Source organism: Amycolatopsis tucumanensis, assembly GCF_021654135.1.
Classification (GTDB): domain Bacteria; phylum Actinomycetota; class Actinomycetes; order Mycobacteriales; family Pseudonocardiaceae; genus Amycolatopsis_E; species Amycolatopsis_E tucumanensis.
The window spans coordinates 1-48222 of the sequence record NZ_JAKGSD010000062.1 but is presented as its reverse complement, the minus strand read 5'-3'; the positions used below and the strand labels follow the sequence as shown (position 1 = coordinate 48222).

Sequence of the window (48222 nt, the reverse complement as noted above, 5' to 3'; positions counted from 1 at the left end):
GGACGGCCGGATCAGCCGGACGCCGCGCTCGGTGAGGTAGTGGTCGAGTTCGCGGGAGACGTAGCCTTTGTCGGCCATGATCAGCAGTCCGGGGTCCTCGGCGAGCAGGTGCGGGCGCAGGCCCCAGAACCAGCGGGAGTGCGAGCGGCAGAAGCCGTACTTGGCCCAGCCGGCCAGGTCCGAGCGCTTCACAGTGGGCAGGGACCGGCCACACTCCACCGGGGTCGAGTCGACGATCCAGGTGGCGTCGGCCCACAGGTCGGTGTCCGCCGCCAACCAGCGCATCACCTCCTTGACCAGTGGCAACGCGGCACACAGGCGACGGTTGTAGCCGGACTGGCCGGGCAAGTACCGGAACGCCGGGCATCCGGGCGGGCAGGAACCGCAACCAGCGCGCCTCGGAGGTGAACCCCAGCAACGCCTGAGCCACGGCCAGGGTGACCAACTCGGCGTCGGTCCGCTTCGGTGGCCGGCCAGCCGACGCCGGCCCGCCAAGCGGTCGTGTTCAGGTCTGTCGTCACGAACGGATCTTGAACACCCTTCGTCCGTCTCCAGACACCACCCAGACTTCCGCATTACTCGTCTAGGCCGGATCGATCACGCGGCTGCGGATGTGCTCGTAGACCACGCTCGTTCACACGTCGGCCACTTCCTTGCGCTGCGTGAGGCGGTCGATGACGAACGCGTACAGGGCGTCGTTGTCCGGCACCGCCACGTGCACGAGGAAGTCCTCGCCGCCGGAGACCACGAACACGCCCAGCGTCTCGGGCAGCAGGGTCACCCATTCCCGGAAGGCATCGATGACCGGCCGGGACGGCGGGCGCACCCGGACGGCGATGAGCGCCTGCACCGGGCGGCCGATCTTGGCCAGGTCGAGGTCGACGTTGTAGCCGCGGATCACCCCGCGCTCGCGCAGCGCACGGACGCGCTCCAGCGACGTGGACGGCGAGACGCCGGTCGCGGCGGCCAGCTCCCGGTTGGTCCGCCGTCCGTCGCGCTGCAGTTCCCGCAGCAACGCCTGATCAAGTTCGTCCAAGCGGGCCAAAACGGGCCTCCCGTCGAATTAAGTTCGGACTTGCTGGCTGACTCGCACATCTTTGCCTAGCTTGTGCGCTCGTGACCACAGATCCTCAGGTTGAAGTTCAGCTCGACGCCACCACCCGCACCGCGAAGGTCAAGTGGGTGATAGTCGCCGACCCGTCGCTCGGGCCGGGTCTCGTCGCGAACGCCACCGCGTGCCTCGGCGCCGCGGTCGGCAAGGTCCTGCCCGACCTGGTCGGCCCGCAGGTCGAGGACGCCTCCGCCCGCCCGCACGCCGGGCTGCCGTGGACCGGCTGCTCGATCCTGGCCGCCGACGCGGCGAAGCTGCTGCAGATCCGCACGAAGGCCGCCAACCGGGAGGGCGTCTTCGTCGCCGACATGTCCAAGCACGCGCAGGCCAGCCGGTCCTACGTGGAGTACACCGAGGCCATGGCGGGTACCGACGAGGAGGCCTTCGAGTACTACGCCGTGAGCCTGGTGGGGCCGCGGAACAAGATCGACAAACTGGTCGGCGGACTCCCACTGCTGCGCTGAGGCGGGAAGCTCTAGGCTCACTGCGACAAAACGGAAAGACTTCAGCAGGGGGTCAGCGTGTCGGCAAGTGGCGGAACGAAGGCGATCGTCGCGGCATTGATCGCCAACGCCGGGATCGCCGCGGCGAAGTTCGTCGGGTTCCTGATCACGGGGTCGTCGTCCATGCTCGCCGAGTCGGTGCACTCGGTCGCCGACACGTCCAACCAGGGTCTTCTCCTGCTCGGCCAGCGCCAGGCGCGGCGGCGGGCCACCCGGGAGCACCCGTTCGGCTTCGGCCGGGAGCGGTACTTCTGGTCGTTCGTGGTCGCGTTGATGCTGTTCACGCTCGGCTCGGTGTTCGCGCTCTACGAGGGCATCCACAAGATCGAGCACCCGGAGCCGCTGACCAGCCCGCTGGTCGCGGTCGGCATCCTGGTCGTCGCGATCGGCCTGGAGACCTACTCGTTCATGACCGCGATCAAGGAGTCGCGCAAGATCAAGGGCGACGCGACCTGGTGGCAGTTCATCCGCCAGTCGCGCACGCCGGAGCTGCCGGTCGTGCTGCTGGAGGACACCGGCGCGCTGCTCGGCCTGATCTTCGCGTTGATCGGCGTCGGGCTGTCCGAGGTGACCGGCGAGCCGGTGTGGGACGGCATCGGCACCGTGATGATCGGTGTCCTGCTCGGCATCATCGCGATCATCCTCATCGTCGAGATGAAGAGCCTGCTGATCGGCGAGGGCGCCACCGACCGCGAACTGGACAGCATCTGCGAGGCCCTGACCGGCGGCCGCGTCGACCGCGTCATCCACATCCGCACCCAGTACCTCGGCCCGGACGAGCTGCTGGTCGCCGCGAAGCTCGCGCTCGCCCCGCGCCTGGAGCTGTCCGAAGTGGCGGGCGAGATCGACGCGGCCGAGGCCAGGGTGCGCGAGCGGGTGCCGTCCGCGCGGCTGATCTACCTGGAGCCGGACCTGGACCGCCAGCTCGTCTGACCTCCGATTCGCTCGCCTCACCCGTTCGCGTTAGGGTGACCAACCGGACCTGAGACCCAGGACACCGGGAGGAGACACCCTTGCCAGGTAACGGGCTGTGGCGCACGAAGTCGATCGAGCAGTCCATTAAGGACACCGACGAGCCGGACACCAGGTTGCGGCGCAACCTGTCCGCGTGGGACCTGACGGTGTTCGGGGTCGCGGTCGTGATCGGCGCCGGTATCTTCACGCTGACCGCGCGCACGGCGGGCGACTACGCCGGACCGTCGGTGTCGCTGGCGTTCGTGTTCGCCGCGATCGCGTGCGGTCTCGCCGCGCTGTGCTACGCCGAGTTCGCCTCGACGGTGCCGGTCGCCGGGAGCGCGTACACGTTCTCGTACGCGACGTTCGGCGAGTTCATGGCCTGGATCATCGGCTGGGACCTGGTGCTCGAGCTCGCCGTCGGTGCCGCCGCGGTGTCCAAGGGCTGGTCGGTGTACCTGGAGACGGTGCTCGGCTACATCTTCGGCGACGGCGCGAAGACGACGTTCGACATCGGCGGCGTCACGGTCGACTGGGGTGCGCTGATCCTGGTGCTCGCGCTGGCCCTGGTGCTGACGATCGGCACCAAGCTGTCCTCCCGGGTGTCCATGGTGATCACCGCGATCAAGGTCGGCATCGTGCTGTTCGTGATCGTGCTCGGCCTGTTCTACGTCAAGGGCGCCAACTACTCGCCCTACATCCCGCCGGGCGCCCCTGCGGCCAGCGGTGAGTCGGGCGTCGACCAGTCGCTGTTCTCGGTCATCGCGGGCGGGGCGAGCAGCTCGTTCGGCCTGTTCGGTCTGCTGGCCGGAGCCTCGCTGGTGTTCTTCGCGTTCATCGGGTTCGACATCGTGGCCACCACCGCGGAGGAGACGAAGAACCCGCAGCGCTCGGTGCCGCGCGGCATCTTCGGCTCGCTGGCGATCGTCACCGTGCTGTACGTGGCCGTGTCGCTGGTGGTCGTCGGCATGGTGCCCTACACCGACCTGGCCACCGACGCGGGCGACGGCAGCCACAAGACGCTGGCGACCGCGTTCGCCGCGAACGGCGTCAACTGGGCGGCGAATGTCATCTCGATCGGCGCGCTGGCCGGTCTGACCACCGTGGTGATGGTGCTGATGCTCGGCCAGGTCCGGGTGCTGTACGCGATGTCGCGCGACGGCCTGCTGCCGCGCTCGCTGGCCCGCACGAGCGAGCGGGGCACCCCGGCGCGCGCGACCATGCTGGTCGGCCTGCTGGTCGCGGTGGCGGCCACGTTCTTCCCGGCGGACAAGCTGGAGGAGATGGTCAACGTCGGCACGCTGTTCGCGTTCGTGCTGGTGTCGGCCGGCGTGCTGGTGCTGCGCCGCACGCGTCCGGACCTGCCGCGCGCGTTCCGGGTGCCGTGGGTGCCGGTGGTGCCGATCCTCGCGATCCTGGCGTGCCTGTGGCTGATGCTGAACCTGACGGTGCTGACCTGGCTGCGGTTCCTGGCCTGGATGGCGCTGGGCGTGGTCATCTACTTCGCCTACAGCCGCCGCCACTCCCTGCTCGGCAAGCGCGGCGCGACCGAGTCGCCGATGCCGGTGGAAGGCGCCGATCCGACGAAACCCTGAGTCAGCAAGGAAAAGGCCCCCTCGCCGAGGGGCCTTTTCGTTCGCTCAGCGAGCCATGTTCAGGTGGAACCGGGGGAGGTCGGGGAACAGGGGGACCTGCTCGGCCTCTCCGCGAGCCGGTTCGCCCGGTGTCTCCAGGCCGGCGGCGATGGCCACCGCCTGGTCCCACTCCGGGTCCACCAGGTAGTCCGCGTGGCCGAGCACGCCGGCCGCCCAGCGGCGTGCGCCGGAGGGCGGGTGCACCGGGTCGGGCAGCCAGTGGTCCCCGCCGAGGACGAGCGCGCCGGTCGCGCCCGCGGCGGCCGGCGGCAGGGCACCCCAGCCGCCGTCCGGCAGGTAGCCCTCGCCGGTGAGCTTGTCGCCGTCGACCTGGTGCCGCCAAGTGGTCACGCCGCCGCCGAAGATGTCCGTGCCGCGCGCCAGTCCGCGCCACCGCCCGTCCAGCGATCCGTACAGCGTGGCGAGCGCGGCGTGCGGCAGCACCGCCGGGAACGCTCGCTGGTACCCCCACTGCAGCGGTGACCCGGCGCTGAGCAGACCCACGCGCTCCCGGTCCGCCGGGGACACGCTGTGCACGAGCCGCGCGGCCGCGATCACCGCCAGCACGCTGCCCAGCTTCTCCCCGCCCAGCACCACGCGTGTGTTCGGCTCGGCCAGGTGCTCCTTCGCACGGGCGGCGAGGTCCGGCACCACCTTCAGCGCGTAGCACGGCGGGATCGCCGGGTGCGCCGCCCGCGGCCAGAAGCACACGAGGTCCGCCAGCGCGCCCAGGTGTCGGTTGCGCCCCGGCTTCGTGGCCGCGGTGTAGACCACCCGCAGCAGCCCGACGGCCAGCACGCCCAAGCCGAACACCCCGGCCGCGGACAGCGGGTCGAGCCAGCCGGGGAACGCGCCGAAGCCGTACCAGGCGACCAGCAACGCGGCCGCGCCGAGCGACAGGCCCGCGATCACGCCGAGCGCGAGGTGGTGCAGGTGCCGCCGTTCCCAGGCCGACCGTGCCCACGCGGCAGCCGCGGACTGCTCGTCCGCCGGAGACTGCAGCATCCGCACGATTCCGGGAATCCCGCGCGACCGCCGCCGCAGCGGCACGGCCACCGCGAAGCCGAGCACGCCCAGCACGATCGCCAGCACCAGACCGCCGCCCCACAGGGCGGTCACCAGGCGGTAGCTGTCCGGCAGCCGCAGGTCGCCAGCGCCGGCCAGCCGCCGCAGCCCCGTCGCCAGCCCCGCGCCGAACCCGCCGCCGAGCAGCGCCGCGAGCGCCAGCGCCGGCGCGGCCGCCCAGCCGCCTGCCCACGGCCGCAGCCGCTTCGGCAGCTCACGCCACGTCCGCCGCGCCAGCAGCGCCGCCGGGACCAGCAGCAACGCGAACACCAGCCACGCGCCGAGCAGCGCCGCGCCGACGCCTTCCACGGTCGCGTCCGATCCGGTGGGCACGGCGCCGCGCACCCCGACCGCGACGAGCAGCGCCACCGCCACCCACAGCAGCCCGCCGCGCCCCCACCGCGGCAGGTCCCGCACTCCGGAGGCCGACGTGACGAGTGCGACCCCGGTGAGGACCAGCGACGCGGCCCACAGCAGCCGCCCGAAAACGTCGCCGGGCACGTGCAGCGGTCCGCCGACGGCGAGCAGCGCGACGGTGCTCAGCGCCGCGAGGGTGTGCACGGAGCGCAGCACGGGCGAATCGGTGTCGCCGCGCAGCACGTCACCGGGCAGCGTGTCGCCGGGCGGCGGCGGGGTGTGCGCCCGGACGGTCCAGTTCGTGCCGGACACCCGGTACAGCACGAGCACCACCAGCGCGGCCGGCAGCAGCCCCGCCGTCAGGCGGACCTGCTCGACGTCGCGCAGCCAGTCCGGCAGCCAGGTCAGGCAGCGGCGGCCGGGCGCAAGGCACTGCGCGGCGAACAGGTCCAGCGTGATGACCGCGACCTGCGCGACGAGCAGCATCGTCAGCAGCAGCGCAGCGATCCGCAGCACGCCCCGGCACAGCCCGCCGAGCACGGCCGCCGCGCGGCTGCCGTCCGGCACCGGCGGCAGCATCCAGTGCGCCACGTTGGCCAGCGAGAACGGGAACAGCAGCGCCCACGCCGCTTTCGTGGCGCCCCCGGAGGTCATGCCGCTCCACAGGTAGCCCTCGAGCGTGCGGGGGACCGAGCGGCCGAGCGCCTGCAGCACCGGGCCGGGCGCGGGGCGCCGCAGCCGGTCCGACGGGCGGATCACCCGGCCCATACCGTCCCCGGCGACTTCCACCGTGCCGGCCGCGTCCAGCAGCTCTTCGCCGCTGGTGCCGGACAGGCCCGGCACGCGTAGTTCGACCACTCGGGTGTCGGGACCAGGAAGCGGCACGTCGGCTGTCTCCTTTTCCGGGTGTTCCGCGATGAACGGACAACGGTACTGTTCAGGTGGAGTCGATCGTTGGAGGAAATGCCGCTATGACCCCCGAAAGCGTTGCGAAGTGGCACGACACCCGCAACGGGGTGGAATTCGCCGTCGCGGATCTGGAGCTGGCCGAGTTCGGCCGCAAGGAGATCCGGCTGGCCGAGCACGAGATGCCGGGGCTGATGGCGCTGCGCCGTGAGTACGCGGAGGTGAACCCCCTGCGCGGTGCGCGGGTGTCGGGTTCGCTGCACATGACGGTGCAGACGGCGGTGCTGATCGAGACGCTGGTCTCGCTCGGCGCCGAAGTGCGCTGGGCGTCCTGCAACATCTTCTCCACGCAGGACCACGCGGCGGCCGCGGTCGTGGTGGGCCCGCACGGCACTCCGGAGGCGCCGCAGGGTGTGCCGGTGTTCGCCTGGAAGGGCGAGTCGCTGGAGGAGTACTGGTGGTGCACCGAGCGGATGCTGACCTGGGACGGCGAGGGTCCGAACATGATCCTCGACGACGGTGGCGACGCGACGCTGCTGGTGCACAAGGGCACCCAGTACGAGGCGGCCGGGGTGGTGCCGCAGCCCGACGACAACGACTCCGACGAGTGGAAGGTCGTGCTGGAGCTGCTGCGGGCGTCGCTCGCCGCGGACGGCCAGAAGTGGACCCGGATCGGCCAGGGCGTGCGCGGGGTGACCGAGGAGACCACCACCGGTGTGCTGCGGCTGTACCAGCTGGCGGCGGCGGGTGAGCTGCTGTTCCCGGCGATCAACGTCAACGACTCGGTGACCAAGTCGAAGTTCGACAACCGCTACGGCATCCGGCACTCGCTGATCGACGGCATCAACCGCGGCACGGACGTGCTGATCGGCGGCAAGGTCGCGGTGGTCTGCGGTTACGGCGACGTCGGCAAGGGCGCGGCGGAGTCGCTGTCCGGCCAGGGCGCGCGGGTGATCGTCACCGAGATCGACCCGATCTGCGCGCTGCAGGCGGCGATGGACGGCTACCAGGTCAAGACGCTGGAGTCGGCGCTGCCCGAGGCCGACATCGTGATCACCACGACCGGCAACAAGGACGTGGTGATGGCCGAGCACATGGCCCGGATGAAGCACCAGACGATCGTGGGCAACATCGGCCACTTCGACAACGAGATCGACATGGCCGGGCTCGCCCGCTACCCCGGTGTTCGCCGCATCAACATCAAGCCGCAGGTCGACGAGTGGGTCTTCCCGGACGGCCACAGCGTGCTGGTGCTGTCCGAGGGCCGGCTGCTGAACCTGGGCAACGCGACCGGGCACCCCAGCTTCGTGATGTCGAACTCCTTCTCCAACCAGGTGATCGCGCAGATCGAGCTGTTCACCAAGCACGAGGAGTACGACAAGGAGGTGTACCGCCTGCCGAAGAAGCTGGACGAGAAGGTGGCGCGCATCCACCTCCAGGCCCTCGGCGGCGAGCTGACCAAGCTGACGAAGGAGCAGGCCGAGTACATCGACGTCGACGTCGAGGGCCCGTTCAAGTCGGAGCACTACCGCTACTAACCGCACCCTGCCGCACTGGGGTGCTATCATGCGTTGCCGTCTGTGATAGCATCTCAGTATGCGGCAGATGATCACGCGTCTTGACGACGACTTGCACGCCAGGGTGAAGGCGAAAGCCGAGGCCGAGGGGCGCAGCGTCAACGAGTTCGTGACCGAAATCCTGAAGGCCGCGGTCGACCGGCCGGAGTCCCGCCGGGAACGCAAGCAGCGCCTGCTCGCCGACGGCAAGCTCGTCGCGTTCGCGCCCGACGGCCCGGTGCCCACCCGCGCGCAACTGGACGAGGCTCTCAGGGGTAGCGGGACCTCCGTCAGCGAGGCTCTCGACTGGACGCGGGGCGAGTGGTGACGGTCCTCTACGCCGACACGAGCGCGGTGGTCCGGGCGTTCCTCCCCGACGAGCCGGAGCACGAGCAGATGATCGAGTTGCTCCTCGACAACGAAGACCTGGTGCTCACGAGCGAGCTGACCAGGGTCGAGTTCGCCAGTGCGATGGCGACCGCGTGGAACAACGGCCGGATCCGCGACGCCAAGCTCGCGCTCGCGCGCTTCGACGCCGAAGCCGGTGGTGACGGCGCGTTGAGCCTCGTGCCGCTCGTGCCCCAGGTGATCATGCCGGCGGCGTACCGGCTGGTGTCCGACCACCACTCGCTCCGCACGCTCGACGCGATCCACCTGGCCGTCGCGCTGCACGACGCGGCTGGCCTGGCCGATGGGGAACCGGTCGTGATGGTCACCCGCGACCAGCGGCAGGCCGACGCCGCCAAGGCGCACGGCCTCGAAGTGCGCTGACCGCCGCCGGATAGCCTGGGCCCGTGGGCAAGCTGGTGGTCATCGAGGGGCTCGACGGTGCGGGCAAGCGCACCCTGACCGACGGCCTCACCAAGGCGCTGCACGACCAGGGCCGCACGGTCACCACGCTCGCCTTCCCCCGCTACGGCCGCAGCGTGCACGCCGACCTCATCCACGAGGGCCTGCACCGCCGCCACGGCGACCTCACCGACTCCGTCTACGGCATGGGCCTGCTCTACGCCCTCGACCGCCGTGAGGCCGCTCCCGAGATCCGCGTCGGCCTCGACACCCACGACGTCGTGCTGCTCGACCGGTACGTCGCCTCCAACGCCGCCTACGGCGCGGCCCGCCTGCGGCAGCACGCCGACGGCGAGTTCGTCCGCTGGGTCCGCGAGATCGAGATCGACCGCTTCGGCCTGCCGCTGCCGGACGCGCAGATCCTGCTGCGCGTCCCGCCCGCCGTCGCCGCCGAGCGGGCCGAGCAGCGGGCCTCGACCGATGCCGGCCGGGCCAAGGACGCGTTCGAGTCCGACGACGACCTCCAGTCCCGCTGCGCGGCCGTCTACGACGAGCTCGCCGGCGCGTCCTGGTTGTCCGGATGGCACGTCGTCGACGGCGCGGCGGGGGTCGACCACGCCGCCCTCGTCACCCGGCTGGTCCATCCGGGCTAACCGGTGTGCTCAGTTCGTGACGTGTTCGCAGGGTCGGACGTCACGAACGGTCTCCGTAGTGCGAATATGTGGTCATGAAGGCACGTGTGTTGGTCGTCGACGACGACCCCGCTCTCGCGGAGATGCTCACCATCGTGCTGCGCGGCGAGGGGTTCGACACCGCGGTGGTGGCGGACGGCTCCCGGGCGCTGCCCGCCCTGCGGGAGCTGAAGCCCGATCTCGTGCTGCTCGACCTGATGCTCCCCGGCATGAACGGCATCGACGTCTGCAAGGCGATCCGGGCCGAGTCGGGCGTGCCGATCGTCATGCTCACCGCGAAGAGCGACACGGTCGACATCGTGCTGGGCCTGGAGTCCGGCGCCGACGACTACGTGGTCAAGCCGTTCAAGCCGAAGGAGCTGGTCGCGCGTGTGCGCGCCCGCCTGCGGCGCACCGAGGCCGAGCCTGCCGAGACGCTCACGATCGGTGACCTGACCATCGACGTGCCCGGTCACGAGGTGACCCGGGAGGGCAAGGCCATCCCGCTCACCCCGCTGGAGTTCGACCTGCTGGTCGCGCTGGCCCGCAAGCCCCGCCAGGTGTTCACCCGCGAGGTCCTGCTCGAGCAGGTCTGGGGCTACCGGCACGCGGCCGACACCCGCCTGGTCAACGTGCACGTGCAGCGGCTGCGCTCGAAGGTCGAGAAGGACCCCGAGCACCCCGAGGTCGTCCTGACCGTGCGCGGCGTCGGGTACAAGGCGGGCCCGCCGTAACAGACACATGAAGCGAAGAGTCCTGGCCTTCGTCCGCGCGGTGCTGCGACTGGCCCCCCGCGCGGGCGCCTACGCCCGTGGCCGCGCGGTCGCGTTCGGCGTGCTGTGGCGGCGGTCGCTGCAGTTCAAGGTGACCGTGTCGACGCTCGCCCTGTCGTCGGCGGTCGGTCTCGTGCTGGGCATGGTGCTGCAGAACCAGATCACGCAGCGCCTCACCGACACCAAGCGGCAGGCCGCCGTCGCGCAGACCCTGCAGGTCGTGCGCACGGCGGAGAACGAGCTGGTCGGCATCAGCGACCAGGACGCGCTGGCCGACCGGCTGCAGAACGCGCTGAAGAAGATCACCAGCAGCTCGTCGGAGGACCAGGGCACGGCGGCGTCGGCGGCGGGCGCGTTCGAGCCGGTGCTGACCGCGGGCGGGGAGGACTCGACCGACTCGGCCGGCCCGATCACGAAGGTGCCGGACGGCCTGCAGCGGTTCGTCGAGAACAACCAGGTCGCCTGGCAGATCAACACCGACACCGACGCGGACGGCACCCGAACCACGCACCTGATCGTCGGCGCGCCGGTCACCAGCACCGGCCGCCCGATCCAGCTGTACCTGCTGTTCCCGATGACCGCGGAGCAGAACACCGTCCAGACCGTGCAGAACACGCTGCTGGTCGGTGGTCTCGTGCTGCTCGTGCTGCTGGCCGGCATCGCGAACCTGGTCACCCGGCAGGTCGTGCGCCCAGTCCGGCAGGCCGCGGCGGCCGCCGCCCGGTTCGCGGGCGGTGAGCTGGACGAACGCCTGCCGGTCACGGGCGAGGACGACCTGTCGAAGCTCGCCGTGTCCTACAACGAGATGGCCGCGAGCATTCAGCACCAGATCCGGCAGCTGGAGGAGTTCGGCACGCTGCAGCGCCGGTTCACCTCGGATGTGTCGCACGAGCTGCGGACCCCGTTGACGACGGTGCGGATGGCGGCGGACGTGCTGCACGCCTCGCGCGAGCAGTTCCCCGCCGGGCTGGCCCGCTCCACCGAGTTGCTGGTCGACGAGCTGGACCGGTTCGAGGCGCTGCTCGGCGACCTGCTGGAGATCAGCAGGCTGGACGCCGGTGTCGAGGAGCTGGCCGCGGAGTTCATCGACGTGTCTTCGATCGCGCGGCGCGCGGTGGAGCAGGTGCGGGTGATCGCGGGCAACGCGGAGACCGAGATCGAGCTGGAGCTGCCCGAGGAGGAGACGCTCGCCGAGATCGACGCCCGCCGCGTCGAGCGGATCCTGCGCAATCTGCTGGCCAACGCGGTCGACCACAGCGAGGGCAACCCGGTGCGGCTCACGCTGGCGGCGAACGAGCACGCGGTCGCGATCACGGTGCGGGACCACGGTGTCGGCCTGCGGCCCGGGGAGGCCGACCTGGTGTTCAACCGGTTCTGGCGCGCGGACCCGTCCCGCAACCGCCGCACCGGCGGCACCGGCCTGGGGCTGGCGATCAGCCACGAGGACGCCCGCCTGCACGGCGGCCAGCTGGAGGCGTGGGGTGCGCCTGGGCAGGGCGCGTGCTTCCGGCTGACGCTGCCGCGCAAGCAGGACGAGCCCTTCGAGGAGAGCCCGCTACCCCTGGTCCCGGACGACGCCCCGGCGACCAACGGGCACCTGCAGATCGGCCTGCCGACCGAGTACACGATCACGATCGGCGAGATGCGCAAGGAGGACGCATGAGTGAGCCGCACGCGACGCCGCTCAAGCGCCCCAGCCCGCGATGCCAGGTGGTGCACGGCGTTGGCCCCGCGAGTGCTGCTGGTCCGCTGCGTTCCGGCCGGCCGCGTGGCGGTGGCTCCGTGAGTGCTGCGGTTCGGCTGTGTGCCGGCCAGGGGCGTGGCGTTGGCTCCGTGAGCGCTGCTGTTCGGCTGCGTTCCGATCGGGCGCGTGGCGTCGGTGCCGTGAGCGCTGCTGTTCGGCTGCGGGCCGGCCGGGCGCGCGGCGGCCGCTCTTTGGGCGCGGCCCTGCCCGGTGTGGGGCGGTCTTTGGGCGTGGCCCTGCCCGGGGCGCGTCGCTCCCTGAGCGCAGCTCTGTCCGGGCAGGGGCGCTCCTTGAGCGCATCCGTTCCCGGGGTGTGTCCCTCCTTCGGTGGAGCTGTTCTCGGTGCCGGTCGCTCGTTGAGCGCGGTTCTGCCCGAATCGCGGCTCCCGCTGGCGGGATGGGCGCGGCTGTCCGTACGGGAGGGCGTGTGAGGGTCCTGTCGCGGCTGTTCGCCTTGTTCGCCTGCCTCGTGCTCGCCGCGGGGTGTGCGAACGTGCCCGAGGAATCGCAGCCCGTCGCCGTGCCGCAGCAGGAGCTGGGGCAGCCGGTCAACCCGGACGTGCCGCAGCCGGCGAAGGACCTGGACGCGCTGACCGTCGTCCGCGACTTCGTCCGCGCGAGCGCCCAGCCGATCAGCAACAACGCCGCCGCGCGCATGTACCTCGACGAGGGCGCGGCCAAGGCGTGGGCGCCCGGCAAGGTCATCACGATCATCGACGACGTGTTCGCGACCGTCCCGGCCACCGGCGCGGACACGACGGCGAACCCGAACGAGGTCAACGTCGTGCTGCGCGGCACCGGCCTCGGCACGCTGCGTGAGGACGGCGCGTTCATCTCGCTGCGCACGCCGGTCGAGCTGAAGCTGCTGGTGCGGCGCCAGTCCGACGGGCAGTGGCGGATCACGAACCCGCCGCCGAACCTCGTGATGCCCTACAGCGACTTCACCGCGAACTACGTGCGGGTGCAGGCGTTCTTCTTCGCGCAGGACTCCAACACCGTGGTGCCCGACCTGCGGTACGTGGCGGGCAAACCGCAGACCGGCCTCGCCGGGCGCGTGGTCGGGCTGCTGCTGGCCGGGCCGTCGACGAGCCTGGTCGGCGCGGTGCGGAACCTCCTTCCCGAGGATGCGAACACCGAGGGCAACGTGACCACCGCGCCGGACGGTGCGCTCGTCGTCCCGCTGACCGGCGTGGCCGATCAGACCGCGGACGTGCGGCGGCTGATCGCCGCGCAGATCGTGCTGTCGCTGCAGTCGGTGACCACGAACCGAGTGCGGCTGTTGTCCGACGGCGCCCCGCTGGTGGACGGGCACGAGGACTGGGTGCCGAGCGATCTGCCGTCCTACACGGCGCTGGCTTCGCCGAGCGCGGACCAGCCCGGGCTGGTGACCGTGAACGGGCGGGTGCGCTCGCTCGGTGACGGTTCGCTGATCTCCGGCCCGGCCGGCCAGGGCAGCGGCTACCAGGTGGCGAGCGCGGCCCAGTCGATCGACGGGCGTCAGCTGGCGATCGTCGAGTACGCCGACGGACGGCAGCGGCTGCGGGTCGGTCAGTTCGGCAAGGACGCGGCCGCCGTCGACCTCGCGGGCGCGACGATGACCCGGCCGACCTGGCGGCCCACGGCCACCGCGGACGGTTCCGGTGAGGTGTGGACCGTGGTGGACGGGCAGACGGTGGTCCGCGCGCTGCGGACGCCGGACGGCAGCTGGGTGCCGCAGGTGGTGAACGCCGATGAGATCCTCCAGGTCGGTCCGATCAGTGTGCTGCGGTTGTCCCGCGACGGCGCGCGGGCCGCGGTGGTCGCGGGCGGGCAGTTGCTCGTGGCGTCGGTGGTGCGCACCCAGGACTCGGTGACGCTGCGGGCGCCGCGGATCCTGCAGGGCGGCACCCTGGGCGGGGTCGTGGACGTCGACTGGCTCAGCCAGGACGCGCTGGTCGCCGCCACGACCATGCCGTCGCAGCCGGTGGTCAAGATCCCGATCGACGGGCTCCGGCTGGACCCGTTCAACATCTCGAACCTGACGCTGCCGGTCCACGCCATCACCGCCGCACCCGGCCGGTCGATCGTCGTCGCGGACGACGGCGGCCTGTGGACGGCCTCCGACGTCGGCGAAGTGTGGCGCCCGCACCCGCACAGCTTCGGCGGCAATGCGTCGCCGTTCTACCCGGGCTGACCTCCGGGCGCGACAGCGACCTCCGGCGGTGGGGGGTGCCGGGGCGTCCGGTGGTGGTGAGGGTGGCCGGGCGGCGAGGGCTGGCCGTTTACTCCGGGGGTCTGTGGGCGTGCGGCAGCGAGCCGCGGTGGCGGAAGGGCCCGGGGCACCCGGCGGCCGTGAGGACGACCGGGTGGCGGCGCCTCGCCGTTGTACCTCGGCGGTTCTGCAGGCGCGAGGTAGCGAGCCGCGGCGGCGGATGGTTCCGGGTCACCCGGCGGCCGTGAGGACGACTGGGCGGCGGCGCCTCGCCGTTGTACCCCGGGGGACCTGCGGGCGCGCGGTAGCGAGCTCCGGCGGCGGAGGGCCGCGGGGCACCCGGTAGCTGTCAGGGCGACCGGGTGGTGACGGCTCGCCGTCCTACTCCGGCGGATCCTTGGGTGTGCGACAGCGAGCCCCGGGGGCGCCGGGTCAGCCGGCGGCGGTCAGCACCAGTGCTGTGCTCACCTCCCAGCCTCCGGCGGCGAGTGTGCGAGTGCAGGCGGCGATCGTCGCGCCCGTGGTGGTCACGTCGTCCAGCAGGACGACCGGCACGCCGGGCGGTGGGTGGCCCCGCGGGTCGAGCCGGAGGCGGCCGGCGAGGTTCTCCGCGCGCTGGTCGCGGTCGAGCCCCACCGCGTCGCGGGCCCGGGACGACAACCACAGCGCCGGGGCGACGGCGGCCGCGTGCCCGGCACGGGCCAGGTGCACGGCGCACCGCCGGGCCAGGCGGAGCAGGTGCGCGCCACCCCGCCGCCGCGATGCCGACCGGCGCGACGGGGCTGGGACCAGCCACCACGTCCCGTCCGGCGCCGCCCTGGCCTCGGGGAGGTGGGGCACCGCCGCGGCCAGCGCCCGCCCCAGCGGATCGGCCAGGTCCCGGCGGCCGCGTTCCTTGTAGGCCAGCACGAGACGCCGTGCGGTGCCCTCGTAGGCCGCCAGCGCGTAGACCGGCACCCCGGCCGAGCCGCGCGGAGCCGGGTGCGGGCGCGCGAGTTCGAGCAGGCAGGCCGCGCAGCAGGCGGCGCCGGCGACCCCGCATGCGGCGCACAGGGCGGGTAGGAGCAGATCCAATGCGATGTTCATGCGGAGAGTGTGCGGACGGGCACCGACAGTTTCGGACGCCGCAGCCCCGGACGGCCGGTGATTAGATCAAATGGACCAACCGGAGCCCGTCGACGAGGCGGCTTCCGGCAGCGCGCAGACCCGGCGCTCCGTCCAACCGCAACTGATCGGCGTTCAAGTTTCTTCTTTGTGTGGCAAGGAATCCTGCCTCTGTCACCCACTCGGGCGCACCTCGCCGGGAACGCGAGGCGGTCCCCGGCCGTTGTCGGGACATGAGGCCCTGGAACGGCGGAGCGGCTCACCCGCAAGCGTCCAGGGGAGTGCTGCGGCCGGAGCGTGGTTCCGTCACCCACGGGGCTGGACGCCGGAAAACGGCGCAATGTCAAGGTGAAAACCGGTCTCGCGTCCTGCTCCGAACGGAGCAGCAGGTCAGCGCGCCCGGACGGGTTCGGACGCGCACCGTCACCGGTTCCCGATCCGTGACATCCCCCGGCTCGGGGGGTTTTGTGATCCGCGTTACCGCGCTAGCGTGCTGCGCTATAGCAAGTCCCGCCGGCAGGGAGGTGAACAGCCGATGACCCTGGCGCCGACGGAAGATTGACCCCCGGTTCTGCCATCAGACCGGTCGGGCGGGAGCGGCGTCGGCGCCGATCCATCAGGAGAGCTCTCGAACTCATTCCGCAATGAGGGAGGTCGTGTATGGAAATCGTCGTCAAAGGCCGTAACGTCGAGGTGCCGGATCACTACCGCACACACGTCGGTGACAAGCTCGAGCGCCTGGAGCGCTACGACAAGAAGGTCTTCCGCTACGAGGTCGAGCTCTTCCACGAGCCCAACCGCAGGCAGCTGAAGAACTGCCAGCGGGTGGAGATCACCGGCCGGGGCAAGGGCCCGGTCGTCCGGGCCGAGGCCACCGCGGGGGACTTCTACGCCGCCCTCGACACCGCTCTCAACAAGCTCGAGAACCGCCTTCGCAAGATGCACGACCGCCGGCGCGTCCACTACGGGCGCCGCTGTCCGGAATCCGTCGCCGAAGCGACGTCGAGCGCCGTCGCCGCGGGAGCGACGCCGGCCACCGGCCGCGCGTCGACCGCAGTGCTCGAGGCGCCGGCGCCCGTGGCCGAAGAGGTCGGCACGGCACTCCCGGAGGACATCGAGCTGCCCACCCAGCAGCGATGGGACGACGAAGCCGCCGAACACCTCCCCGGCCGGATCGTCCGGGAGAAGCACCACTCCGCCAAACCCATGACCATCGACCAGGCCCTCTCCGAGATGGAGCTGGTCGGACACGACTTCTACCTCTTCAACGACGTCGAGGCCGGCGTCCCCAGCGTCGTCTACCGGCGCAAGGGCTTCGCCTACGGCGTGATCCGCCTCGACCACTAGCGGCGTCTGCGAACGGCCCGCGCGCGAGGAGCGCGCGGGCCGTTTCGCGCATGTTCGCACGTTGCGTGCGCCGACGCGCGCTCCTTCCCTACGATGGAGGGTGCGCACGACCCGCACCACGGGTCGGAGAGGTGTCGGACACGGCGCGGTCCAGGGACTGAGCCTGGGTGCGTCCCAACAGCTAGTGAGGTCGACCGGATGGTTCTCAACCGCCTGCTGCGTGCGGGCGAGGGCAAGATGATCAAGCGGCTGCGCAACATCGCCGAACACATCAACACCCTCGAAGACGAGGTGAAGGACCTCACCGACGACGAGCTGCGCGGCAAGACCGCCGAGTTCCGCGAGCGGCACGACGGCGGGGACGGCGAGTCGCTGGACGACCTGCTGCCCGAGGCGTTCGCGGTGGCCCGCGAGGCCGCCCTGCGGGTGCTCGGCCAGCGCCCCTACGACGTCCAGCTGATGGGTGGCGCGGCGCTGCACCTCGGCCAGGTCGCCGAGATGAAGACCGGTGAGGGCAAGACCCTGACCTCGGTCCTGCCGGTGTACCTGAACGCGATCTCCGGCAAGGGCGTCCACGTCGTCACCACCAACGACTACCTCGCCAAGCGCGACTCGGAGTGGATGGGCCGCGTGCACCGCTTCCTCGGTCTCGAGGTCGGCGCGATCCTGTCCGAGATGACGCCGACGGAGCGCCGCAAGGCCTACCACGCCGACATCACCTACGGCACGAACAACGAGTTCGGCTTCGACTACCTGCGCGACAACATGGCGTGGAGCCTGGACGACTGCGTCCAGCGCGGCCACAACTTCGCCATCGTCGACGAGGTCGACTCGATCCTGATCGACGAGGCCAGGACGCCGCTGATCATCTCCGGCCCGGCCGAGCAGTCGGCCCGCTGGTACGTCGAGTTCGCCCGCATGGCGCCGCTGATGAAGCGCGACACCCACTACGAGGTCGACGAGCGCAAGCGGACCGTCGGTGTCACCGAAAAGGGTGTCGCCTTCATCGAGGACCAGCTCGGCATCGACAACCTGTACGAGTCGGCGAACACGCCGCTGGTCGGCTACCTGAACAACGCGCTCAAGGCCAAGGAGCTGTACAAGCGCGACAAGGACTACATCGTCCGCAACGGCGAGGTCCTGATCGTCGACGAGTTCACCGGCCGCATCCTGGCCGGCCGCCGCTACAACGAGGGCATGCACCAGGCGATCGAGGCCAAGGAAGGCGTCGAGATCAAGGCGGAGAACCAGACGCTCGCCACGATCACGCTGCAGAACTACTTCCGCCTCTACGACCGCCTCGCCGGCATGACCGGTACCGCCGAGACCGAGGCCGCGGAGTTCCACCAGACCTACAAGCTGGGTGTGGTGCCGATCCCGACCAACCGGCCGATGGTCCGGAAGGACCAGCCGGACCTGATCTACAAGACCGAGGAGGCGAAGTTCGAGGCGGTCGCCGAGGACATCGCCGAGCGGCACGCCAAGGGCCAGCCCGTGCTGGTCGGCACCACCAGCGTCGAGAAGTCCGAGTACCTGTCGAAGCTGCTGGTCAAGCTGAACGTGCCGCACGAGGTGCTGAACGCGAAGTACCACGACCGGGAAGCGCTGATCATCGCGCGTGCCGGCCGCAAGGGCGCCGTCACGGTCGCGACCAACATGGCCGGCCGCGGTACGGACATCGTGCTGGGCGGCAACCCGGACATCATCGCCGACGAGCGGCTGCGCGAGCGCGGCCTGGACCCGGTCGAGAACTCCGCCGAGTACGAGGCCCTGTGGCCGAAGGTGCTCGAAGAGGTCAAGGCCGAGGTCAAGGCGGAGGCCGAGGAGGTCCGCGAGGCCGGCGGCCTGTACGTGCTGGGCACCGAGCGGCACGAGTCCCGCCGCATCGACAACCAGCTGCGCGGCCGCTCCGGCCGTCAGGGCGACCCCGGCGAGTCGCGGTTCTACCTGTCGCTCGGTGACGAGCTGATGCGCCGGTTCAACGCGGTGATGGTCGAGCGGGTCATGACGACCATGCGGCTGCCCGACGACATGCCGATCGAGCACAAGATGGTCTCGCGGGCCATCAAGAGCGCTCAGACGCAGGTCGAGCAGCAGAACATGGAGATCCGCAAGAACGTCCTCAAGTACGACGAGGTCATGAACCAGCAGCGCAAGGTGATCTACGCCGAGCGCCGCCGCGTCCTCGAGGGCGAGGACCTCTCCGAGCAGATGCAGCACATGCTGGTCGACGTGCTCACCGCGTACGTCGATGGCGCCACGGCCGAGGGCTACGCCGAGGACTGGGACCACGAGAAGCTGTGGACCGCGCTCAAGCAGCTCTACCCGGTGTCGCTGAACTGGGAAGACCTGATGGAGGAGCACGAGGACCTCAGCGCCGAGGTGCTCCGGGACGCGCTGGTCGAGGACGCGAAGGCCGCCTACGCCCGGCGCGAGGCCGACATCGACGGGCGGGTCGGCGAGGGCGCGATGCGGCAGCTGGAGCGGCAGGTGCTGCTCTCGGTGCTGGACCGCAAGTGGCGTGAGCACCTCTACGAGATGGACTACCTCAAGGAGGGCATCGGCCTGCGGGCCATGGCGCAGCGCGACCCGCTGATCGAGTACCAGCGCGAGGGCTTCGACATGTTCAACGCCATGCTGGACTCGCTGAAGGAGGAGGCCGTCGGCTTCCTGTTCAACCTGCAGGTCGAGGCGGCGCAGCCGCAGGAGGCGGCGGCTCCGGCCGCGGCCGCGCCCGCGGCGGCGGGCGGTGGGCGGCACGCGCAGCCCGTGCCGCAGCAGCAGCCCGAGCCGCCGCGCGCCCCGGTGCCGAGCGCGCTGCGCGGCAAGGGGCTCGGCAACGAGAACCCGCAGCAGGGCCTGACCTTCTCCGGGCCGGCCGAGCAGGGCGGCGTGCAGTCCCGCGGGACGGCCACGGCGTCCTCGGACGGCCAGGGCGCGGCGGGCACGCGGCGGGAGCGTCGCGCGGCTGCCCGCACCCAGGCGAAGAAGACCAAGAAGCGTCGCTGAGCTGGGTTTTCGCGCGGGGGCGGCACCGGTTGGTGCCGCCCCCGCGTGCTTTTGCGGTTTGGTGGGCGGTCGTTGGGCCGGGCGTCGGCGCGCTGCTGGGTTGGCGGGTGGCGGGTGCGTGGCGCCGCTCCCACGCGCTTGGCGGGTGTTGCCGCACGGCTGGTGCCCACTGAGCGAATTCGCAGGTGGGCGAGTGCCGCTGCGCCTCGAAGAGATTGAGGCGCGCGTCGTGCCGTGCCCCTTGGCCACGTGCCCGCTGGGGGCTGGCGCGGCCGTGCTCCGGCTCCTGGCAGGTGCCCAGGAGCCGGAGCGGGTCAGCGGTGTCTCTGCGGCTGCACGACGGTGAAGAAGCCGCACCGCCAGCCGGCTTCGGAGTGTTCGAACCTCGCCATCACGGCGGTCGCCCGGCGGTCGGCGTGTGCGGTTCCGCAGATTTCGATCGTGCCGGGTGTGCTGTGGCTCGCCCGCACCGACTTCACCGTGTAACGCGGGCCCGGCGACGGCGGCGCGCCCCGCAGGTGCTGGTACATCCGCGGCGTGACCACCGCCCGCAACTGGCCCGGCGCGCGCCGTCCGGAGCGGACCTCCAGGATCGCCGTCAGGACGGTCCTCGCGTGGCGCAGTTCGAGCGGTTCGCCTGGACGGCCGCGCCGCCATGTGCGGGCGGCCCCCGCCTGTTCCGGAATCGAATCCGGCGGCGCCGCGCCGCGGTTCGGTTCGTACGGGTACAGCTCGCACAGTCCGGTCATCGGTCCCCCTCGGTCGAGTCATGCCGCTCCCTAGAGCGGCACTTCCGGGAGAACCGGACAGCCTTGGCCCGATGGTGTGAACGGGGCCGGTAGGGTCCGCCTGTGCTGCGAGGACTGGTGCTCGACTACGCCGGTGTGCTGACCGATCCGGACGCCGCCGACCTGCTGGCCGCCGTTGATGCCCTGCGCGAGCGGGGAATCCGGACCGCGCTGCTGTCCAATGCGGACGGTGGCGCCGGCCGCGGGGGTCTCGCCCGCCACTTCGACGCGTTCGTCTTCTCCGGCGAGGTCGGCATCGCCAAACCGGATCCGCGGGTCTTCCGGCTCACCGCCGAACGACTCGGCCTCCCCGTGACCGGCTGTGTCATGGTCGACGACTCGCGGGCCAACGTCGACGGCGCCACCGCGGCCGGCATGGTCGGCGTGCACCACACCTCGGTGGCGGACACGCTCGCCGAACTCAGCGCGTTGTTCCCCGCCTGACCAGTTCGAAGCACAGCACCGCCGCGGCCGCGGACACGTTCAGCGATTCGACCTCGCCCGGCATCGGGATCGACAGCCACCCCGTCACCAGCGAGGCGACCTCGTCGCTCACCCCGGCCGTCTCCCCGCCGAGCACGAACGCCGCCCGCTCCGGCAACGGCGCCTCGAACAGCGAGGATACCCCCTGTGCACCAAGTGCATACAATCCGTATCCAGCCCCTACCAGCATGGACGCGGCCTCGGCAGCCGTCGCGCAGCGGAGGACCGGCGCGCGGAACGCGACCCCCGCCGAGGCCTTCACGACCAGCGGGTCCAGGGCCGCCACACCGCGCCGCGGCACGACGATCCCGCCGAGCCCGGCCGCCGTCGCCGTGCGCAGGATCATCCCCACGTTCGCGGGCGTGGTGATGCCGTCCAGCAGCAGCACCCGGGCCGGCGCGTCGGCCAGCGCGGCGCTCAGCGGCCGCATCCGGGGCGCGACCACGTCCGCCAGCACGCCCTGGTCCTGCTTGCCGTTGCCGGCCAGCACCTTCACCCGGTGCGCGCTCGCCCGCTGCACCGGCACGCCGGCCGCCTTCGCCGCGCGCTGGATCTCCGCCGCGGCCGGACCGCGGGCGGTGTCGGCGAGGATGACCTTGTCCACCCGCAGCTCCGGGTCGTCCAGGGCTTCCAGCACCGGTTTGCGCCCGTAGACGGTCAGGAATCGGTCTTTCGGGGAGACGGTCGTTTCAGCCACGAGCACTAGTAGACCAGTCTGTGTCAGGATCGCGTCATGCCCGACCGCCTTTCCGCACTCGACGCGTCGTTCCTCTACCTGGAGGACGCGACGACGCCGATGCACGTGGGCGGCGTCGCGGTCTTCGAGAGGCCGCGCGACGGGTTCGACTACGAGCAGCTCCTGTGCCTGGTCGGTCAGCGCCTCGCGTTCCTGCCGCGCTACCGGCAGCGCGTGCTGAACGTGCCCGGCCACCTCGCCCGCCCGGTGTGGGTGGACGACGTCGACTTCGACCTGAACTACCACGTCCGCCGCTCGGCGCTGCCCGGCCCGGGCACCGACGACCAGCTGTACGAGCTGGTCGCCCGCCTGATGGCCCGGCCCATGGACCACGAGCGCCCGCTGTGGGAGGCCTACTTCGTCGAAGGCCTCGCGGGCGACCGGGTCGCGCTGGTCACCAAGACCCACCAGTCCGTGGTGGACGGCACCGGCACCGTCGAGCTGGGACAGCTGATCCTGGACACGATGCCGCAGGCCTGCGAGCCGTACGAGGACACCTGGACGCCCCGCCGCCTGCCCAGCCCCGCCCAGCTCGTGCTCGACGCCGTCAGCGAGGCGGTCCGCCGTCCGGGTGAACTCGTGGAGAACGTGCGCGACGTGGTGAGCGACCTGTCCGCCACGGCGGGCAAGGTCACCGACGCGGTCGGCGGGGTCGCCGCCGCGGTCCACCGCGTCCTGCAGCCGGCGCCGTCCGGGCCGCTCAACCGGCACGTCTCCGGCGGCCGCGTGTTCGACGTGGTGCGCACGCGCCTGGAGGACTACCGCAAGATCCGCGCCGAGCACGGCGTCACGGTCAACGACATCGTCCTCGCCGCGATCACCGGCGCGCTGCGTGAGTGGCTGCTCTCCCGCGGTGAGGGCGTCTCGGAGGCGACCACGGTCCGCGCGCTGGTCCCGCTGGCCGTGCTCGAACCGGACACCGTCGAGTTCTCCCCGGCCGGACTGGTCAACAACGAGGTCGAGCCGTACCTGGTGGACCTGCCGGTCGGCGAGCCCAGCCCGGTCCTGCGGCTCCAGCACATCAGCCACACGCTGCGGGCCCACGCCGACTCGGGCCGTTCGGTGGCCGCCCGCGCGATGCTGAAGGTGGGCGGGTTCGCCCCGGCGACGATGCACGCGCTCGCCGCCCGCGCGGCAGGCTCGTTCTCCGGGCGGATCTTCAACCTGCTGGTCATCAATTCGCCGGGGCCGCAGGTGCCGCTGTACGCGGGGCAGGCGAGGATGACCGAGATGTTCCCGGTGATCCCGCTGGCGCGCAACCAGGCGCTGGCCATCGGGGTCACGTCCTACCACGGCGGCGTCTACTTCGGACTCAACGGTGACCGCAAGGCGCTGTCCGATGTGGACGTCCTCGCTGGGATGATCGAGGATTCGCTGGAAGAGCTGAAGGGTGCGAGCTGGTGAGGGTCTACCTTCCGGGCACGATCGGAATGCTGCGCAGGCTGGTGGCGGACGGCAGGCTGCAGCCGCCCGGCGGGACGGGCTTCGCCCTGACCCCGGCGCTGCGCGAGTCCTACCTCAGCGGGGACACCGAGGAGCTGGAGTACGTCGCGCTGCTGGACGCCGCTCGCGCGTCCCTGAGGCTGATCGGCGCCGCCGAGGAGGACGCCAAGGAACTCCCGCGGCGGGTGGTGATCTCGGTCGACGTCGAGAACGCGACGCCACGGCCGGACCTGGACGCGCCGGTGGTGAAGGTGTCCGGGCCGATCAGCTACGAGGACGTCGCGGCCGTGCACGTCGACGCGGAGGAGGCGGAGGAGGCCGTGCGCGCGGCCGCCCGGGTCATCGACGCCGCGGACCTCGGCGACCCGGACGCGGAGTTCGTCCTCGGCGAGGCGGAGGACCACGAACTGGCCTGGTACGCGCCTCAAGAGCTGCCGTTCCTCCTCGACCTGCTCTAGCGTTTACAGCAGCCGTCGAGGAGGTAGGCATGGACGCCATCACGAACGTGCCCGTCCCGGTCAACGAGCCCGTCCGGACCTACGCGCCGGGCAGTCCCGAGCGGGAATCCCTGCAACGCCGGATCGCCGAGCTGGAGGGCGACAAGCACGAGCTGCCGCAGACCATCGGCGGCAGGCGGCGGATGGCGGGCGGGGACACCTTCGACGTCGTCCAGCCGCACGACCACGCGCACGTGCTGGGCACGTCGGCACAGGCCACCCCCGAGGAAGTCGCGGACGCCGTGGCCGCCGCGAAGGACGCCGCGCCCGCCTGGCGGGAGATGGCGTTCGACGAGCGCGCGGCGGTGTTCCTGCGCGCCGCGGACCTGATGGCCGGGCGGCACCGCGACACGCTCAACGCCGCGACGATCCTCGGCCAGTCGAAGTCGGTGCAGCAGGCCGAGATCGACGCCGCCTGCGAACTGATCGACTTCCTGCGGTTCAACGTGCACTACGCGCGCCGGATCCTCGCCGAGCAGCCGAACTCGGTGCCGGGCGCGTGGAACCGCATGGACTACCGGCCGCTGGACGGGTTCGTCGTGGCGATCACCCCGTTCAACTTCACCGCGATCGCCGGGAACCTGCCCAGCGCGCCCGCGCTGATGGGCAACACGGTCGTCTGGAAGCCGACGCCGACCCAGCAGCTGGCCGCGCACTACACGATGCAGGTGTTCGAGGAGGCCGGCCTGCCGCCGGGCGTGATCAACCTGGTGACCGGCGACGGGCACGCGGTCAGCGAGGTCGCGCTCGCCGACCCCGGGTTCGCGGGCCTGCACTTCACCGGTTCGACGGCGACCTTCAAGTTCCTGTGGCGGCGGATCGCGGAGAACCTCGACACCTACGCGAGCTACCCGCGCATCGTCGGCGAGACCGGTGGCAAGGACTTCGTCGTCGCGCACGCCTCGGCGAACCGCGAGAAGCTGGTGGCCGGGCTCGTCCGGGGCGCGTTCGAGTACCAGGGCCAGAAGTGCTCCGCGGCCTCCCGCGCGTACATCCCCCGGTCGCTGTGGGAGAGCGGGCTGCGGGACGACCTGGCGGACCTGACGCGGACCGTGAAGTACGGCGACGTCGCGGACCTGTCGGTGTTCGGCGGGGCGGTGATCGACGCGCGGGCGTTCGCCAAGCACCAGCGGCTGCTCGACAGCGTGGACGCGGACAACGACCTCGACGTCCTGGTCGGCGGCCACTGCGACGACTCGATCGGGTACTTCGTCGAGCCAACCGTGCTGGTGTCCGCCGATCCGGGGCACACCGCGTTCGCCACGGAGTACTTCGGGCCGATCCTCGCGGTGCACGTCTACGACGACGGCTCGTACGGCGAGATCCTCGAACTGGTCGACCGCACCTCGCCGTACGCGCTGACCGGCGCGGTGTTCGCCGACGACCGGGCGGCCGTGCAGCAGGCGCACCAGACGCTGCGGTTCGCGGCGGGCAACTTCTACGTCAACGACAAGCCGACCGGGTCGATCGTGAGCCAGCAGCCCTTCGGCGGTTCCCGCGGCTCCGGCACGAACGACAAGGCCGGGTCGATGTTCAACCTGCTGCGGTGGACGAGCCCCCGGTCGGTGAAGGAGACGTTCGACGCGCCCACCGCCATCGGCTACCCGCACATGGGTTAGCCGGCGGGCAGCTCGGCGACCTGGTCGGCGGGCGGGGCGGCGATGTCGACCGGCTCGCCCCAGCCGGTGTAGCGCATGGTCATCGGGCCCATCGGCGGGTCGCCCTCGGACGCGAGCCCGCTGAAGTCGAACAGCATCTGGGCGGGGAGCTGGTCGGCGTCGAGCCACAACTCCATCGGCGCCGTCCGGCCTGCCATCTCCGCCAGCCCGGAGGTCTTCCCCAGGTCGACGGTGATCCAGTAGTGGCTCACCGGCCGCCCGTCGAGCGTGGTCTGCTCGCTGCGGTCGATGGTGCCGCCCTTGCGGACGTCGTCGAGCACCTGCGCGGGGTCGCTCTGGCCGGACTCGCGCATCATGGCGCCGAGTTCCTTGCCCTTCGCGCTGTCCGCCGGGTAGCGGCCCCACGGCTTGCCCCCGGTGAGCCCGCGGGCCTGTTCCGGGATCGACACATACTGCGCGCCGTCCACGACGCGCGTCTCGGACGTGACGCCGTCGGCCGTGTGCGTGATCTTCATGGCCCACCCGGGCTCGGCGAAATGCATCTCGCCGGTGGCGGTGGCCTCACGGTCGGCCACGGTCATCGCCACGGAGAACCGCACCGTCTGGGCCTTGCCCGTCTGCTCGGTCGCGGCGCGCACCAGCGTCTGCGCGTCGCCGAAGAGGGCTGGTCCGGCGGCGGGCTGCGCGCCGCAGGCGCTGACCAGCAGCGCGAGTGCGAGGACCAAAGCTGACTTCTTCACGCGGGTGTTCCCCCCGGTCGGATCACCTCTGCCGGGTGAACTACCGGATATATGTCGCGAAGGGACACTCGCGTTACGGAAAACGGCGCGGTCCCGGCGAACCGAGACCGCGCCGCAACAACCGGTTCAGCCGCCGATCTTGAGCTCGCCCACCTGGTCGGCGGGCGGGGCGGTGACGTCGACCGGGGCGCCCCAGTCGCTGTACTTCATCGTGATCTTCGCCTGCTGCGCCTCGGCGGGCGCGCCCACGGCCTGCATCACCGGGCCGAGGTCCTGCGTGATCTGCACCGGCAGCTGGTCGCTGTTCAGCCACAGCTCCATCGGGTAGGTCACGTTCATCGACTTCAGCTGCTCCAGCGTCTCCGCGGGCAGACCGGACGAGGCCAGCTCGTCGGACGCCTTCGCCACGTCGATGGTGACCCAGTAGTGGCTGACCTGCTGCCCATCGAGCGTGGTCTGCTCGCTGCGGGTGATCGTGCCTGCCTTCTCGATCTGCTCCAGCGTCTTCGACGGGTCGTTCGACTCGGCCTGCTCGAGGCTCGCGCCCAGCGTCTTCGCGGCCTCGCTGCCCTCCGGGAACGTCGCCCACGGCTTGCCACCGGTCGCGGCCTGCGCCTCCTCGGGCAGCTTGAGGTAGAGGACCTTGTCGACGATGCGCATCTCCTGGCTCTGCCCGCCGACGGACATCGTCATGGCGATCGCGCTGTCGGGGCCGTTGAAGCGGCCCTCGCCGGAGCCGGTCATCTGCTGCCCGGCGATCGAGCCGGAGATGGTGAACTTCGCCGACTGCACCTGACCGGTCTTCGCCGACGCCGCCCGGACGAGCTCCTGCACGTCGCCGAACAGCGCCGGGCCCGCGGTCCCGCCGCTGGAGCCGGACTCCCCGCCACCACACGCGGTGAGCCCGAGCACCAGCGCCAGGATCCCGGACGCGAGAGCGGTTTTCTTCATGTGGAACATTCCCCTTTGGTCGGGGCCACCCGTCTTCGGGCGGCTAACGGGGATATGTCCCAAGAGGACTCCCGCGTTACTTCTGTCAGGCCGCGGTCTTCAGCTCGCCGACCTGATCGGCGGGCGGGGCAGTGACGTCCACCGGCGCGCCCCAGTCGCGGTACTTCATCGTCATCGTGGCGCTCTGCGCGCCGGCCGGCGCGCCCGCCGCCTGCATCACCTGCGTCAGGTCCTGCGTGACCTGCACGGGCAGCTGGTCGGAGTTGAGCCAGATCTCGACCGGGATGACGGCGCCGGAGTTCTTCAGCTTGTCCAGCACCTCCGGCGGCAGTTCACCGGTGTTGAGCGTGCCGGTGGCCTTCGCGACGTCCAGGTTGACCCAGTAGTGGCTCACCGGCTGCCCGTCGAGCGTGGTCTGCTCGCTGCGGGTGATCGTGCCTGCCTGCTGGATCTGATCCAGGATCTGCGTCGGGTCACCCTGGGCGGCCTGGTCCATGCTCGCGCCGATGGCCTTGCCTGCCTCGCTGTCCTCCGGCACCTTCGCCCACGGCTTGCCGCCCTCGACCGCCTGCGCCGCCTGTTCCGGCGGCAGCTTCAGGTAGAGAACTTTGTCCACGACCCGCATCTCCTGGCTCTGCCCGGCGACGGTCATGGTCATGGTCATCGCCGGCGAGGGCCCGGTGAAGCGCCCTTCGCCGCCGGCGTTCAGGGTCTGGCCTGCCACCGAGCCGGTGAGCGTGAACTTCGCAGTCTGCGCCTGGCTGGTCTTGCCGGACGAGGCCAGCACCAGTTCCTGGGCGTTGCCGAACAGCGCGGGCGTCTCGCCGGCCTGGCCGGACTCGGCGGTCGAACCACAGGCGGTGGTGCCGGCGACCAGCGCCAGCGCACCCGCCAGAAGAGCGATTTTGCGCATGACAAGAATCCCTCAGTCGAATGTCCCCCAAGTGGGTTGTCACCGACAGGGATGGGCAAAACCGGCGAAGATCAAACCTCCATGCCCGCCCGCGACGCGAGCAGGCGGCGCAGCGACGGCAGACGGCGCTTGTCCTCGACCTCGTCGAGCATGCAATCCGGGTCCTCCGGCGGCCCCAGGTGCCCGCACCCCGGCGGGCACTCCTCGGCGGCCTCGGCGAACTCGTCGAAGGACGCCACGATGTCGTTGGCGGTCACGTGCGCCAGGCCGAACGACCGCACACCGGGCGTGTCGATCACCCAGCCGCCGTCGGGCAGCGGCAGCGCGACGGCCGCGACGGACGTGTGCCGTCCCTTGCCGACCGCGCTGACCTCACCGGTGGCCAGCTCGGCGTCCGGCACCAGCCGGTTCACCAGTGTCGACTTGCCGACCCCGGAGTGGCCGACGAGCGCGGACACCCGGCCGCGCACGGTGTCGGCCAGCGGCAGCGAGTCCTCGTCGAAGCGGGTCACCACCGCGGGCACGTCCAGCTCGGCGTAGCGGGACAGCAGCTCGTCCGGGCTCGCCAGGTCGGCCTTCGTCAGGCACAGGACCGGCTGCAGGCCACCGGCGTAGCAGGCGACCAGGCAGCGGTCGATGAACCCGGGCCGCGGCGGCGGATCGGCCAGCGCGGTGACGATGAGCAGCTGCTCGGCGTTGGCGACGACCACCCGCTCGAACGGGTCGGTGTCGTCGGCCGTGCGGCGCAGCAGGCTGGTGCGCTCGTCGACCCGGACGATGCGGGCCAGCGTGCCCGGCTCGCCGCTGGTGTCGCCGACCAGACCCACCTGGTCGCCCACGACGACCGGGGTCCGGCCCAGCTCACGGGCGCGCATGGCGGTGACGAGGCGGCCGGGGTCGCTGTCGATCGCGCAGGTCCAACGGCCGCGGTCGACCGCGATCACCATCGCCTGGGTGGCGTCGGAGTGGGTCGGCCGCCGCTTGCTGCGCGGGCGCGAACCCTTTCCCGGGCGCACGCGGACGTCGCTTTCGTCCAGATCGCGCCAGTCCCTGCGTGCCAAGCTCCGAGCCTCCTTCCGAGCACAGATGATCCCCCATCCCGCTCGCCAGTGGTGCGCCACCCGTGTCACGATGGGTTATCCGCAGCCGGTCCGAAGGAGTTGGGCGAGATGTGCGGCCGCTACGCGGCGAAGAAGAACCCGGCCGACCTGGCCCAGGAGTTCGACGCCGTGGACGAGACCGACGGCAAGGCGCGCGAGGCCGACTACAACGTCGCGCCGAGGAAGAACGTGGTCACCGTGGTGCAGCGGCACCCGCGGGACGCCGACGGGCAGGTCCTGGAGGACGAGCCCGCCGTGCGCAGCCTCCGGGTCATGCGCTGGGGACTGGTTCCGTTCTGGGCCAAGGACGTGTCCGTCGGCAACCGGATGATCAACACCCGCGCCGAGACCGCCGCCGAGAAGCCGGCCTTCAAGAAGTCGCTCGCGCAGCGGCGCTGCCTGGTGCCCGCCGACGGCTGGTACGAGTGGCGGCGCACGGGCAAGCAGAAGGAGCCGTTCTACATGACCCGGCCGGACGGCCACTCGCTGTCCTTCGCCGGGATCTGGGACACCTGGCGCGACCCGAAGGATCCGGACGCCCCGCAGCTGATCACTTTTTCGATCATCACGACCGACGCGGCCGGGCGGCTGACCGACGTGCACGACCGGATGCCGCTGGTCATCCACGAGCGGAACTGGGCCGAGTGGCTCGACCCGGACCGCACCGAGGTCGGCGAGCTGCTGGCGCCGCCGATGGACCTGATGGAGACCATCGAGCTGCGGCCGGTGTCCGACCGGGTCGGCAACGTGCGCAACAACGGCCCGGAGCTGATCGAGCGGGTCGAGCCTGCCACCGACCTGGACGCCGCCGACGCCCTGTTCGACCTGCCGAAACCATGACCCGGATCGAGATCCCGACTCCGCACGGCCCGGCCATGGCGGAGCTGCACTGCGCGCCCGACGGCGAGGCGGTGCTGATGCTCGGCCACGGCGCCGGCGGCGGGATCGAGGCGAAGGACCTGGTCGCGGCCACCCGCGCGGGGCAGGCGGCCGGGGTGCACGTCGTGCTGGTCGAGCAGCCGTACCGGGTGGCGGGCCGCAGGGCGCCCGCGCCCGCCAAGCAGCTGGACACGGCGTGGCTCGCGGTGGCCGAGGAGCTGTGCGATCGCTTCGACGACCTGCCGATGGTGTTCGGCGGCCGCTCATCGGGGGCGCGGGTGGCGTGCCGGACGGCGGCGGCCGGGCAGGCGGTGGCCGTGTTGTGCCTGGCGTTCCCGGAGCACCCGCCGGGCAAGCCGGAGAAGAGCAGGCAGGCCGAGTTGGACGCGGTGGAGGTCCCGACGCTGGTGGTGCAGGGCGAGACCGACGCGTTCGGCTGCCCGAAGCCGGGGCCGCACCACGAGGTCGTCGTGGTGCGCGGGACGCACGCGCTGGACGCCGACCTGGAAGCGGTGTACCGCACGGTGCACGAGTGGCTCGCGAAGGTGCTGCGGCCGCTCACGTAGAGGGACGGCGCTGGCTGCCCGGCGCTGCACCCGAGGCACGGTGCCCGCCGCGGCGCCGGTCAGCGCGATGGTGGCTGGGTGCCGCCCGCTGGGTCAGGTGCGGATGGGTGCCATGGTGGCGGAGGTCGGTTGCACCAGGTCGGCGGGCGCCGGTTCTGCCTCCGGGCCGCGGCGGCTGATCGGCGGCGGGGGCCGCTTGCCTGGCGCTGCACGGGAGGCGCCGTGGCTGGGTGCCGTCGGCCAGTCAGGCGCGGATGGGCGCCACCGTCGCCGAGGTCAGGCGCACCAGGTCGGCCGGCGCCAGCTCTACCTCCAGGCCGCGACGGCCGGCCGAGCAGTAGATCGTCTCGAACTTCTCCGCCGTCTCGTCGATCACCACCGGCAGCCGCGAGCGCTGGCCCAGCGGTGAGATGCCGCCGAGGACGTATCCGGTCGCGCGCTGGGCGGCGGCCGCGTCCGCCATCTTCGCCCGCTTGCCGCCGGCCGCTGCGGCCAGCGCCTTCAGGTCCAGCTGCCCGGTGACCGGCACCACGCCGACCGTCAGCTTTCCGTCCACATCGGCCACCAGCGTTTTGAACACGCGGTCCGGTTCGAGCCCGAGCGCCTCGGCCGCTTCCAGGCCGTAGGACTCGTGCTTCGGATCGTGGTCGTAGGCGTGCAGCTTGTGCGCGACTTTCTGCTTCGCGAGCAGGGCGGTCGCCGGCGTTCCCTTCCCGGCCATGGGGTGCACGGTAGCCGGGAGGCGCAAGTCCTTTTCCCGCGGCGGGGAATGTGCCCGGATCGTGCGGTGTTGACACGGACGTGCCGTCAAAGCTTGCTGATCGACGAGCCCGTGTGCAGGCCGTCACCCGCCCGGCCGGTGTACCCGGCCCGGCCAAGCCCGTCCGCGTATCCTCGAAGCTGTCGTATGCGCACCCGGCCACGGGTGTGGACCGCTTCGACGCGGATGGGAAAGGGAACGGTTTGCCGAGCACGCAGAACTCCGCGGTGCCCGAATCCGGCTCCGAGCAGGAGCCGGTCGAAGAGCGCGCCGAGCGCTTCGAGCGCGACGCGATGCCGCTGCTGGACCAGCTGTACTCGGCCGCTCTGCGCATGACGAGGAACCCGGCGGACGCCGAGGACCTCGTGCAGGAGACCTACCTCAAGGCCTACGGCGCGTTCGCCTCCTTCAAGGAGGGCACGAACCTCAAGGCCTGGATGTACCGCATCCTCACCAACACCTACATCAACGGGTACCGGAAGCGTCAGCGTCAGCCGGTGCAGCAGCCCACCGAGGAGATCACCGACTGGCAGATCGCCCAGGCGGAGAGCCACACCTCGAGCGGTCTGCGGTCGGCGGAAGTCGAGGCGATGGACCGGCTGCCCGACAGCGACGTCAAGGACGCGCTGCAGCAGCTGCCGGAGGAGTTCCGGCTCGCCGTGTACCTCGCCGACGTCGAGGGCTTCGCCTACAAGGAAATCGCCGAGATCATGGACACGCCGATCGGGACCGTGATGTCCCGCCTGCACCGTGGCCGCGCCCAGCTGCGCAACCTGCTCGCCGACGTCGCGCGCGAGCGCGGCTTCATCCGCGGCGCCAAGCAGGAGGTAGCGCGATGACCACCGGTCGTGAGCCGCACAAGGACGACGTCCGCTGTTCCGAGGCGCTCGCCGAGATCTTCCTGTTGCTGGATCGCGAGTGCAGCCCGGAGCGGGACGCGCAGCTGCGCAAGCACATCGAGGACTGCCCGCCGTGCCTCGAGGAGTACGGCATCGACGAGCAGCTCAAGCAGCTCCTGCACCGCAAGTGCGGCGGCGACACCGCCCCGGACGAGTTCAAGCAGAAGCTGCGGGCGTCGATCTACCAGACGGTCGAGCGGCGCGGTGACGTGACGATCGAGCGGACCGAGGTCCGGCTCGAGCAGAACGCGGAGTAGTACCCCGGACACGACGAAGGCCCCGGCGCGCCGCACCGGGGCCTTTCTCGTGCCCGAACTCAGCTGTTGGGCTTCTTGCCGTGGTTGGCGCCGTTCTTCCGGCGGTCGCGGCGCTTGCGGGCTCGCTTCGACATGCCTGCTCCTTCCCTGGTCGCGATCTGCCCACCAGTGTCTCAGGCTCGCCCCGGCGGGTGCCGGGAAGGTCCCGCTCTGGTTCACTTGAGCTGCCCCGAGGAGGAGTACCAGCGTGACGACACTTTCCGACCTGCTGGCCGAGAACACCGGCCTGTCCGGCGAGGCGGCGGACCACCTGCAGGCCGTGGTGGCCGAGTGGCAGCTGCTCGCCGACCTGTCCTTCGCCGACTTCCTGCTGTGGGTGCCGGTGTCGCCGGAGCACAACGAGCAGGGCGGCGACTTCGTGTGCGTCGCGCAGGCCCGCCCCACCACGGCGCCCACCGCGCACCCCGAGGACGTGGTCGGGACGCGGTTCACGGTGGAGGACCACCCGCAGCTCGCGCGGGCGATCCGGGAGGTCCGGATCTGCCGCGAGGAGGACCCGCACTGGTACCGCGACCTGCCGATGCGCCGCGAGGCGATCCCCGTGACGTTCGGCTCGAACGTGATCGCGGTGCTGTCCCGCGAGACGAACCTGGCCGCGCCGCGCGTGCCGAGCCCGCTCGAAGTGGCCTACCTCGGTAGTGCGGGCGACCTGTGCCAGATGATCGTGGACGGCACGTTCCCGCACGTGGACAGCCAGACGGACGTGCACACGAGTCCGCGGGTGGGGGACGGGCTGATCCGCCTGGACGCGGCCGGGAACGTGGTGTTCGCGAGCCCCAACGGCCTGTCGGCCTACCACCGGATGGGGCACGAGTCGGACCTGGTGGGGACGCGGCTGGCGCCGTTGACGCGGTCGCTGATCCGGGACCCGTTCGACGCGACGGAGGTCGCCCACCGGATCCTCGACGCCCTGGACGGGAAGCCGGGCAGCCGCACGGAGGCCGAGTCGCGGCGGGGCGCGGTCGTGTTGTTCCGGGCGTTGCCGCTGCGGCCACACGGGCAGCCGGCGGGGGCGCTGGTGCTGTGCCGGGACGTGACCGAGGTGAAGCGGCGGGACCGGGCGTTGCTGTCGAAGGACGCGACGATCCGGGAGATCCACCACCGGGTCAAGAACAACCTGCAGACGGTGGCCGCGTTGCTGCGCCTGCAGTCACGGCGCACCTCGAACGCCGAGGCGAGGCAGGCGCTGACGGAGTCCGTCCGGCGGGTCGCGTCGATCGCGATGGTGCACGAGGCGCTGTCGGTGTCGGTCGACGAGCGGGTCGACCTGGACAAGCTGCTGGACAACGTGCTGCCGATGGTCGGCGAGGTCGCGACCGCGGAGTCGCGGGTGAGCATCAGCCGGTCCGGCTCGTTCGGGGTGGTGGTCGCCGAGATCGCGACGCCGCTGGTGATGGTGCTGGCGGAGCTGGTGCAGAACGCGGTGGAGCACGCTTTCCCGGACGGGCGGCCGGGCAAGGTGGAGATCGTGGTGAGCCGCTCGGCGCGCTGGCTGGACGTCCTGATCCGCGACAACGGCCGGGGGTTGCCGTCCGGGTTCTCCCTGGAGCGGGCTGACGGGCTCGGGCTGCAGATCGTGCGCACCCTGGTGGAGTCGGAGCTGCGGGGTTCGCTGTCGTTGCGAAAGCTCCGCGACGGCGCGGCGCGCGGCACGGAGGCCGCGTTGAGGCTGCCTCTGGGGCGGCGGCCGTAGTTTCTTGGGGCCTGCTTCGGGTGGGCGGGTTGTGTTGGGCGTGGGTGGGCTGGCGCGAGGTGACCACTGGCACCTGTTTGAGGTGGCCAGTCGTGGCTGCTTGAGGTGGCCGGTCGTGCCCGCGTGAGGTGACCAGTCGCCCTGGGTGTGCGAGGTGGCCGGTGGTTTTGCGCGTGAGTGGGCCAGTCGCGCCCGGGTGAGGTGACTGCTGGTGACTGCGTGAGGTGAGCGGTCCTGCGTGCGTGAGTGGGCCAATCGCGCCCGGGTGAGGTGACCGCTGGTGACTGCGTGAGGTGAGCGGTCCTGCATGCGTGAGTGGGCCAATCGTCCCTGTGCGGGATGGCCACCGGTGCGTGCGTGAGATGGCCGGTCGTGCGCCCGCACGAGTGGGTCAGTCGCGCCGCGCGAGGTGGCCAACCGTGCCCGCGCGGGTGGGCCAGCGGTGCTTGGAAGGTGCGAGAGGGTCAACAGTGCCGAGGCGAGAGGGCCAATGGTGTCTAGGTGAGAGGGCCGACGGTGCCGTTGCGAGTGGGCGTCTCGCGCGGGTGGGAGGCGCCCAGGTAGGGCAGCGGCCGGTGCAGGTGATGAAACGGAGCAGTTGCAGGCAGGAGCGGCAGCTGGAGTTAGGTGGAGCAGCGGCCGGCGCCGGACGGAACCAGGAGCCGGGGCTGAGGCCGAAGCGGAACGTCACCGGGCGGTCCTGGGGCAGTGAGGCACGGGGTGCCGTGGAGGCACCGTGTGGCAGCCGCGCAGCCGAGAGCAGCCGAAACCAAAAAACCCTGCTCAGGACGTTCAAAGGCCCGGCACCCGCGGGAGGTGGGGGCCGGGCCTTCGAACGTTAAGTGGGGGCGTGTGAGCCCCTGCGTCAGGTCCCGCGTACTCTCGTAAGAGACGCGTTAAGCGACGCCGCAGCGCGTGGAGAGGTCAGGCGGTGCGCATGCCGATGTGAGCACGACGGCGCTTCAGGGCACGGCGCTCGTCTTCGCTCATCCCGCCCCAGACACCGGAGTCCTGGCCGCTGGCCAGGGCCCAGGCCAGGCACTCGGACGCTGCCGGGCAGCGGTGGCATACGGCTTTCGCCTCGGCGATCTGCAGCAGCGCGGGACCGCTGTTCCCGACAGGGAAGAACAGCTCCGGGTCCTCGTCGCGGCAGGCAGCGTCGTGGCGCCAGTCCATTTCTGTGAGCTCCTTCTCGGGGCGCAGAGCGTGCTGCGCCACAGGTCGTCATGGCGGATCGTTTCTTGGGGTGCTTGTGAATGCTTTCACGAAGCACCGCTTTCGACAAGTGTTTTCGCAACATCGGTGAGTCAGCTCACCTGGTCAGGCGACCCCGCTGACCTGCGGTTTCTCTCCGAAACGGCCTTCGCGGGGGAAGGACGATGCGGTGAGTGGACCGTGTGCGTCGACGAACGGCAAGTTGCAGATCGCCGGACCGATCACTCACGCCAGCACGGTCAGCACGTCGGGCACGCTCGTGAAGTCCACCTGCGTCCGACGGCCGATCAGGTCGCCGTCGACCTGGAAGTTTACCGGCTCCTCGGCCGTCACGCTGAGTTTCGCCAGGTCGTCGTACTTCACGAGCGCCTTGCCGCGGTGCTCGGCCTCCGTCCGCAGCGCCTGGCGGACGTGCCGGAACACCAGCGGCAGCGACAGCTTGCGCAACGCGAACAGCCCGAGACCCCGCTCGAAGGAGCTGCCGGTGTTGAGGTGGACGGGCCGCTCACCGAGGTAGCTCCACGGATCCGTGTTCGACACGAACGCCATCCGCACCTCGGCCGGCTCCTCGCCCGGCACGTGCACGGTCAGCGGCAACCGGGGCGAGCGCGGGCGGAAGTAACACGTCACCGCTGCCCGCATGTACAGCAGCGCGTTCGTCTGCTTCCCGCGCCGGTCGGCGACCGTGGCGACCACATCGGCGTCCCAGCCGAGGCCCGCGTTGAAGGTGAACCACCGCCCGTCCGCCAGGCCCAGCCCGACGCGGCGGCTCCGGCCCGACTCGATGGCCGACAGCAGCTGGTGCGTCGCCTCCACCGGGTCCCGGGAAATGCCGAGGGCGCGCGCGAACACGTTCGCCGACCCGCCGGGCACGACGCCGAGCGCGGGCAGCTGCGTGGCAGGCCCGTCGGCGAGCAGGCCGTTGACGACCTCGTTCACCGTGCCGTCACCGCCGTGGGCGACCACCAGGTCGATGCCGTCCCGTGCGGCGTCCCTGGCCACCGCCAGCGCGTGGCCGCGGTAGTCGGTCTCCACGACCTCCAGCTTCACCTGGCTGGCCAACGCGTGCGCGAGCACGTCCCGCCCGCCGGCCGTCGTGGACGTGGCCTGCGGGTTGACCACCAGAATCGCGCGCATATCCGCAGGGTAGGCCAATCGGGCGCATCCCAAGCGTCAGCGCGAACCTCATCACTGCGAAAAGACTGCCGGTTGACCTCCCGTCGTTCGGCACGGTCCGTTCGTCGTGACAAGTGCACCCCGGGCGTCCGCCGGCTCATCGACGACACCCAGATCTTGACGCGGATGGCCGCGGTTCGAAAACGGCCGACCGGGTGGCTTAGTATCGATGGCGTTCACACACGGTCACCCGTGCCGCTCAGCCGCTGGTGGAAGGCCCTTCGCGATGGCGCTCGCCGACAAGATTTCACCCGCTCCGCGCGAGGTCAGGGTGGCCGGCGCGCTGACCGTCCTGCCGGGGATCGGCCTGCTGGTGTTCGGCGCCCTGCTGTTCGCCTCGCCCGGTGACTCCATGCCGCTGACCAGCGTGCTCGCCGAGGGCGCCTTCTACGTGCTGTTCGGGCTCGCCGTCGTCGGCTGCGCGATCGGACTGCTGTTCGGCCACACCTGGGCCCGCTCGCCGGGGCTGGTGATGGCGCTCATCACCGCCGGCGTCGGCTGGTACATGGCTGGGCCGTCCGGGCGGCCCGGGTTCGGGGTGCCGATCATCGTCCTCGGGGTGGCGATCATCGTGCTGCTGTTCCGCCAGCCCGCGCGGGCGTGGGCGCTCGGGCAGCACGAGGACGAGACCGAGGAGGAGGCCGCCGAGCGCGGCGGGATGGCCGGCCGCCGCCGGGAGCGCGGCGAGGAGGACTAGGCGAGCTTCGCGAGCTTGTCCAGGGCGGTGTCGGTGAGGCGGTAGACGGTCCACTCGTCCATGGGCGTCGCGCCGAGGGACTTGTAGAAGCCGGTCGCCGGGTTCCAGTCCAGCACCGACCACTCCAGCCGCGCGAAGCCGCGGTCGACGCACTCCTTCGCGAGTGTCGCCAGCAGCGCCTTGCCCAGCCCGGACCCGCGCAGTTCGGACTTGACGAACAGGTCCTCCAGGTAGATGCCGTGCACGCCGCGCCAGGTGGAGAAGTTCAGGAACCACAGCGCGAACCCGACGATCTCGCCGTCCTGCTCGGCGACGTGCCCGAACACCGCGGGGCTGTCGCCGAACAGCGCCACCCGCAGGCGGTCCGCCGTCAGGTGGCAGTCCTGCGGCGCCTTCTCGTAGGCTGCCAGTTCGTGCACCAGCTGCGCGACTTCGTCCACATCGGACTCGCGGATACGGCGGATGCGGCTGTCGGGCATGGGGACTCCCAGGATTCGGCGGGTGAGCTGCACCCGATCCTGCCAGACTCAGACCCCGCCCCAGACCCGCTGCGCCACCGAAACCGTCAGGTCCAGCTTCCGGCGCTGATCATCCCAAGTCAGCGGGTTTCCCTGCACCTCCGATGCGAACCCGCACTGCGGGCTGACCGCCAGATCCGCCAGCGGGACGATCCGCGCGGCCTCGTCCACCCGCCGCGCGAGCTCATCGGGGTCCTCCAGCTCGCCGGTCTTCGTCGTGACCAGGCCCAGCACGACCCGCACCCCGTCCGGCACATGCTGCAGCGGCTCGAAGGTGCCCGCACGCTCGGTGTCGTACTCCAGCAGCCAGTGGTCCACCGGGATGCCGCCGAACACGTCCGCCGCGATGTCGTCGTAAAAGCCCTCGTTGAACCACTGGCCGCGGTAGTTGCCGCGGCAGATGTGCATTCCCACCGCGACGCCGCGTTCCCGCAGCAGCCGGACGACGGCCGCGTCGGCTTCGATGCAGCGGCGCAGCAGGTCCCGCGCGTCGATGCCCTCCGACTCGAAGAGCGCGAGGATGCGCGGGTTGGCGAAGGCGATGAAGCACGGCGCGTCAATCTGGACGTGCCGGACGCCGTCCTCGGCGAGCGCCGCGGCCTCCTGCAGCAGGACGGCCCCCAGGTCGTCGACGATGTCGGCGCGGCTGGGGTAGTGCGGGCCGCTGACCCGCGGGTCCCAGTTGGCGACCACGAAGTTCGTGACCTCCGGGATCGCGATCTTGAAGGGGCCGGGCGCGTGCGCGGCGAGGAAGGCGGCCTCGCGGTCGGTGAACCGTTCGCGGTAGGCGAGCTTGCCCCCGATGAGCCGGAGGATGCTGCTGTCCTCCTCGGCGTGGTCGCCGGACTGCCATTCCAGCGATGGCGCCTGCGCGGCGAAACCGTCGACGTGCTCGGTGAGCCTGCTCATGAAATCCGTGCGCAGGTACTCGCCGTCGGTGTAGACGCCGATGCCGCTGTCCTGCTGCACCGACAGCGCCACCAGGATCGACTCCTGCTCGACACGCCGCAGCCCGGCGTCGTCGAGCCGGCCCGCGGCGTGGTCGGCCCGTGCCTTCAGCAGACGCGGGGGACGGAGGAGGCTGCCGACGTGGGTCGCCCGGGCGAAGGAGTTCACGGCTCGACGCTAAGCGAGGCGGATGACGCCGGGCTGTCCTCGTTGACCTCGATTCAAGCGAGCTGACCGCGGTGCGGTACGGGATCGCTACGGTCAGGACGGCGGGATGTTGAGGTGCTCGATCTTCGGCTCGCCGCGCTCGTCGCCGAGGACCGTCACCCCGGCCGGGTCCAGTCCGAAGTGGACGCCCGCGGTGGCGGGCAGCCCGATCCAGCGGGCGATCAGCACCCGGCTGAAGTGGCCGTGGCCGACGAGGATCACCTCGGTGTCGGCCAGCGCCGCGCGCACCCGCTCCAGCAGGGCGTCCGCGCGGGCGGTCACCTGCTCGACGGTCTCGCCGCCGGGCATCTCGTGTGTCCAGACGGTCCAGCCGGGCACGGTCTTGCGGATCTCCGGCGTGGTGACGCCCTCGTAGTCGCCGTAGTCCCACTCCGCGAGGTCTTCGGTCTGCTCGTCGATCCGCAGCCCGGCCAGCTCGGCCGTGCGCACCGCGCGCTGCCGCGGGCTGGTCAGCACCAGCGCGGGGCCCTTGCGGAGCGTCTGCAGGGTCAGGCCGGCGGCGCGCGCCTGGTTCTCCCCGGCGGGAGTCAGCGGGATGTCGGTGCGGCCGGTGTGCTTGCCGTTCACCGACCACTCGGTCTGACCGTGGCGGAAGAGGAAGAGCTCGTGGTCCACGTTTGCGAATATAGCCACCGGTCTGCTTTGCTACCGGTCGGTAACATAGGAGGCGCCGGTGGTTTCGACCTACTCGCTGTGGCAGCGGCTGAGCGCGCTGCCCGGCGGCAAACGACTGTTCTCGACCGCGATTTGCCTGCGTGTGCCCTATTTCGGCTCGGTGCTGCCGAGCGTGGAGGAGCTGCGTCCCGGCTACTGCGCGGTGCGCGCGCCGAAGTGGTGGGGTGTTCACAACCACATCGGCACATTTCACGCGATCGCGGCGTGCAACCTCGCGGAGATCGCGATGGGGATGCTCGCCGAGTCGACCCTGCCCGCCACGCACCGGTGGCTGCCCAAGGGCATGACGGTGCGGTACGTGGCGAAGGCGGAGACGAGCCTGCGGGCGGTCGCCGAGCTGCCGGAAATCCCGGAGTTCGGCGGCGAGGGCGTGGAACTGCCGGTGCCCGTCGTGATTTCCGACCGGGCGGGCAAGACCGTCGTCACCGCCACCATCACGATCTGGGTGACGCCGAAGCGTCAGTAGTCGCGCAGGCGGACCGTCGTGGTCTGGGCGTAGGAGTTCGTCCCGGACGCGGCGGGCAGGCCGAGGCGGCGGTCGACCACCCGGCCCAGCGGGCCGCAGTTCTCCGTGGCGGGCACGGCCAGTTCGTGGTCGTAGGTGGCGAACTTCAGCGTCAGCGGATCGGTCGAGACGACCTCGGTCGGCCCGTCGGCCTGCAGGACGGAGTGGATGACGCCGGTCGCGCAGTCTCGCGGCAGGTAGGGCCCGTCGAACTCGGCGACGAGGTCGATCTCGCCCTTGCGCTCGTCGTTGGACTGGAAGTCGGAGTGGCCGCCGTACCCGAACCGCACGGTGGCGCGGGGGAGCCCGGGCACCGCGACCGGTTCGGATCTCAGTGCGCCGAACACCTGCGCGTACTCGCCGTTCAGCTGCCCCTCGGCGAAGGTCAGGCGCATCGGTCCGAGCGGGAGGTCCCGGACGTCGCCGAAGGACATGGTGGCGGTCGAGTCGAGCACCTCGCAGCGCCACTGGCCCGGGTCCGCGCCGGCGGGCAGGGCGGGGCAGTCGGCGAACGTGCCGTCCGCGGCGCGGGCGGGGAGAGCGCTGGTGACCGTCAGGGCGAGTGCGGCGACGGCGGCCGCTGCGAGTGCGATCTTCATGATCCAAATCCTGTCCCACCTGCGCAAACGGCACCATCGGGGAAAGCCCGGAGCCGACCCTGGCATCGCGCCACTAGGGATTAACACCGTTTACAAAGCAAGGTCGATCCGAATATGGTTCGCGTTATGTCCCTCTCTCGACGCCGGTTCCTCGGCCTGACCGCGCTCAGCTCCGCCGCCACGCTCGGGCTGACCACGATCTCGACCCGGACCTCCGCCTCGGCGGCCACCGACTACTCGCCGGCCGTCGTCGTCGGCACCGGCTACGGCGCCGCCGTCACGGCGCTGCGCCTCGGGGCGGCCGGCGTCCCGACGCTGATGCTCGAAATGGGCCAGCTGTGGAACACACCGGGCGAGGACGGCAAGATCTTCTCGGACATGCTCAGCCCGGACCGCCGGTCGTCGTGGTTCAAGAACCGCACGGAGGCGCCGCTGGCCTCGTTCCTGTGGCTCGACCTGGCCAACCGGAACATCGACCCGTACGCGGGCGTGCTGGACCGCGTGCACTTCGGCGACATGTCGGTCTACGTCGGCCGCGGTGTCGGCGGCGGCTCGCTGGTCAACGGCGCCATGGCGGTGACCCCGAAGCGCTGGTACTTCGAGGAAATCCTGCCCGAGGTCGACGCCGACGAGATGTACGGCACGTACTACCCGCTCGCGAACTCCATGCTGGGCGTGAACAACATCGACCCGGACTGGTTCGAGACCTGCGACTCCTACCAGTTCGCGCGCGTCTCGCGGAAGCACGCGCAGAAGACCGGGCTCAAGACCACGTTCGTGCCCAGCGTCTACGACTTCGACTACATGCGCCGGGAAGAGGCCGGCGAGGTGCCGAGGTCCGCGCTGGCCTCGGAGGTCATCTACGGCAACAACCACGGCAAGCGCTCGCTGGACAAGAGCTACCTGGCGGCCGCGCTGGGCACCGGCAACGTCACCATCCAGACGCTCACCGAGGTCCGCGACATCGCCCAGCAGCAGGACGGCACGTACACGCTGACAGTGCGGCAGATTGACGCCGAGGGCAACGTGCTCGGCGTGCGCCAGCTGGGGACGAAGTACTTGTTCCTCGGCGCCGGCAGCCTCGGCTCGACCGAGCTGCTGGTGCGGGCGCGCGACACCGGCAAGCTGCCCGACCTCGGCGAGGACGTCGGCCAGGGCTGGGGCACCAACGGCAACGTCATGCTGGGCCGGGCCAACCACGTGTGGGACCCGGTCGGCCCGGTCGAGTCGGGCATGCCCGCGCTCGGCATCGACGCGTGGGAGGACCCGGTCAACCCGGTGTTCGCCGAGATCGCGCCGGTGCCCGCCGGGCTGGAGACGTGGGCGAGCCTGTACCTGGCGATCACGAAGAACCCCGAGCGCGGGTGGTTCAAGTACGACCCGGGCGCCGACAAGGCGGTCCTGCAGTGGGACGTCGCGCAGGGCCAGCCGTCGATCGACGCGGCGAAGAGCCTGTTCGACCGCATCAACTCGGCGAACGGGACGATCTACCGCTACGACCTGTTCGGCGACACCCGGGCGTTCGAGAACCGGTTCACCTACCACCCGCTGGGCGGTCTGGTGCTGGGCAAGGCGACCGACCTGTACGGGCGCGTGAAGGGCTACCGCAACCTCTACGTCACCGACGGCTCGCTCATCCCGGGCAGCACGGGCGTGAACCCGTTCGTCACGATCACCGCGCTGGCGGAGCGCAACATCGCCCGCGTGCTGGCGGAGGACTTGTAGTCGTACTGCCCGGGGAGGTTGTGACCCGGGGACGCGTGGGTCCTCGTGTCTCACGGTCACGCGCCGCTGAGCCCGACCGGCAGACTGCGTGTGGCCCGGCGTGTCGCGGAGGAAGGGTCGCGCTGAGTGTGAGGCCGCTCCTCACGGCCGCGCACCTGCCCCAGCGAAACCCGACGCGGGGTGGGGCCGGCCCGCATCGCTGCCCTCGGGCGAACGAGACGTCCGGAATCCGCCAGCGCGCTCGCGGCCGGTCGGCCGAGAATCCGGTCGTGATCGTGCGAGCGCGGGGAATCCGCATCCGGCACCGCGGGTGTGAACCGCAGGTCCACCCCACCGCCTACATCGCCCCGACGGCCACACTCGTCGGCGATGTCCGCGTGGGGCCGAGGGCGCGGGTCATGTACGGCGCGGTGCTCGATGCCGAGGGGTCTCGGATCGAGGTCGGGGAGGCGGCGGTGATTTGCGAGAACGCGGTGTTGCGCGGGTCCGCGGTCGCCGGCGACCAGCCGGTGCTTCTCGACGACCACGTCTTCGTGGGACCACATGCCACGCTGCTGGGCTGCGAGGCCGGCCGGTGCGTCTACGTGGCGACCGCGGCGACGGTCCTGCAGCGCGCACGGCTGGGGGCCGGCTCGGTCGTCGCTGTCGGCGCGCTCGTCCACGCGCGCACCGTTCTGCCGGACGAGTACTTCGTGCCGCCGCACACCGTGGCGCTCGACGCGCCGGTGCGGCTGCTGGCCCCTGGGGATCCGGGCCTGGCCGAGGCTGTCCGGCGGGTGGGCTTCGCGCAGGCGGCGTTCGGCGTCGACGCGGAGTGGACCGACCGGATCAGCCGGTACGAGCGCATCGCGGAGGTACGCGTCGCCGAGTTCGGCGCGCACGCGGACGATGAGGGTGTGAACGTCGCCGGTTGAGGCTCTAGCCCGCGCGGAGTTTCTCGTAGTGGGCGACGCAGTCGGCGTAGACCGGCAGCAGCCCGGCGGCGGCGGCCTCGGCGAGAGCCGGGGCCGCTTCGTCCTTTTCGGACAGGATCGGCGTGACGTCCGACGGCCAGGGGAGTTTCAGCTCGGGGTCGAGCGGGGTGATCCCGTGTTCGCCCGCCGGGTTGTACCCGGTCGAACAGAGGTAGGCCATCACGGTGTCGTCCTCCAGCGCGACGAACGCGTGCCCGAGGCCTTCCGCGATGTAGACCGCGCGGTAGTCCACCGAATCGAGCCGCACGGCGTCCCAGGTGCCGAACGTGGGCGAGCCGACCCGCAGGTCCACCACGACGTCGAGCAGCGCGCCACGCGGGCAGTAGACGTACTTCGCCTGTCCGGGCGGCGTGTCGGCGAAATGCACTCCCCGGATCGTCCCCCGCCGGGACACGCTGTGGTTCGTCTGCGCCACGTGCAGCGGGTGCCCGATCGCCTCGACGAGCGCCGCCTCCTGGAACGGCGCGACGAAAAGGCCGCGGTGGTCCGGGAACGAACGCGGCGTGAACTCGTAGGCGTCGGGAACGGCGAGCTGGCGGACCTCCATACCGCAACCCTAGCGGGGCACTCCCAAGCCGGACGGACGTCTTGCTAGAACCCCGTTGACCTCCCCTTTTTGTGACATCAACCGCACCTCGGCATCACAACCGGTGCGGAGCCTGCAACACTGGGGGGACCGCCGCGTCCGCGGCCGTCGCCTCACCAAGGGCTCCGCACGGCCGAGACGGACGCCGAGCCGGCTGCCGGCGCCACCGCGCCCGGGCTACCGAGCTGCGAGATCAACCACGCCACTGGGGGATGGGGCAGTGTCCCCGCACACGGTCCCGGGAGGGATTCATTTCCATGACCTACGCTCAGACCTCTGATACGAGGGCAGGGACATCGATGAACGACGAGGTCAGCAAGAGCACGGCGGCCGAGGCAGTGCCGCCGACGGGTACCGACTACTCGCCGGTGACCGACGACGAGATCTTCCGCGGTCACGAGGGCGGCAAGCTCTCGGTGGCGGCCACGCGCCCGATCTCGCAGCCACGCGACCTCTCCATCGCCTACACGCCGGGGGTGGCCAAGGCGAGCCGCGCCATCGCCGAGAACGCCGAGCTGGCCCAGCGCTACACGTGGGCGCACCGGCTGGTGGTCGTCGTCAGCGACGGCACCGCGGTGCTGGGGCTGGGCGACATCGGCGCGAGCGCGTCGCTGCCCGTCATGGAGGGCAAGTCGGTGCTCTTCAAGACCTTCGGCGGCCTGGACTCGATCCCGCTGGTGCTGGACACCAAGGACGTCGACGAGATCGTCGAGACGCTGGTGCGGCTGCGCCCGTCCTACGGCGCCGTCAACCTGGAGGACATCTCCGCGCCGCGCTGCTTCGAGCTGGAGGACAAGCTCAAGGAGGCGCTGGACTGCCCGGTCATGCACGACGACCAGCACGGCACGGCGATCGTGACGCTGGCCGCGCTGCGTGGCGCGAACCTGGTGCTCGACCGGGACATCAAGCAGCAGCGGGTGGTCGTCTCCGGCGCCGGCGCCGCGGGTGTCGCGTGCGCGAAGATCCTGCAGGAGGCCGGTGTCGCCGACGTCACGGTGCTGGACTCGCGCGGCATCATCCACTCCGGCCGGGACGGGCTGAACCCGGTCAAGGAGAAGCTGGCCCAGACCACCAACAAAGCCGGTCTGCGCGGCGGCCTGGCCGAGGCGCTGCGCGGCGCGGACGTGTACCTGGGGCTGTCCGGGTCCACGATCGAGCCGGAGCTGCTGGCCGGCATGGCCGATGACCCGATCGTGTTCGCGTTGTCCAACCCGGACCCGGAGGTCCACCCGCACGAGGCCGCCAAGTACGCGGCGATCGTGGCGACCGGGCGCAGCGACTTCCCGAACCAGATCAACAACGTGCTCGCCTTCCCCGGCGTGTTCCGGGGCGCGCTGGACGCCGGCGCGCGGGCGATCACCGAGAACATGAAGCTGGCGGCCGCCGAGGCGATCGTCGCCGTCGCGCAGGACGACCTGGGGCCGGACCGCATCGTGCCGAGCCCGCTCGACCCGCGCGTCGCCCCCGAGGTCGCCGCGGCCGTGGCGAAGGCGGCGATCGAGGACGGCGTCACCGGCTAAGCTGGACCTTCCCGGAGGCGCTGGGCGCGTCTCCGGGAAGGCTTTTCGCTGGGAGGGCGTGTTGATCGAGTTCGACGGCGTGACCAAGCGCTACCCGGACGGCACGCTCGCCGTCGACGACCTGAGCCTGACGGTCGAGGACGGCACCATCACGGTGTTCGTCGGGCCGTCTGGCTGCGGGAAGACGACGTCGCTGCGGATGATCAACCGCATGGTCGAGCCGACCTCGGGACGGGTGCTGCTCGACGGGAAGGACATCCGCGAGCAGGATCCGCCGGTGCTGCGGCGCGGCATCGGGTACGTGATCCAGAACGCCGGGTTGTTCCCGCACCGGACGGTGCTGGACAACGTCGCGACCGTGCCCGTGTTGTCCGGGTGGGGCAAGCGGAAGGCGCGCGACCGCGCGGCCGAGCTGCTGGAGATCGTCGGTCTGCCCGCGGAACTGGGGAAGCGTTATCCGGCGCAGCTTTCCGGCGGTCAGCGCCAGCGGGTGGGGGTCGCCAGGGCGCTGGCCGCGGACGCGCCGGTGCTGCTGATGGACGAGCCGTTCTCGGCCGTCGACCCGATCGTGCGCGAGGGCCTGCAGGACGAGTTGCTGCGGTTGCAGTCGCAGCTGGGCAAGACGATCGTGTTCGTCACACACGACATCGACGAGGCCGTGCGGCTGGGCGACAAGGTGGCCGTGATGCGCGTCGGCGGGCGGCTCGCGCAGTACGGCACGCCGGCCGACGTGCTGCGGCACCCGGTGGACGACTTCGTGGCGTCCTTCGTGGGCCGCGACCGCGGCTACCGTGGACTGTCTTTTGTGGACGCTACGGGCGTGGAAGTTCGTTCGGTGGCCACGGTTTCCTTGGGTGACAACGTCTCCGGTCCGACGGAGGAGTGGCTGCTCGCGGTGAACGACTCCGGGCAGCCGCGGGGCTGGCTGGCTCCGGGGTCCAGTGTGGACGGCGGGCTGGCCGAGTCGGACCTGGTCGCCGGCGGTTCGCTCTACCGGCGCGGCACGTCGGTGCGGGGCGCGCTGGACGCGGCGTTGTCGTCGCCGGCGGGCCTGGGGGTCGTGGTGGACGAGACGGGCAAGGCCGTGGGCGCGGTGACGGCCCGGCAGGTGCTGGACGTGATCGAGGGCGTCACGACAGCCGACTGATCCAGACCGGGCGGCTGGTCCGCCCTACTTTCGCCGGGAGCCACCCGGGTGCCAGTCCTTCCGCGGGGCGGTGACGCGGTCCTACCGTGAAAAAGTCTCACCCCTTGCGGTGCGGTGGGCGATTCCCCAGCTCATCGCGCCGGCCCTGCCAAGGAGGACTCATGTCCAAGTCCCTGCTCAGCAAGGCCAGATCAGCCGGTGTGGCGCTCGCGGCCGCTGCGGTCGCGACCGTCGGGTTCACCGCCCCGGCTTCCGCCCAGGAGGGGTCGATCGTCGGCGCGGATGCGCCCGGCGCGATCTCCGGCAGCTACATCGTGGTGTTCAAGGACTCGGCGTCACCGGTGTCTTCACTGGTCAGCGAGGTGACCGGCAAGCTCGGCGGCAACGTGCGGCAAACGTTCTCGCGTGCGCTGCACGGCTACTCGGCGACGATGAGCGAGTCGCAGGCGAAGCGGGTCGCGGCCGATCCGTCGGTGGCGTTCGTCGAGCAGAACCGGCGCGTCTCGATCACCGCCACGCAGTCAAATCCGCCGTCGTGGGGCCTGGACCGCGTCGACCAGCGCAACCTGCCGCTGAACCAGGCGTACAACTACTCGACCACCGCGTCGAACGTGCATGCCTACATCATCGACACCGGCATCAACCTGACGCACAGCGACTTCGGCGGCCGCGCGACGTCCGGCTACGACTTCGTCGACGGCGACTCGAATGCCAGCGACTGCAACGGCCACGGCACGCACGTCGCCGGAACTGTCGGTGGTTCCGCGTACGGTGTGGCCAAGGGGGTGCGGTTGACCGCCGTGCGGGTGCTCGACTGCGAGGGTTCGGGCACCTACGACCAGGTGATCGCCGGCATCGAGTGGGTCACCCAGAACGCGGTGAAGCCGGCGGTGGCGAACATGAGCCTCGGCGGCGGCGTGTCGACGGCGGTGGACAACGCGGTGAAGGCGTCGATCGCGGCGGGCGTGACGTACGCGGTCGCGGCGGGCAACAGCAACACGAACGCCTGCAGCTCGTCGCCGTCCCGCGTCCCGGCCGCGATCACCGTGGGAGCCACGACGAGCACGGACGCACGGGCGAGCTACTCGAACTACGGGAGCTGCCTGGACATCTTCGCGCCCGGCAGCAGCATCAAGTCGGACTGGATCGGCAGCACGAGCGCCACGAACACCATCAGCGGCACCTCGATGGCGACGCCCCACGTGGCCGGAGCCGCAGCGCTCTACCTGGCCACCCACACCTCGGCGACGCCCCAGCAGGTACGAGACGCACTGGTGGCAGCCGCCACCACGGGCAAGGTGACCAGCGCAGGAACGAACAGCCCCAACACCCTGCTCTACACGGGCGCATAGCGCCATCTTTGAACAAAACCCCGAGCTGGGTGGTCATCCCGTCGCCTGACACGCGACGATCACCTTGAGCCAGGGCCGCAACCTCTCTGCTCACGTGAGTTGAAATGCCAACCTTGCGGCCCTGGATCAAGGTGATATGCACAAACCGGAAGGCGACGGGATGACCGCACAGCGACCACCCACCCGAGGTGAGCTAACAACGGTCCCCTGGTCATCCCGGAGCCTGCCCGTCCGGCGAGGACTATCTTTTGATCTTTAA

The 48222-nt window shown here is 71.0% G+C and carries 45 protein-coding genes and 2 pseudogenes; 28 read left to right on the top strand and 19 right to left on the bottom strand.

Annotated features, from left to right (window positions below):
* Positions 1-496, bottom strand: a pseudogene (locus L2C96_RS45525) (transposase family protein); the annotation flags it as partial.
* A 138-nt stretch (positions 497-634) separates the two neighbouring features.
* Complete coding sequence (locus L2C96_RS37915) at positions 635-1036, bottom strand: Lrp/AsnC family transcriptional regulator (RefSeq protein ID WP_237339578.1); 402 nt, start codon at positions 1034-1036, stop codon at positions 635-637.
* Between the two features lie 80 nt (positions 1037-1116).
* Between L2C96_RS37915 and L2C96_RS37910 the strand changes: the two genes are divergently transcribed.
* The 3 genes from L2C96_RS37910 (at position 1117) to L2C96_RS37900 (ending at position 4163) form a co-directional block, all read left to right on the top strand.
* Entirely contained in the window at positions 1117-1575 is a 459-nt protein-coding gene (locus L2C96_RS37910; protein ID WP_020422275.1) for a DUF2000 domain-containing protein, read from the top strand.
* 57 nt (positions 1576-1632) lie between these two features.
* Positions 1633-2547, top strand: coding sequence for a cation diffusion facilitator family transporter (locus L2C96_RS37905; protein WP_027936491.1), 915 nt, complete (start codon positions 1633-1635; stop codon positions 2545-2547).
* A gap of 80 nt (positions 2548-2627) precedes the next feature.
* A complete protein-coding gene (locus L2C96_RS37900) occupies positions 2628-4163 on the top strand; it encodes an amino acid permease (protein ID WP_020422273.1) in 1536 nt (511 codons plus the stop codon).
* A 45-nt stretch (positions 4164-4208) separates the two neighbouring features.
* Here L2C96_RS37900 and L2C96_RS37895 read toward each other — a convergent pair whose 3' ends face one another.
* Complete coding sequence (locus L2C96_RS37895) at positions 4209-6509, bottom strand: hypothetical protein (protein ID WP_237339577.1); 2301 nt, start codon at positions 6507-6509, stop codon at positions 4209-4211.
* 86 nt (positions 6510-6595) lie between these two features.
* On the opposite strand from L2C96_RS37895, the gene ahcY reads away from it, so the two are divergent.
* The 7 genes from ahcY to L2C96_RS37860 all read left to right on the top strand — a co-directional run bounded on the left by ahcY (position 6596) and on the right by L2C96_RS37860 (position 14236).
* Positions 6596-8068, top strand: coding sequence for an adenosylhomocysteinase (gene ahcY, locus L2C96_RS37890; protein WP_237339576.1), 1473 nt, complete (start codon positions 6596-6598; stop codon positions 8066-8068).
* Between the two features lie 67 nt (positions 8069-8135).
* Positions 8136-8414 (top strand): FitA-like ribbon-helix-helix domain-containing protein, encoded by a 279-nt coding sequence (locus L2C96_RS37885; protein ID WP_228685083.1) that lies wholly within the window; start codon positions 8136-8138, stop codon positions 8412-8414.
* Positions 8411-8857, top strand: a complete 447-nt coding sequence (locus L2C96_RS37880) for a type II toxin-antitoxin system VapC family toxin (protein WP_237339575.1) — start codon at positions 8411-8413, stop codon at positions 8855-8857. The genes L2C96_RS37885 and L2C96_RS37880 overlap by 4 nt, the downstream gene beginning before the upstream one ends.
* A gap of 23 nt (positions 8858-8880) precedes the next feature.
* Positions 8881-9528, top strand: coding sequence for a dTMP kinase (locus L2C96_RS37875; protein ID WP_237339574.1), 648 nt, complete (start codon positions 8881-8883; stop codon positions 9526-9528).
* Positions 9529-9602: 74 nt separating this feature from the next.
* The gene (mtrA, locus tag L2C96_RS37870; RefSeq protein ID WP_017984723.1) at positions 9603-10280 is read left to right on the top strand and encodes an MtrAB system response regulator MtrA; all 678 of its coding nucleotides are present in this window, start codon (positions 9603-9605) and stop codon (positions 10278-10280) included.
* Positions 10281-10287: 7 nt separating this feature from the next.
* A complete protein-coding gene (mtrB, locus tag L2C96_RS37865) occupies positions 10288-11982 on the top strand; it encodes an MtrAB system histidine kinase MtrB (RefSeq protein ID WP_235716327.1) in 1695 nt (564 codons plus the stop codon).
* 508 nt (positions 11983-12490) lie between these two features.
* Entirely contained in the window at positions 12491-14236 is a 1746-nt protein-coding gene (locus tag L2C96_RS37860) for an LpqB family beta-propeller domain-containing protein (protein WP_020423368.1), read from the top strand.
* Between the two features lie 450 nt (positions 14237-14686).
* On the opposite strand, the gene L2C96_RS37855 is transcribed toward L2C96_RS37860, so the two are convergent.
* Complete coding sequence (locus L2C96_RS37855) at positions 14687-15340, bottom strand: ComF family protein (protein WP_027936675.1); 654 nt, start codon at positions 15338-15340, stop codon at positions 14687-14689.
* A 678-nt stretch (positions 15341-16018) separates the two neighbouring features.
* On the opposite strand from L2C96_RS37855, the gene hpf reads away from it, so the two are divergent.
* Together hpf and secA are read left to right on the top strand one after the other, a co-directional pair.
* Positions 16019-16705 carry a ribosome hibernation-promoting factor, HPF/YfiA family gene (hpf, locus tag L2C96_RS37850; protein ID WP_020423366.1) on the top strand — a complete coding sequence of 229 codons (687 nt, stop codon included), beginning with the start codon at positions 16019-16021 and terminating at the stop codon, positions 16703-16705.
* A 198-nt stretch (positions 16706-16903) separates the two neighbouring features.
* On the top strand, positions 16904-19714 hold the full coding sequence (secA, locus tag L2C96_RS37845) for a preprotein translocase subunit SecA (RefSeq protein ID WP_237339573.1): 2811 nt from the start codon (positions 16904-16906) through the stop codon (positions 19712-19714).
* A 314-nt stretch (positions 19715-20028) separates the two neighbouring features.
* Here secA and L2C96_RS37840 read toward each other — a convergent pair whose 3' ends face one another.
* Positions 20029-20463 carry an Rv3235 family protein gene (locus L2C96_RS37840; RefSeq protein ID WP_020420510.1) on the bottom strand — a complete coding sequence of 145 codons (435 nt, stop codon included), beginning with the start codon at positions 20461-20463 and terminating at the stop codon, positions 20029-20031.
* Between the two features lie 102 nt (positions 20464-20565).
* Here L2C96_RS37840 and L2C96_RS37835 point away from each other — a divergent pair, with 102 nt between their 5' ends.
* Positions 20566-20946 (top strand): HAD-IA family hydrolase, encoded by a 381-nt coding sequence (locus tag L2C96_RS37835; RefSeq protein WP_020420509.1) that lies wholly within the window; start codon positions 20566-20568, stop codon positions 20944-20946.
* Here the strand turns inward: L2C96_RS37835 and L2C96_RS37830 are convergent.
* Positions 20924-21688 (bottom strand): TrmH family RNA methyltransferase, encoded by a 765-nt coding sequence (locus tag L2C96_RS37830; RefSeq protein ID WP_237339572.1) that lies wholly within the window; start codon positions 21686-21688, stop codon positions 20924-20926. The two genes, L2C96_RS37835 and L2C96_RS37830, sit on opposite strands and share 23 nt — an antisense overlap.
* A gap of 30 nt (positions 21689-21718) precedes the next feature.
* Here L2C96_RS37830 and L2C96_RS37825 point away from each other — a divergent pair, with 30 nt between their 5' ends.
* Genes L2C96_RS37825 through pruA form a run of 3 tightly spaced genes read left to right on the top strand, consistent with a single transcriptional unit; the run spans position 21719 to position 25280 of the window.
* Entirely contained in the window at positions 21719-23125 is a 1407-nt protein-coding gene (locus tag L2C96_RS37825; RefSeq protein WP_020420507.1) for a WS/DGAT/MGAT family O-acyltransferase, read from the top strand.
* Positions 23122-23622, top strand: coding sequence for a DUF6912 family protein (locus L2C96_RS37820; protein ID WP_020420506.1), 501 nt, complete (start codon positions 23122-23124; stop codon positions 23620-23622). The genes L2C96_RS37825 and L2C96_RS37820 overlap by 4 nt, the downstream gene beginning before the upstream one ends.
* 29 nt (positions 23623-23651) lie before the next feature.
* Positions 23652-25280, top strand: coding sequence for an L-glutamate gamma-semialdehyde dehydrogenase (pruA, locus tag L2C96_RS37815; RefSeq protein ID WP_237339571.1), 1629 nt, complete (start codon positions 23652-23654; stop codon positions 25278-25280).
* Here the strand turns inward: pruA and L2C96_RS37810 are convergent.
* The 4 genes from L2C96_RS37810 to rsgA form a co-directional block, all read right to left on the bottom strand.
* On the bottom strand, positions 25277-26020 hold the full coding sequence (locus L2C96_RS37810; RefSeq protein ID WP_237339570.1) for an SCO4651 family lipoprotein: 744 nt from the start codon (positions 26018-26020) through the stop codon (positions 25277-25279). The two genes, pruA and L2C96_RS37810, sit on opposite strands and share 4 nt — an antisense overlap.
* 126 nt (positions 26021-26146) lie before the next feature.
* On the bottom strand, positions 26147-26971 hold the full coding sequence (locus L2C96_RS37805; RefSeq protein ID WP_027936227.1) for an SCO4651 family lipoprotein: 825 nt from the start codon (positions 26969-26971) through the stop codon (positions 26147-26149).
* A gap of 85 nt (positions 26972-27056) precedes the next feature.
* Positions 27057-27884: an SCO4651 family lipoprotein gene (locus L2C96_RS37800; RefSeq protein WP_237339569.1), complete on the bottom strand. Its 828-nt coding sequence runs from the start codon at positions 27882-27884 to the stop codon at positions 27057-27059.
* A gap of 71 nt (positions 27885-27955) precedes the next feature.
* Positions 27956-28945, bottom strand: a complete 990-nt coding sequence (rsgA, locus tag L2C96_RS37795; RefSeq protein ID WP_020420501.1) for a ribosome small subunit-dependent GTPase A — start codon at positions 28943-28945, stop codon at positions 27956-27958.
* A 108-nt stretch (positions 28946-29053) separates the two neighbouring features.
* Here rsgA and L2C96_RS37790 point away from each other — a divergent pair, with 108 nt between their 5' ends.
* The gene (locus tag L2C96_RS37790) at positions 29054-29824 is read left to right on the top strand and encodes an SOS response-associated peptidase (protein ID WP_237339568.1); all 771 of its coding nucleotides are present in this window, start codon (positions 29054-29056) and stop codon (positions 29822-29824) included.
* A complete protein-coding gene (locus tag L2C96_RS37785) occupies positions 29821-30429 on the top strand; it encodes an alpha/beta hydrolase family protein (RefSeq protein WP_237339567.1) in 609 nt (202 codons plus the stop codon). The genes L2C96_RS37790 and L2C96_RS37785 overlap by 4 nt, the downstream gene beginning before the upstream one ends.
* Before the next feature lie 244 nt (positions 30430-30673).
* Here L2C96_RS37785 and ybaK read toward each other — a convergent pair whose 3' ends face one another.
* Positions 30674-31150 (bottom strand): Cys-tRNA(Pro) deacylase, encoded by a 477-nt coding sequence (gene ybaK / locus L2C96_RS37780; protein WP_020420498.1) that lies wholly within the window; start codon positions 31148-31150, stop codon positions 30674-30676.
* Between the two features lie 242 nt (positions 31151-31392).
* Between ybaK and L2C96_RS37775 the strand changes: the two genes are divergently transcribed.
* On the top strand, positions 31393-32028 hold the full coding sequence (locus tag L2C96_RS37775; RefSeq protein ID WP_026153467.1) for a sigma-70 family RNA polymerase sigma factor: 636 nt from the start codon (positions 31393-31395) through the stop codon (positions 32026-32028).
* The gene (gene rsrA / locus L2C96_RS37770; protein WP_020420497.1) at positions 32025-32345 is read left to right on the top strand and encodes a mycothiol system anti-sigma-R factor; all 321 of its coding nucleotides are present in this window, start codon (positions 32025-32027) and stop codon (positions 32343-32345) included. Before L2C96_RS37775 ends, rsrA begins: the two co-directional genes overlap by 4 nt.
* A gap of 59 nt (positions 32346-32404) precedes the next feature.
* Here rsrA and L2C96_RS45455 read toward each other — a convergent pair whose 3' ends face one another.
* Positions 32405-32479 (bottom strand): 50S ribosomal protein bL37, encoded by a 75-nt coding sequence (locus L2C96_RS45455; protein WP_369794341.1) that lies wholly within the window; start codon positions 32477-32479, stop codon positions 32405-32407.
* 113 nt (positions 32480-32592) lie between these two features.
* Between L2C96_RS45455 and L2C96_RS37765 the strand changes: the two genes are divergently transcribed.
* Positions 32593-34098 carry a sensor histidine kinase gene (locus L2C96_RS37765; RefSeq protein ID WP_237339566.1) on the top strand — a complete coding sequence of 502 codons (1506 nt, stop codon included), beginning with the start codon at positions 32593-32595 and terminating at the stop codon, positions 34096-34098.
* Positions 34099-35022: 924 nt separating this feature from the next.
* Here L2C96_RS37765 and L2C96_RS37760 read toward each other — a convergent pair.
* Together L2C96_RS37760 and L2C96_RS37755 are read right to left on the bottom strand one after the other, a co-directional pair.
* The gene (locus L2C96_RS37760; RefSeq protein ID WP_026153466.1) at positions 35023-35274 is read right to left on the bottom strand and encodes a WhiB family transcriptional regulator; all 252 of its coding nucleotides are present in this window, start codon (positions 35272-35274) and stop codon (positions 35023-35025) included.
* Positions 35275-35538: 264 nt separating this feature from the next.
* Positions 35539-36450 (bottom strand): diacylglycerol/lipid kinase family protein, encoded by a 912-nt coding sequence (locus tag L2C96_RS37755; protein ID WP_237339565.1) that lies wholly within the window; start codon positions 36448-36450, stop codon positions 35539-35541.
* A gap of 265 nt (positions 36451-36715) precedes the next feature.
* Between L2C96_RS37755 and L2C96_RS37750 the strand changes: the two genes are divergently transcribed.
* The gene (locus L2C96_RS37750; RefSeq protein WP_020420494.1) at positions 36716-37186 is read left to right on the top strand and encodes a DUF7144 family membrane protein; all 471 of its coding nucleotides are present in this window, start codon (positions 36716-36718) and stop codon (positions 37184-37186) included.
* Here L2C96_RS37750 and L2C96_RS37745 read toward each other — a convergent pair.
* The 3 genes from L2C96_RS37745 to L2C96_RS37735 form a co-directional block, all read right to left on the bottom strand.
* On the bottom strand, positions 37183-37665 hold the full coding sequence (locus L2C96_RS37745; protein ID WP_017984698.1) for a GNAT family N-acetyltransferase: 483 nt from the start codon (positions 37663-37665) through the stop codon (positions 37183-37185). The two genes, L2C96_RS37750 and L2C96_RS37745, sit on opposite strands and share 4 nt — an antisense overlap.
* A 48-nt stretch (positions 37666-37713) precedes the next feature.
* Positions 37714-38820 carry a cobalamin-independent methionine synthase II family protein gene (locus tag L2C96_RS37740; RefSeq protein WP_237339564.1) on the bottom strand — a complete coding sequence of 369 codons (1107 nt, stop codon included), beginning with the start codon at positions 38818-38820 and terminating at the stop codon, positions 37714-37716.
* A gap of 93 nt (positions 38821-38913) precedes the next feature.
* Positions 38914-39495: an acid phosphatase gene (locus tag L2C96_RS37735; RefSeq protein WP_020420492.1), complete on the bottom strand. Its 582-nt coding sequence runs from the start codon at positions 39493-39495 to the stop codon at positions 38914-38916.
* A 58-nt stretch (positions 39496-39553) separates the two neighbouring features.
* Between L2C96_RS37735 and L2C96_RS37730 the strand changes: the two genes are divergently transcribed.
* The gene (locus tag L2C96_RS37730; protein ID WP_237339563.1) at positions 39554-40021 is read left to right on the top strand and encodes a hotdog fold domain-containing protein; all 468 of its coding nucleotides are present in this window, start codon (positions 39554-39556) and stop codon (positions 40019-40021) included.
* On the opposite strand, the gene L2C96_RS37725 is transcribed toward L2C96_RS37730, so the two are convergent.
* On the bottom strand, positions 40015-40659 hold the full coding sequence (locus L2C96_RS37725; RefSeq protein WP_020420490.1) for a hypothetical protein: 645 nt from the start codon (positions 40657-40659) through the stop codon (positions 40015-40017). The two genes, L2C96_RS37730 and L2C96_RS37725, sit on opposite strands and share 7 nt — an antisense overlap.
* 126 nt (positions 40660-40785) lie before the next feature.
* Here L2C96_RS37725 and L2C96_RS37720 point away from each other — a divergent pair, with 126 nt between their 5' ends.
* The gene (locus L2C96_RS37720; protein WP_237339562.1) at positions 40786-42384 is read left to right on the top strand and encodes a GMC oxidoreductase; all 1599 of its coding nucleotides are present in this window, start codon (positions 40786-40788) and stop codon (positions 42382-42384) included.
* 269 nt (positions 42385-42653) lie between these two features.
* A complete protein-coding gene (locus L2C96_RS37715; RefSeq protein WP_020420488.1) occupies positions 42654-43298 on the top strand; it encodes a gamma carbonic anhydrase family protein in 645 nt (214 codons plus the stop codon).
* 4 nt (positions 43299-43302) lie between these two features.
* On the opposite strand, the gene L2C96_RS37710 is transcribed toward L2C96_RS37715, so the two are convergent.
* Positions 43303-43905, bottom strand: a complete 603-nt coding sequence (locus tag L2C96_RS37710; RefSeq protein ID WP_020420487.1) for a dTDP-4-dehydrorhamnose 3,5-epimerase family protein — start codon at positions 43903-43905, stop codon at positions 43303-43305.
* Positions 43906-44243: 338 nt separating this feature from the next.
* Between L2C96_RS37710 and L2C96_RS37705 the strand changes: the two genes are divergently transcribed.
* The 3 genes and pseudogenes from L2C96_RS37705 to L2C96_RS37695 all read left to right on the top strand — a co-directional run.
* A complete protein-coding gene (locus L2C96_RS37705) occupies positions 44244-45464 on the top strand; it encodes an NAD(P)-dependent malic enzyme (RefSeq protein ID WP_020420486.1) in 1221 nt (406 codons plus the stop codon).
* A 58-nt stretch (positions 45465-45522) separates the two neighbouring features.
* Entirely contained in the window at positions 45523-46611 is a 1089-nt protein-coding gene (locus L2C96_RS37700; RefSeq protein WP_020420485.1) for an ABC transporter ATP-binding protein, read from the top strand.
* 161 nt (positions 46612-46772) lie between these two features.
* Positions 46773-47960 (top strand): annotated as a pseudogene (locus tag L2C96_RS37695) (S8 family peptidase); the annotation flags it as partial.
* Between the last annotated feature and the right edge of the window lie 262 nt (positions 47961-48222).

Excerpts from the sequence above, each read along its gene's own strand:
- ahcY (WP_237339576.1), top strand. The coding sequence starts at position 6,596 with ATGACCCCCGAAAGCGTTGCGAAGTGGCACGACACCCGCAACGGGGTG.
- hpf (WP_020423366.1), top strand. The coding sequence starts at position 16,019 with ATGGAAATCGTCGTCAAAGGCCGTAACGTCGAGGTGCCGGATCACTAC.
- secA (WP_237339573.1), top strand. The coding sequence starts at position 16,904 with ATGGTTCTCAACCGCCTGCTGCGTGCGGGCGAGGGCAAGATGATCAAG.
- L2C96_RS37805 (WP_027936227.1), bottom strand. The coding sequence starts at position 26,971 with ATGAAGAAAACCGCTCTCGCGTCCGGGATCCTGGCGCTGGTGCTCGGG.
- L2C96_RS37755 (WP_237339565.1), bottom strand. The coding sequence starts at position 36,450 with ATGCGCGCGATTCTGGTGGTCAACCCGCAGGCCACGTCCACGACGGCC.
- L2C96_RS37710 (WP_020420487.1), bottom strand. The coding sequence starts at position 43,905 with ATGGAGGTCCGCCAGCTCGCCGTTCCCGACGCCTACGAGTTCACGCCG.
- L2C96_RS37790 (WP_237339568.1), top strand. The coding sequence starts at position 29,054 with ATGTGCGGCCGCTACGCGGCGAAGAAGAACCCGGCCGACCTGGCCCAG.
- L2C96_RS37705 (WP_020420486.1), top strand. The coding sequence starts at position 44,244 with ATGAACGACGAGGTCAGCAAGAGCACGGCGGCCGAGGCAGTGCCGCCG.
- L2C96_RS37885 (WP_228685083.1), top strand. The coding sequence starts at position 8,136 with ATGATCACGCGTCTTGACGACGACTTGCACGCCAGGGTGAAGGCGAAA.
- rsrA (WP_020420497.1), top strand. The coding sequence starts at position 32,025 with ATGACCACCGGTCGTGAGCCGCACAAGGACGACGTCCGCTGTTCCGAG.
- mtrB (WP_235716327.1), top strand. The coding sequence starts at position 10,288 with ATGAAGCGAAGAGTCCTGGCCTTCGTCCGCGCGGTGCTGCGACTGGCC.
- L2C96_RS37855 (WP_027936675.1), bottom strand. The coding sequence starts at position 15,340 with ATGAACATCGCATTGGATCTGCTCCTACCCGCCCTGTGCGCCGCATGC.
- mtrA (WP_017984723.1), top strand. The coding sequence starts at position 9,603 with ATGAAGGCACGTGTGTTGGTCGTCGACGACGACCCCGCTCTCGCGGAG.
- L2C96_RS37785 (WP_237339567.1), top strand. The coding sequence starts at position 29,821 with ATGACCCGGATCGAGATCCCGACTCCGCACGGCCCGGCCATGGCGGAG.
- L2C96_RS37745 (WP_017984698.1), bottom strand. The coding sequence starts at position 37,665 with ATGCCCGACAGCCGCATCCGCCGTATCCGCGAGTCCGATGTGGACGAA.
- L2C96_RS37760 (WP_026153466.1), bottom strand. The coding sequence starts at position 35,274 with ATGGACTGGCGCCACGACGCTGCCTGCCGCGACGAGGACCCGGAGCTG.
- L2C96_RS37825 (WP_020420507.1), top strand. The coding sequence starts at position 21,719 with ATGCCCGACCGCCTTTCCGCACTCGACGCGTCGTTCCTCTACCTGGAG.
- L2C96_RS37725 (WP_020420490.1), bottom strand. The coding sequence starts at position 40,659 with ATGAAGATCGCACTCGCAGCGGCCGCCGTCGCCGCACTCGCCCTGACG.
- L2C96_RS37720 (WP_237339562.1), top strand. The coding sequence starts at position 40,786 with ATGTCCCTCTCTCGACGCCGGTTCCTCGGCCTGACCGCGCTCAGCTCC.
- pruA (WP_237339571.1), top strand. The coding sequence starts at position 23,652 with ATGGACGCCATCACGAACGTGCCCGTCCCGGTCAACGAGCCCGTCCGG.
- L2C96_RS37800 (WP_237339569.1), bottom strand. The coding sequence starts at position 27,884 with ATGCGCAAAATCGCTCTTCTGGCGGGTGCGCTGGCGCTGGTCGCCGGC.
- ybaK (WP_020420498.1), bottom strand. The coding sequence starts at position 31,150 with ATGGCCGGGAAGGGAACGCCGGCGACCGCCCTGCTCGCGAAGCAGAAA.
- L2C96_RS37750 (WP_020420494.1), top strand. The coding sequence starts at position 36,716 with ATGGCGCTCGCCGACAAGATTTCACCCGCTCCGCGCGAGGTCAGGGTG.
- L2C96_RS37840 (WP_020420510.1), bottom strand. The coding sequence starts at position 20,463 with ATGACCGGACTGTGCGAGCTGTACCCGTACGAACCGAACCGCGGCGCG.